The organism is Paenibacillus sp. S-38, assembly GCF_049942825.1.
GTDB lineage: Bacteria > Bacillota > Bacilli > Paenibacillales > NBRC-103111 > Paenibacillus_G.
The window spans coordinates 7,060,052-7,117,722 of record NZ_CP187970.1 but is presented as its reverse complement, the minus strand read 5'-3'; the positions used below and the strand labels follow the sequence as shown (position 1 = coordinate 7,117,722).

The 57,671-nt window shown below is 57.9% G+C and carries 45 protein-coding genes, 9 tRNA genes, 3 rRNA genes and 1 riboswitch (2 of these 58 running past the window's edge); of the genes, 38 read left to right on the top strand and 19 right to left on the bottom strand.

Annotation, left to right across the window (positions count from 1 at the left end; translation table 11 throughout):
- On the bottom strand, nt 1-520 hold the start of the coding sequence (locus tag ACP26L_RS31090; RefSeq protein ID WP_426449378.1) for a sugar ABC transporter substrate-binding protein. 581 nt of this gene lie to the left of the window's left edge; 520 of the gene's 1,101 nt are visible here — the first part of the coding sequence; its start codon is at nt 518-520; its stop codon lies beyond the left edge, outside the window.
- 231 nt (nt 521-751) lie between these two features.
- Nucleotides 752-904 carry a hypothetical protein gene (locus tag ACP26L_RS31085; RefSeq protein WP_426449376.1) on the bottom strand — a complete coding sequence of 51 codons (153 nt, stop codon included), beginning with the start codon at nt 902-904 and terminating at the stop codon, nt 752-754.
- 172 nt (nt 905-1,076) lie between these two features.
- Between ACP26L_RS31085 and ACP26L_RS31080 the strand changes: the two genes are divergently transcribed.
- The 4 genes from ACP26L_RS31080 (at nt 1,077) to ACP26L_RS31065 (ending at nt 5,025) form a co-directional block, all read left to right on the top strand.
- Nucleotides 1,077-2,018, top strand: coding sequence for an S-layer homology domain-containing protein (locus ACP26L_RS31080; RefSeq protein WP_426449374.1), 942 nt, complete (start codon nt 1,077-1,079; stop codon nt 2,016-2,018).
- Between the two features lie 252 nt (nt 2,019-2,270).
- Nucleotides 2,271-3,062, top strand: a complete 792-nt coding sequence (locus ACP26L_RS31075; protein ID WP_426449372.1) for an alpha/beta fold hydrolase — start codon at nt 2,271-2,273, stop codon at nt 3,060-3,062.
- A 178-nt stretch (nt 3,063-3,240) separates the two neighbouring features.
- Nucleotides 3,241-4,461: an FAD-dependent monooxygenase gene (locus tag ACP26L_RS31070; RefSeq protein ID WP_426449370.1), complete on the top strand. Its 1,221-nt coding sequence runs from the start codon at nt 3,241-3,243 to the stop codon at nt 4,459-4,461.
- 135 nt (nt 4,462-4,596) lie between these two features.
- On the top strand, nt 4,597-5,025 hold the full coding sequence (locus ACP26L_RS31065; protein ID WP_426449368.1) for a thiol-disulfide oxidoreductase DCC family protein: 429 nt from the start codon (nt 4,597-4,599) through the stop codon (nt 5,023-5,025).
- 25 nt (nt 5,026-5,050) lie between these two features.
- Here the strand turns inward: ACP26L_RS31065 and ACP26L_RS31060 are convergent, their stop codons facing one another.
- The 3 genes from ACP26L_RS31060 to ACP26L_RS31050 form a co-directional block, all read right to left on the bottom strand.
- On the bottom strand, nt 5,051-5,545 hold the full coding sequence (locus tag ACP26L_RS31060) for a hypothetical protein (RefSeq protein ID WP_426449367.1): 495 nt from the start codon (nt 5,543-5,545) through the stop codon (nt 5,051-5,053).
- A gap of 223 nt (nt 5,546-5,768) precedes the next feature.
- On the bottom strand, nt 5,769-7,013 hold the full coding sequence (locus ACP26L_RS31055) for an ABC transporter permease (RefSeq protein WP_426449365.1): 1,245 nt from the start codon (nt 7,011-7,013) through the stop codon (nt 5,769-5,771).
- Complete coding sequence (locus ACP26L_RS31050; protein ID WP_426449363.1) at nt 7,010-7,759, bottom strand: ABC transporter ATP-binding protein; 750 nt, start codon at nt 7,757-7,759, stop codon at nt 7,010-7,012. Before ACP26L_RS31050 ends, ACP26L_RS31055 begins: the two co-directional genes overlap by 4 nt.
- A gap of 596 nt (nt 7,760-8,355) precedes the next feature.
- Here ACP26L_RS31050 and ACP26L_RS31045 point away from each other — a divergent pair.
- The 13 genes from ACP26L_RS31045 (at nt 8,356) to ACP26L_RS30985 (ending at nt 15,886) form a co-directional block, all read left to right on the top strand.
- Nucleotides 8,356-9,892, top strand: a 16S ribosomal RNA gene (locus ACP26L_RS31045).
- A gap of 306 nt (nt 9,893-10,198) precedes the next feature.
- A 23S ribosomal RNA gene (locus ACP26L_RS31040) occupies nt 10,199-13,119 on the top strand.
- A 198-nt stretch (nt 13,120-13,317) separates the two neighbouring features.
- A 5S ribosomal RNA gene (gene rrf, locus ACP26L_RS31035) occupies nt 13,318-13,434 on the top strand.
- The 16S, 23S and 5S rRNA genes sit together here with 9 tRNA genes alongside, the layout of an rRNA operon.
- 12 nt (nt 13,435-13,446) lie before the next feature.
- A tRNA-Phe gene (locus tag ACP26L_RS31030) sits at nt 13,447-13,522 on the top strand.
- Nucleotides 13,523-13,550: 28 nt separating this feature from the next.
- A tRNA-Tyr gene (locus ACP26L_RS31025) sits at nt 13,551-13,635 on the top strand.
- A 10-nt stretch (nt 13,636-13,645) separates the two neighbouring features.
- A tRNA-Lys gene (locus ACP26L_RS31020) sits at nt 13,646-13,718 on the top strand.
- A gap of 16 nt (nt 13,719-13,734) precedes the next feature.
- Nucleotides 13,735-13,820, top strand: a tRNA-Leu gene (locus ACP26L_RS31015).
- 13 nt (nt 13,821-13,833) lie between these two features.
- A tRNA-Leu gene (locus ACP26L_RS31010) sits at nt 13,834-13,920 on the top strand.
- A 3-nt stretch (nt 13,921-13,923) separates the two neighbouring features.
- Nucleotides 13,924-13,998, top strand: a tRNA-Gly gene (locus tag ACP26L_RS31005).
- Nucleotides 13,999-14,009: 11 nt separating this feature from the next.
- Nucleotides 14,010-14,083 (top strand) — tRNA-Arg (locus ACP26L_RS31000).
- A gap of 105 nt (nt 14,084-14,188) precedes the next feature.
- Nucleotides 14,189-14,265 (top strand) — tRNA-Pro (locus ACP26L_RS30995).
- Between the two features lie 6 nt (nt 14,266-14,271).
- Nucleotides 14,272-14,342, top strand: a tRNA-Gly gene (locus tag ACP26L_RS30990).
- Nucleotides 14,343-14,449: 107 nt separating this feature from the next.
- Nucleotides 14,450-15,886: an amino acid permease gene (locus ACP26L_RS30985; protein ID WP_426449361.1), complete on the top strand. Its 1,437-nt coding sequence runs from the start codon at nt 14,450-14,452 to the stop codon at nt 15,884-15,886.
- A gap of 410 nt (nt 15,887-16,296) precedes the next feature.
- Here ACP26L_RS30985 and ACP26L_RS30980 read toward each other — a convergent pair whose 3' ends face one another.
- The gene (locus tag ACP26L_RS30980; protein WP_426449359.1) at nt 16,297-17,127 is read right to left on the bottom strand and encodes an AraC family transcriptional regulator; all 831 of its coding nucleotides are present in this window, start codon (nt 17,125-17,127) and stop codon (nt 16,297-16,299) included.
- Between the two features lie 128 nt (nt 17,128-17,255).
- Between ACP26L_RS30980 and ACP26L_RS30975 the strand changes: the two genes are divergently transcribed.
- Complete coding sequence (locus tag ACP26L_RS30975; protein WP_426449358.1) at nt 17,256-19,334, top strand: beta-galactosidase; 2,079 nt, start codon at nt 17,256-17,258, stop codon at nt 19,332-19,334.
- Nucleotides 19,335-19,838: 504 nt separating this feature from the next.
- Here the strand turns inward: ACP26L_RS30975 and ACP26L_RS30970 are convergent.
- The 4 genes from ACP26L_RS30970 to ACP26L_RS30955 all read right to left on the bottom strand — a co-directional run bounded on the left by ACP26L_RS30970 (nt 19,839) and on the right by ACP26L_RS30955 (nt 24,588).
- On the bottom strand, nt 19,839-21,104 hold the full coding sequence (locus ACP26L_RS30970; RefSeq protein WP_426449356.1) for a dicarboxylate/amino acid:cation symporter: 1,266 nt from the start codon (nt 21,102-21,104) through the stop codon (nt 19,839-19,841).
- Between the two features lie 560 nt (nt 21,105-21,664).
- Nucleotides 21,665-22,390: a response regulator gene (locus ACP26L_RS30965; protein ID WP_426449354.1), complete on the bottom strand. Its 726-nt coding sequence runs from the start codon at nt 22,388-22,390 to the stop codon at nt 21,665-21,667.
- A 52-nt stretch (nt 22,391-22,442) separates the two neighbouring features.
- On the bottom strand, nt 22,443-24,041 hold the full coding sequence (locus ACP26L_RS30960; RefSeq protein WP_426449352.1) for an ATP-binding protein: 1,599 nt from the start codon (nt 24,039-24,041) through the stop codon (nt 22,443-22,445).
- A 109-nt stretch (nt 24,042-24,150) separates the two neighbouring features.
- Nucleotides 24,151-24,588, bottom strand: coding sequence for a hypothetical protein (locus ACP26L_RS30955; RefSeq protein ID WP_426449351.1), 438 nt, complete (start codon nt 24,586-24,588; stop codon nt 24,151-24,153).
- 153 nt (nt 24,589-24,741) lie between these two features.
- On the opposite strand from ACP26L_RS30955, the gene ACP26L_RS30950 reads away from it, so the two are divergent.
- A complete protein-coding gene (locus ACP26L_RS30950) occupies nt 24,742-25,803 on the top strand; it encodes a TRAP transporter substrate-binding protein (RefSeq protein WP_426449350.1) in 1,062 nt (353 codons plus the stop codon).
- Nucleotides 25,804-25,842: 39 nt separating this feature from the next.
- On the opposite strand, the gene ACP26L_RS30945 is transcribed toward ACP26L_RS30950, so the two are convergent.
- On the bottom strand, nt 25,843-26,544 hold the full coding sequence (locus ACP26L_RS30945; RefSeq protein WP_426449348.1) for a 3D domain-containing protein: 702 nt from the start codon (nt 26,542-26,544) through the stop codon (nt 25,843-25,845).
- 396 nt (nt 26,545-26,940) lie between these two features.
- Here ACP26L_RS30945 and ACP26L_RS30940 point away from each other — a divergent pair, with 396 nt between their 5' ends.
- The 7 genes from ACP26L_RS30940 (at nt 26,941) to phnE (ACP26L_RS30910) (ending at nt 33,083) form a co-directional block, all read left to right on the top strand.
- Nucleotides 26,941-27,774: a uroporphyrinogen-III synthase gene (locus ACP26L_RS30940; RefSeq protein ID WP_426449346.1), complete on the top strand. Its 834-nt coding sequence runs from the start codon at nt 26,941-26,943 to the stop codon at nt 27,772-27,774.
- Between the two features lie 110 nt (nt 27,775-27,884).
- Nucleotides 27,885-28,805 carry an ABC transporter ATP-binding protein gene (locus ACP26L_RS30935; protein ID WP_426449344.1) on the top strand — a complete coding sequence of 307 codons (921 nt, stop codon included), beginning with the start codon at nt 27,885-27,887 and terminating at the stop codon, nt 28,803-28,805.
- Complete coding sequence (locus ACP26L_RS30930; protein ID WP_426449342.1) at nt 28,798-29,577, top strand: ABC transporter permease; 780 nt, start codon at nt 28,798-28,800, stop codon at nt 29,575-29,577. The genes ACP26L_RS30935 and ACP26L_RS30930 overlap by 8 nt, the downstream gene beginning before the upstream one ends.
- Before the next feature lie 219 nt (nt 29,578-29,796).
- Nucleotides 29,797-30,594, top strand: coding sequence for a lipid II flippase Amj family protein (locus ACP26L_RS30925; protein WP_426455169.1), 798 nt, complete (start codon nt 29,797-29,799; stop codon nt 30,592-30,594).
- Between the two features lie 138 nt (nt 30,595-30,732).
- Nucleotides 30,733-31,503 carry a phosphonate ABC transporter ATP-binding protein gene (gene phnC / locus ACP26L_RS30920; protein ID WP_426449340.1) on the top strand — a complete coding sequence of 257 codons (771 nt, stop codon included), beginning with the start codon at nt 30,733-30,735 and terminating at the stop codon, nt 31,501-31,503.
- Nucleotides 31,504-32,295: a phosphonate ABC transporter, permease protein PhnE gene (gene phnE / locus ACP26L_RS30915; RefSeq protein ID WP_426449339.1), complete on the top strand. Its 792-nt coding sequence runs from the start codon at nt 31,504-31,506 to the stop codon at nt 32,293-32,295.
- Nucleotides 32,292-33,083: a phosphonate ABC transporter, permease protein PhnE gene (gene phnE, locus ACP26L_RS30910; protein ID WP_426449337.1), complete on the top strand. Its 792-nt coding sequence runs from the start codon at nt 32,292-32,294 to the stop codon at nt 33,081-33,083. Before phnE (ACP26L_RS30915) ends, phnE (ACP26L_RS30910) begins: the two co-directional genes overlap by 4 nt.
- A 145-nt stretch (nt 33,084-33,228) precedes the next feature.
- Here phnE (ACP26L_RS30910) and ACP26L_RS30905 read toward each other — a convergent pair whose 3' ends face one another.
- Entirely contained in the window at nt 33,229-34,134 is a 906-nt protein-coding gene (locus ACP26L_RS30905) for a LysR family transcriptional regulator (RefSeq protein WP_426449335.1), read from the bottom strand.
- 151 nt (nt 34,135-34,285) lie between these two features.
- Here ACP26L_RS30905 and thrC point away from each other — a divergent pair, with 151 nt between their 5' ends.
- Both thrC and ACP26L_RS30895 read left to right on the top strand, forming a co-directional pair.
- Nucleotides 34,286-35,530, top strand: coding sequence for a threonine synthase (gene thrC / locus ACP26L_RS30900; protein WP_426449333.1), 1,245 nt, complete (start codon nt 34,286-34,288; stop codon nt 35,528-35,530).
- Between the two features lie 185 nt (nt 35,531-35,715).
- Nucleotides 35,716-37,584, top strand: coding sequence for a DUF342 domain-containing protein (locus tag ACP26L_RS30895; protein ID WP_426449331.1), 1,869 nt, complete (start codon nt 35,716-35,718; stop codon nt 37,582-37,584).
- A gap of 69 nt (nt 37,585-37,653) precedes the next feature.
- On the opposite strand, the gene ACP26L_RS30890 is transcribed toward ACP26L_RS30895, so the two are convergent.
- Nucleotides 37,654-38,622 (bottom strand): phosphate/phosphite/phosphonate ABC transporter substrate-binding protein, encoded by a 969-nt coding sequence (locus tag ACP26L_RS30890; RefSeq protein WP_426449329.1) that lies wholly within the window; start codon nt 38,620-38,622, stop codon nt 37,654-37,656.
- A gap of 198 nt (nt 38,623-38,820) precedes the next feature.
- On the opposite strand from ACP26L_RS30890, the gene ACP26L_RS30885 reads away from it, so the two are divergent.
- The gene (locus ACP26L_RS30885) at nt 38,821-40,440 is read left to right on the top strand and encodes a bifunctional metallophosphatase/5'-nucleotidase (protein ID WP_426449327.1); all 1,620 of its coding nucleotides are present in this window, start codon (nt 38,821-38,823) and stop codon (nt 40,438-40,440) included.
- Nucleotides 40,441-40,638: 198 nt separating this feature from the next.
- Here the strand turns inward: ACP26L_RS30885 and ACP26L_RS30880 are convergent, their stop codons facing one another.
- A complete protein-coding gene (locus tag ACP26L_RS30880) occupies nt 40,639-41,232 on the bottom strand; it encodes a xanthine phosphoribosyltransferase (protein ID WP_426449326.1) in 594 nt (197 codons plus the stop codon).
- 155 nt (nt 41,233-41,387) lie between these two features.
- On the opposite strand from ACP26L_RS30880, the gene ACP26L_RS30875 reads away from it, so the two are divergent.
- From ACP26L_RS30875 to ACP26L_RS30855, 5 genes are all read left to right on the top strand, one after another.
- Nucleotides 41,388-42,176: an alpha/beta hydrolase gene (locus ACP26L_RS30875; protein ID WP_426449324.1), complete on the top strand. Its 789-nt coding sequence runs from the start codon at nt 41,388-41,390 to the stop codon at nt 42,174-42,176.
- A 3-nt stretch (nt 42,177-42,179) separates the two neighbouring features.
- Nucleotides 42,180-43,187: a 5-oxoprolinase subunit PxpB gene (pxpB, locus tag ACP26L_RS30870; RefSeq protein WP_426449322.1), complete on the top strand. Its 1,008-nt coding sequence runs from the start codon at nt 42,180-42,182 to the stop codon at nt 43,185-43,187.
- A complete protein-coding gene (locus ACP26L_RS30865) occupies nt 43,184-44,230 on the top strand; it encodes a biotin-dependent carboxyltransferase family protein (protein WP_426449320.1) in 1,047 nt (348 codons plus the stop codon). Before pxpB ends, ACP26L_RS30865 begins: the two co-directional genes overlap by 4 nt.
- 753 nt (nt 44,231-44,983) lie before the next feature.
- Complete coding sequence (locus ACP26L_RS30860; RefSeq protein ID WP_013920525.1) at nt 44,984-45,295, top strand: CD3324 family protein; 312 nt, start codon at nt 44,984-44,986, stop codon at nt 45,293-45,295.
- Between the two features lie 270 nt (nt 45,296-45,565).
- Nucleotides 45,566-46,339 carry a LamB/YcsF family protein gene (locus tag ACP26L_RS30855; RefSeq protein WP_426449318.1) on the top strand — a complete coding sequence of 258 codons (774 nt, stop codon included), beginning with the start codon at nt 45,566-45,568 and terminating at the stop codon, nt 46,337-46,339.
- Here ACP26L_RS30855 and ACP26L_RS30850 read toward each other — a convergent pair.
- The gene (locus ACP26L_RS30850; RefSeq protein WP_426449316.1) at nt 46,326-47,087 is read right to left on the bottom strand and encodes a sulfite exporter TauE/SafE family protein; all 762 of its coding nucleotides are present in this window, start codon (nt 47,085-47,087) and stop codon (nt 46,326-46,328) included. The genes ACP26L_RS30855 and ACP26L_RS30850 overlap by 14 nt on opposite strands.
- Before the next feature lie 256 nt (nt 47,088-47,343).
- Entirely contained in the window at nt 47,344-47,484 is a 141-nt protein-coding gene (locus ACP26L_RS30845; RefSeq protein WP_426449315.1) for an N-acetylmuramoyl-L-alanine amidase, read from the bottom strand.
- A gap of 186 nt (nt 47,485-47,670) precedes the next feature.
- On the opposite strand from ACP26L_RS30845, the gene ACP26L_RS30840 reads away from it, so the two are divergent.
- Nucleotides 47,671-48,078, top strand: coding sequence for a gamma-glutamylcyclotransferase family protein (locus ACP26L_RS30840; protein ID WP_426449313.1), 408 nt, complete (start codon nt 47,671-47,673; stop codon nt 48,076-48,078).
- 47 nt (nt 48,079-48,125) lie between these two features.
- On the opposite strand, the gene ACP26L_RS30835 is transcribed toward ACP26L_RS30840, so the two are convergent.
- On the bottom strand, nt 48,126-48,503 hold the full coding sequence (locus ACP26L_RS30835; RefSeq protein ID WP_426449311.1) for a hypothetical protein: 378 nt from the start codon (nt 48,501-48,503) through the stop codon (nt 48,126-48,128).
- Nucleotides 48,504-48,724: 221 nt separating this feature from the next.
- Between ACP26L_RS30835 and ACP26L_RS30830 the strand changes: the two genes are divergently transcribed.
- Together ACP26L_RS30830 and ACP26L_RS30825 are read left to right on the top strand one after the other, a co-directional pair.
- Entirely contained in the window at nt 48,725-49,108 is a 384-nt protein-coding gene (locus ACP26L_RS30830) for a response regulator (RefSeq protein WP_426449309.1), read from the top strand.
- Between the two features lie 39 nt (nt 49,109-49,147).
- Entirely contained in the window at nt 49,148-50,875 is a 1,728-nt protein-coding gene (locus ACP26L_RS30825; protein WP_426449307.1) for a diguanylate cyclase, read from the top strand.
- An 806-nt stretch (nt 50,876-51,681) separates the two neighbouring features.
- Here ACP26L_RS30825 and ACP26L_RS30820 read toward each other — a convergent pair.
- Nucleotides 51,682-52,719 (bottom strand): ribonucleotide-diphosphate reductase subunit beta, encoded by a 1,038-nt coding sequence (locus ACP26L_RS30820; protein ID WP_013920514.1) that lies wholly within the window; start codon nt 52,717-52,719, stop codon nt 51,682-51,684.
- A 1,245-nt stretch (nt 52,720-53,964) separates the two neighbouring features.
- A complete protein-coding gene (locus ACP26L_RS30815) occupies nt 53,965-56,190 on the bottom strand; it encodes a ribonucleoside-diphosphate reductase subunit alpha (RefSeq protein WP_426449305.1) in 2,226 nt (741 codons plus the stop codon).
- 141 nt (nt 56,191-56,331) lie between these two features.
- Nucleotides 56,332-56,528, bottom strand: a riboswitch (cobalamin riboswitch).
- A gap of 320 nt (nt 56,529-56,848) precedes the next feature.
- Here ACP26L_RS30815 and ACP26L_RS30810 point away from each other — a divergent pair.
- Nucleotides 56,849-57,671 carry the 5' portion of a copper resistance CopC/CopD family protein gene (locus ACP26L_RS30810; RefSeq protein WP_426449303.1) on the top strand. The gene runs 794 nt beyond the window's last position, so the window shows 823 of its 1,617 coding nt (coding positions 1-823); it begins with the start codon at nt 56,849-56,851; the stop codon falls past the right edge of the window.

Here is a 57,671-nt window from a genome sequence, read left to right as displayed (position 1 = left end):
TGCCCTTGCCGCCGATATCGGAAGCGAGGCGCTCGAGGGTGGCTTCCGCCATCTTCGCATCATCCTGCTGAAGAACAGTGACGCCCGGCACGTTGATATCGCCGTCGAAGGCCACAACCGGAATCTTGCGCTCGATCGCTTTCTTCACGCCGGCTTCGAGGGCTTCCGCCGTACCGTGGTCGATCAGGATGCCGTCCACTTTCTGGTTGATCGCCGCATCCAGGTTGGAGGACATCTTGGCGAGGTCGCCGTCGGCAGGGGTGACGGTCACTTTGCCGCCGAGTTTCTCTACCTGCTCTTTGACGCCTTCAATGTATTGGGCCGAGAAGGTCCCGAGGTTGATCTGCATGATCAGAGCGATTTTTTTGCCTGCCAGCGGGTTAGCCGTGTTGGCGCCGGCCGATGTGTTCTCACCGGCTGTGGTGCCCTCGGCCGCCGGCTTGGCGGTGCCGCAGGCTGCGAGGCTCACGGACAAGATGACCGTCAGCACGGACAGCATGCTTTTTTTCCAGAAACGCATGAATGATTCCTCCCCATTTCCTGTCTCAGTTTATATCATAATTCCAATGGAATTACTGGTAATAGTACTGTATCATCCACCCAACCGTTGGTCAATCCCTTAGGCGAATTTTGTCGGAATCCGGTAAATTCCATGCCAAAAAGCCCGTACAGGCTGAGCCTTCACGGGCTTAGGGGGGCGCCATAACGAACAACTACACAATCTCATCACAGGAATCCGCCTACGGGTTACTTATAGGAGAAAGGTTAGCGCTGCGATAGCTACAGAGATATAATGCAGGAGATCAAGCCAAGGTTTCTTGGGACGCTGGGCCAAGGAGAAGGTCATGTAGACCGAGCGGATGATAATGATGAGCAGGGCCGCTTGAAACAGCAGTTCAGGCATGGGAATCCCTCGCTTTCACCTGGATGTAGGTTCACTATCCAGCTTATGCGGCCGGTGTCCGGCTTCATGACGGATTCCTGCGGGCGCTTGTACTGCAACAAATTCAGGCCATGCTGCGTCTGAAAGGTAACTCCGGAGCGAATGACAGTTTAATTAAGAGAGGTTGTTACTGATGACAAAGAAAACTTATACATGGAAAACTTATACATGGACGGCCGCCCTGTCGGCGGCGCTTCTGTTGACCGTTGCCTTATCTTCTTCCGCGCTCGCTTTCAGCGATGTGTCGGGGGAGCAGGCTGCGCCGATTCTTGACCTGAAGGAGAGGGGGGTGGTGAGCGGGGTGGATCAGGACCGTTTTGTTCCCCAGGGCACAACGACTTATGCGGAAGGCGTCGCCATGCTCGTCAAGGGCCTTAATCTCAATACCGATAACATGAAATTCATCAAGGCGCCCGAGGCCACGGACTATTTCACGAATGTGCCCAATGGCGCCTGGTATGCGGACAGCTTTATCAAGGCGCAGCTGAACGGCGTTCCGCTGCCCAAGGATGTGAACCCGGCCGGCACGCTCACCCGCGAAGCCTTCGCCAATCTGCTCGTTCATGCCGTAGAAACCAAAGGGAACTTTCCGCTGATCAAGATGTATATCGCCTTCGCGGATGAGAGCGAGATCACCCCGGAGCTGGGCGGCGCTGTACAGCGGCTGGTGCTGTACAAGTTCGCTTCGGTCGGCGATGACCGCAAATTTTATCCGAAGCGCGAGCTGACCCGCGGAGAGGCGGCGGTTTGGCTGCATAATGCCATCCGCTTCCTGGAGAATCACCAGGGGCAGCCGGAGCCCGCTCCCCTTCCTCAAGAAGAAGTTCAGGTGACGGTGGAAAAGGTGAACGACAGCGTGAACCGGGTCGTCCTGTCGCGGGGGCAGAAGCCGACGTCAGGCTACGGCATAGAGATTACCGGCATCCGGTTTGAAGCGGAAGGCCGGGCGGTTGTGACTTACAAGCTGTCCGACCCGGCGCCGGGCAGCATGAATGCCACGGTGATCACGGAGCCGAAGGCCGAGACCTACATTTCTTCGCAATACAAGCCGGCCGCCGAGCAGCAGGCCCAATAATTCTGTGATCCCGGACGCCCGCCAACGATAGGATGCAAGTGTATTCGTTCCACCCGGGATCCTCCCCATCGCCTCTGTTTCTCCTTCCGGGGAGGCAGGGGCTTTTTTACGTGGATACAGGCCGCAAGCAAGGACAGGCGGCTGCGCCGGTTCCGGATTCAAGTTCCCAGCAGGCGGGTAAAACGGGTATACTATCCAATAGCACCTTACGATGGACAACAGATGACGCATACGACTGAAGGAGGATATAGGATGGAAAAGCTCGTGAAGGAAGTAAACGGAGTCCGGCTGTCCTACAGGGATACAGGGGAAGGGACGCCTGTCGTGCTGCTGCACGGCTTCTGCGGCTCTTCGGCGTATTGGGACGAGCTCGTTCCGCTGCTAGAAGGACGGTGCCGTCTGATCGTTCCGGATCTGCGCGGACATGGAGATTCTTCCGCACCTGAGGGCACCTATGCGATGGAAACGTTCGCAGAAGATATCGCCGGCTTTTTGAAGTCGCTTGATATAGGCCGCGCCGTAGTGCTGGGACACTCGCTCGGCGGGTACATTACCCTCGCGCTGGCCGAACGGAACCCGGATCTGCTGCTCGGCTTCGGTCTCGTGCATTCGACACCGCTGCCCGATGACGAGAAGGGCAAAGAAGGCCGCCTGAAGGCGATGGACACCATCCGGGAGCAGGGGCTGCCTGCCTTTATTGAAGGGCTGGTGCCCAAGCTGTTCGCTCCGGCGCACTTGGAGACGATGCCGCAGGCCGTAGCCAAAGCCAAACAAATCGGTCTTGAGACGAATCCGGATGGTGCAGTGCGCACACTGGAAGGGATGCGGACCCGCCCGGACCGCCGGAAGGTGATCGAGGAAGCGAAGCTGCCGGTACTCCTTATAGCCGGTACGGGAGACGGGGTCATTGCGCCGGAGAAGACCTTTGCTGCCGAAGGGGCGCAGACGACCAAGAAGCAGATCGACGGCGCGGGGCATATGAGCCTGGTGGAGGCGCCGGGCGAACTGGCGCAGGCCATTCTCGATTTTACTTCTTTAATTTAAACCATGCGCTTAAGGAGGGCTCCCGGGAACGTAGGGGGCCTTCCTTTTTGTTTGCGTACCCATTGACGCGGGAGACCGAGGGGCATATACTGAAATCAATCAAAGTGAGTAATCACTCATTTTATCCGAAACTGAATCCGGGTGAGTACTCGCCACTCTACTGACGGGAGCGATGGTCATGAATCATACGGTGGAAACGGATGTTTGCATAGCGGGGAGCGGCCCTGCGGGGCTGATTCTGGGGATGATGCTTGCAAAGGCGGGCATCAACGTTCTGGTGCTGGAGAGTCAGGATAATTTTGACCGCGAGTACCGGGGAGAAGTGCTGCAGCCCCGTTTCCTTCAGCTTATGCAGGAGTTGGGCTTGAGAGAGTATATTGAATCGCTTCCGAGCTCGAAGGTGCGTTCCGGAGCGTTTTATTATAAAGAAAAGCTGCTTGGCGAGTTTCAGTTTGACCGTTTCTCCGAGGAAATCCCTTATGCCCTCTGGATTCCGCAGCCCATTCTGCTTGGGGCGCTGTATGAGAAGGCCCGCGAGCTTCCGTCCTTTGATCTTCTCTTCCATGCTCCGGTTACCGGGCTGAATGAGGAAGAAGGGCGGATCTGCGGGGTAACGGCCCAAACCCGGGATGGGGAGCTGACAGTGAAGGCCAAGGTAACCGTTGGTGCGGACGGACGCTTCTCCGTCGTACGCCGGCTTGGAGGTTTTGCGATGGAGTATGAGAACCACTCCGGTGATCTCATCTGGTTCAGTGTGCCCAGGCCCGCAGACTGGGGGGGGGCGCTGCGGATCAAGCTGACGGATGGTTTCCCGATGATTATTCTGCCCAAGTACCCGGATCTGCTGCAGGTAGGCTTGGCTGTACCGCCTGGAGAGTGGAAGTCGATCAAGAGCCGCGGAGTGGATGCACTGCGTCAGGAACTGCTCGGCGCCCACCCTGCTTTCAGGTCCTTTGCGGAAGAGCTTCGGGACTTTAAGCCTTTTGTGCTGCTGCAAGCGAAGACATTCCTGGTGAGGGAATGGGCCAAAGACGGCTGCCTGCTGATTGGCGACGCGGCCCACTGCGCATCCCCTGTGGGAGCGGTCGGTGTCTCGCTTTCCGTCGCGACGGCGGCCGCTGCGGCGGAAGTAATCTATGAAGCGATCCAGGATGGCGATGTCTCGGCCGCCCGGCTGGGACGGGTACAGGAGAACAGAAGCGGGGAGATGCGCTCGGTACATCGCATTCAGGAACGCGGGGCCAAGGTGATGTTCGCCTCATCGGCCTTCGTGCGGTCGCTCGCCCCCGTCATGATTTCACTTGGTGCCCGGTTGAATCTGGTCTCCCGGCTTCAGCGCCGGGTCTTGCTGCAGCCGGAACCGATGGATATTCATTCTCGGTTTCGGTTTCAAACGTGAGGAATGAGCCGGTTTGGGGTAATAAAAGGTAATTGGATGTGCCTCCGCCAGGGGGATATAGTATAGTGATAGTCAAGAAGGACTGCAGACGAGTGAACGATGGAAAGCACGAGTGGGGAAGGAGTGTGGTCAGACATGAACGAAGAGCAGATATTAACGGGGAAGCAGGAGTATGCCGTCATTTTCTATGACGGGGTATGCGGCTTCTGCCAGAAGATCGTGCAGTTTATTCTGCCGCGGGATCCGGAAGGGAAGTTTCGGTTCGTGGCCATTCAATCCGATCTGGGGCGCAAAGTGCTTACGGAGCATGGGCTGGACCCGGAGGAGCTCAGCACCTTCGTGCTGCTGGACGGGGGAAAGTTGTATACCCGATCCACGGCCGGCCTGCGTGTCCTGCGCGAACTCGGCGGACTGTGGCGCCTGCTGTATTTGTTGATCGTTGTACCAAGGCCGCTGAGGGATCTCGTCTACAAACTGATCGCAAGCAACCGGTACCGCCTGTTTGGCCGGACCGATGCCTGCATGCTGCCGCGTCCTCAGGAGCGGGCTCGATTCTTGGCTTGAGGCCGCGATGGTTGCGATTCTCGCGCTAAGCCCGCTCATTAAACCGCTCCGGTGCCGGTGTTCCACCGCGCCGGAGTTTGTTCATGGCACTTGCAGCGCCCGCAGTGGCTGTCTCCATGAACAGAAGCAGCAGCACGAGGCCGGACAGCGAGCTGATCACCGAGACCGGGGCGGTCCACCACTGGGCGGGCTGGGCGAAGTAGGGGATAAGCGCCACGGCCAGGATCGGAGGAGCGTTCAGGTGGAATTTGCGGATCATCCAGATCGTTACGAGAGAAGTACAGAGGAACGCTACGCCGCCGGCATGGGAGAAGTAGAAGCAGGATCCGAGCAGGGAGGCCGTCGTTGCTCCGACAATCAGTTTTAGTAGATCCTTCGCAGCGAAAGCCCTGGATACGAACAGATAAGAAAAGGCGCCAAGCGTAGGATAGAAGAGCGGTTTGAGCGCCGGAATATGCATGGAGATATAGTAGATGACAAACAGATACAAGGAAATCGTAATGGTTTTTACATGATCCACGATATGCCCGCCTTTGATTATGGATACGGCCCCGCAGGAAACGGGCGGCCGGTATCCATGATACTATGGAGAATTTGGGAACGTCAATGCATTAAAGCAAAAACGCACCTTTTATGTGATATGGATCATAGACAAATCGGTTTTCATGACGAGAGCAAACAAGCGTAATCCGCTTCCGAGAGGAAGGGATATACGCTTATTGGCGCATCGCCGTAATGCCGAATCAACCCCATTTCGGCTCTTTTGGCTTACGCTTGGAATAGAGATAGGACAGAAGCAGCGCTGCCGCAAACCAGCCCGCGGCATATAGGGGGGACGGCATGGAACCCAGCGCGGGCAGCGCCAGCAGGGCAAGACACAGCGTATGAATCCGCAATACGACGGCCGCGGTGGAACGGCCGGGCAGACCCTCCGGCAGCGGATAAATGAACGACCAGTCCGAGTGCCTGTACGCTTTTTGGACCTCCTTGAGCTGGAGGGCGGTCAGAACTGCGAACAGCGCATAGAGGATGCCCCCTGCCACAGTGCCGCGGACCACAGCCAGCAGGATGACACCGATCAGGGTCAGCCGCACCGTAATACCGAACCACTCCGACCGAAGCCATACGAGCGTGTACAGGAAACGGTAGGCATCACGAGGTCCATGGCGAAAACCGCCAATGGCTCCCAGCAGCTTCTTTGGAGCATGTACCGACCGGGGACGGCCTTGTACGGAAGGCACGTCGATGAAGTTATTCAGCAGTCTGAAGATTACTCCGCGGTGCCTTTTCTCCAGTTCGACAAGGCGGGTCCAATTCACGGCGGGTCTCCTGGCAGGATAGAGGCAGGCGAGATAACACAGCAGGAGCAGCGCGGCAGCCAGGGTTCCCGCCCACGCGGAGAGCGCCGTGATCGAATACACCGTACCCGCTGCAATGACCGTCCGCAGGAGCACGTAGAAGAGAATGGATTTTTTCTCCGACAGCTTGAGCTCCAGGGAACGGCCGTAGAGCAGAACCTTCTTGGCGGCGGCCAGCACCAGGAAGATATGGACAAACAGAAGGAAGCCGTGTTCTCCTTCGGCTTGGGCATACAAAGGCCAGGCGGCAAGCCACGACACGAGAAGAATGATCAACTGCAGAGTGAATGCCCTGGAAGCCGTTTTGGCGAAATAGGCGGACATCTCGTTTTCCATCGGCATAAGGAAAATAAGATCGGCTTCTTTTATATAAGTCCGGATAGGACTAAGGGCTGCTGCTGGAAACAGGATGCAGGCCGCCAGCTCCCGGAAGGGGAACGAGGGAGGGGCCGAAGTCAGCAGATAGTGGTAGCCTATGCCGGCTCCGAGCATCAGCAGGACTACAGCCAGAGCGGCACTCTGCAGCGCGTATACAACGTAAGGCCTGATCTCGGCTTGGAAACCGGCCGTACGCCGGACCCATAGTTCTTCCGGTGTCCTCGGGGGCGTAAGAGGTGCCTCGGCCTTCATGATTTGCACCCGAACGGGCTGACCAGATGGCAGAATACATCGTCAAGAGACGCCCCCGGCATTCCTGCCTGATTCCTCAGGGCTTCCATGTTACCTGAAGCGGTTAGGACGCCTCCATGCAGCAGGAGGAACCGGTCACCGTATTTCTCTATAGTAGAGAGGATGTGCGACGAGATCAGGATCGCCGAACCGCTGCTCTTGACCTTTACCATCAGCTCCAGCAGTGAGCGGATACCCAGAGGATCCAGTCCAAGGAACGGTTCATCTATAATATAGAGGCGCGGCCGCACGAGGAAGGCACTCATGATCATGACCTTTTGCTTCATACCCTTCGAGAGATGTGCCGACAGCCTGTTCGCATACATGGACATCTGAAACTCATCCAGCAGTTCTTCGGCACGCTGCTCGAACGCGGCTGCTTCGATCCCATAAGCCATGGCCGCCATCGCCAGATGTTCCTTCACCGTAAGCTCTTCATATAAAAGAGGGCTCTCCGGCACATAGGCGTAGATGCGCCTATAAGCGGTGGGATCCTCGGCCAATCGGCGTCCCTGGAGGCGGATGGAGCCGGAATGGGGCTGCAGCAGCCCGAGAATATGCTTGATGGTGGTGCTTTTGCCCGCACCGTTCAAGCCGATCAGCCCGATCATTTCCCCTTCCCGCACTTCAAAAGAAAGCTGATGCAGCACAGGCTTTTGGCGGCTGTACCCGCCGGTCAACTCCTCAACGGCAAGCAAGGATTCCATGGTTCAGCTCCTTTTGCAGTATAGATGGATGATTAGGGTTAATTGCCTACTTGGAAAACATACACTCTTGCCCTTCCATATGCAACTGTGCTACATTGTCTTTCCGGCTGAATGGCCGGAGGTGCGTCAAGGGTCCAAAGTTGCAGGACAGGAAACCATTAGACACTTGCAATTCCGCTCTGATTTGTGGTAAATTAACTTTCGCTGTCGCATCAGCTTCTTTACTAGTATTCACTGATCTGCATCAGCGGGTTCGTCCCCTGGAATGGAAAAAGAAAGTGCTTGTCAAAGAACTTCAAGTTGTGATAGAGTGTAAAACGTTGTCGAAACAAATGAAGCCGGTATGAAGCATTAGCGAAAATTACCGCTTGCTAGTAGGGACGACGATGTGATAAGTTGATTGAGCTGCTTCGGCGGCGATGATAAGAACCACGATTGCCCTTTGAAAACTGAACAACGAGTGAGTGTTAAATATAGAGACTCAGCGATGAGTTTCTGCCAAGCTTCAAAATGAGTCATCAGCTTTTTCAATCCCGTATGGGGCCCCCGGAAAGTAATCGGAATAAGCTTCAGAGCTATTCTTCACTTTTTGGGGTATATTGGAGAGTTTGATCCTGGCTCAGGACGAACGCTGGCGGCGTGCCTAATACATGCAAGTCGAGCGGAGCACTTCGGTGCTTAGCGGCGGACGGGTGAGTAACACGTAGGTAACCTGCCTGTAAGATCGGGATAACTACCGGAAACGGTAGCTAAGACCGGATAGCTGGTTTCGGTGCATGCCGGAATCATGAAACACGGGGCAACCTGTGGCTTATAGATGGGCCTGCGGCGCATTAGCTAGTTGGGGGGGTAATGGCCCACCAAGGCGACGATGCGTAGCCGACCTGAGAGGGTGATCGGCCACACTGGGACTGAGACACGGCCCAGACTCCTACGGGAGGCAGCAGTAGGGAATCTTCCGCAATGGGCGCAAGCCTGACGGAGCAACGCCGCGTGAGTGATGAAGGTTTTCGGATCGTAAAGCTCTGTTGCCAGGGAAGAATGTCGTGGAGAGTAACTGCTCTGCGAATGACGGTACCTGAGAAGAAAGCCCCGGCTAACTACGTGCCAGCAGCCGCGGTAATACGTAGGGGGCAAGCGTTGTCCGGAATTATTGGGCGTAAAGCGCGCGCAGGCGGTTTTTTAAGTCTGGTGTTTAAGCCCGGGGCTCAACCCCGGTTCGCACCGGAAACTGGAAGACTTGAGTGCAGGAGAGGAAAGCGGAATTCCACGTGTAGCGGTGAAATGCGTAGAGATGTGGAGGAACACCAGTGGCGAAGGCGGCTTTCTGGACTGTAACTGACGCTGAGGCGCGAAAGCGTGGGGAGCAAACAGGATTAGATACCCTGGTAGTCCACGCCGTAAACGATGAGTGCTAGGTGTTAGGGGTTTCGATACCCTTGGTGCCGAAGTAAACACAATAAGCACTCCGCCTGGGGAGTACGCTCGCAAGAGTGAAACTCAAAGGAATTGACGGGGACCCGCACAAGCAGTGGAGTATGTGGTTTAATTCGAAGCAACGCGAAGAACCTTACCAGGTCTTGACATCCCTCTGAAAGCCCTAGAGATAGGGTCCTCCTTCGGGACAGAGGAGACAGGTGGTGCATGGTTGTCGTCAGCTCGTGTCGTGAGATGTTGGGTTAAGTCCCGCAACGAGCGCAACCCTTGACTTTAGTTGCCAGCATTAAGTTGGGCACTCTAGAGTGACTGCCGGTGACAAACCGGAGGAAGGTGGGGATGACGTCAAATCATCATGCCCCTTATGACCTGGGCTACACACGTACTACAATGGCCGGTACAACGGGAAGCGAAGTCGCGAGATGGAGCGAATCCTTAGAAGCCGGTCTCAGTTCGGATTGCAGGCTGCAACTCGCCTGCATGAAGTCGGAATTGCTAGTAATCGCGGATCAGCATGCCGCGGTGAATACGTTCCCGGGTCTTGTACACACCGCCCGTCACACCACGAGAGTTTACAACACCCGAAGCCGGTGGGGTAACCCGCAAGGGGGCCAGCCGTCGAAGGTGGGGTAGATGATTGGGGTGAAGTCGTAACAAGGTAGCCGTATCGGAAGGTGCGGCTGGATCACCTCCTTTCTATGGAGATCATGGCCATGAAGATGGCCGGATCAAATCGGCAGCGCAAGCTGCATCAACCGCGTAAGCGGGACACTCACTCGTGTTCAGTTTTGAAAGGTGCAATACCTTTCAAAATCCTCGACAATCCACCACGGTCTATGCCGTGATGAATTGCGATATTGTTCCTTGAAAACTGGATATACGAAACAAACTAGCTGAAGTAATCTAATGTTTATCTTTGTAGCTGCTAGCGATGTATTTCGTTTTTGACAGCGACCTTTATGCGAAGCATAACGGAGCGCAAAAACGAAACTACGAGCAATTGGTTAAGCTATTAAGAGCACACGGAGGATGCCTAGGCACCAGGAGCCGAAGAAGGACGTGGCGAACAACGATAACGCCTCGGGGAGCCGTAAGCAGGCTTTGATCCGGGGATGTCCGAATGGGGAAACCCACATGTGGTAATTCGCATGTACCATGCAGTGAATACATAGCTGCATCGGAGGCAGACGAGGGGAACTGAAACATCTAAGTACCCTCAGGAAAAGAAAACAATAGTGATTCCGTCAGTAGCGGCGAGCGAAAGCGGAGAAGCCCAAACCAAGGAGCTTGCTCCTTGGGGTTGTAGGACGTCAATGTGGGTAGAGCAGAGTAGGCGAACAGGTCTGGAAAGGCCGGCCAGAGTGGGTAAAAGCCCCGTAACCGAAATTCTGCGAACACCCTAGACGGATCCTGAGTACCGCGAGACACGTGAAACCTCGTGGGAAACCGGCAGGACCATCTGCCAAGGCTAAATACTCCCTGGTGACCGATAGTGAAGCAGTACCGTGAGGGAAAGGTGAAAAGAACCGCGGGAGCGGAGTGAAAAAGAACCTGAAACCGTGTGCTTACAAGAAGTCAGAGCCCGTTCATGGGTGATGGCGTGCCTTTTGTAGAATGAACCGGCGAGTTACGTTCCCGTGCGAGGTTAAGGTGAGAAGCCGCAGCCGCAGCGAAAGCGAGTCTGAATAGGGCGAATGAGTACGTGGACGTAGACCCGAAACCGTGTGATCTACCCCTGTCCAGGGTGAAGGTGCGGTAACACGCACTGGAGGCCCGAACCCACGAATGTTGAAAAATTCGGGGATGAGGTGGGGGTAGCGGAGAAATTCCAATCGAACTCGGAGATAGCTGGTTCTCCCCGAAATAGCTTTAGGGCTAGCCTCGGGTTAGCGTTGCGGAGGTAAAGCACTGATTGGGTGCGGGGCCCGCCAAGGGTTACCAAGTCCAGTCAAACTCTGAATGCCGCAAACGTGATGCCCGGGAGTCAGACAGTGAGTGCTAAGATCCATTGTCAAGAGGGAAACAGCCCAGATCATCAGCTAAGGTCCCCAAGTGTGTGTTAAGTGGGAAAGGATGTGGAGTTGCACAGACAACCAGGATGTTGGCTTAGAAGCAGCCACCATTGAAAGAGTGCGTAATAGCTCACTGGTCGAGTGACTCTGCGCCGAAAATGTAACGGGGCTAAACACACCACCGAAGCTATGACTAGATATCTATGATATCCTGGGGTAGGGGAGCGTTGTATGCGGGTTGAAGGTTGATCGTGAGGACAGCTGGACTGCATACAAGTGAGAATGCCGGTATGAGTAACGAAAAGATCAGTGAGAATCTGATCCGCCGAAAGCCTAAGGGTTCCTGAGGAAGGCTCGTCCGCTCAGGGTAAGTCGGGACCTAAGGCGAGGCCGAAAGGCGTAGTCGAAGGACAACAGGTTGAAATTCCTGTACCACCGTGAACCGTTATGAGCAATGGGGTGACGCAGAAGGATAGTGACGCGAGCTGATGGATGCTCGTCCAAGCAGTGAGGCTGATGTGCAGGCAAATCCGCACATCGTAAGGCTGAGCTGTGATGGGGAGGGAAACTTAAGTACCGAAGGTCATGAGTTCAGGCTGCCAAGAAAAGCCTCTAGCCAGGGAGAAGGTGCCCGTACCGCAAACCGACACAGGTAGGCGAGCAGAGCATGCTAAGGCGCGCGGAAGAACTCTCGTTAAGGAACTCGGCAAAATGACCCCGTAACTTCGGGAGAAGGGGTGCCTCGGTAGGGTGAATAGCCCGAGGGGGCCGCAGTGAAAAGGCCCAAGCGACTGTTTAGCAAAAACACAGGTCTGTGCGAAGCCGTAAGGCGAAGTATACGGGCTGACGCCTGCCCGGTGCTGGAAGGTTAAGGGGAGCGGTTAGGGGTAACCCGAAGCTGTGAACCGAAGCCCCAGTAAACGGCGGCCGTAACTATAACGGTCCTAAGGTAGCGAAATTCCTTGTCAGGTAAATTCTGACCCGCACGAATGGCGTAACGACTTGGGCGCTGTCTCGACGAGAGATCCGGTGAAATTTTAATACCTGTGAAGATGCAGGTTACCCGCGACAAGACGGAAAGACCCCATGGAGCTTTACTGCAGCTTGATATTGGACTTTGGTACGATCTGTACAGGATAGGTGGGAGCCTGAGAAGCCTGAGCGCCAGCTTGGGTGGAGGCGCCGTTGGGATACCACCCTGATCGTATCGGAGTTCTAACCTGGTACCGTGATCCGGTGCGGGGACAGTGTCAGGTGGGCAGTTTGACTGGGGCGGTCGCCTCCTAAAGCGTAACGGAGGCGCCCCAAGGTTCCCTCAGAATGGTTGGAAATCATTCGAAGAGTGCAAAGGCATAAGGGAGCTTGACTGCGAGACAAACAGGTCGAGCAGGGACGAAAGTCGGGCTTAGTGATCCGGTGGTACCGAATGGAAGGGCCATCGCTCAACGGATAAAAGCTACCCTGGGGATAACAGGCTTATCTCCCCCAAGAGTCCACATCGACGGGGAGGTTTGGCACCTCGATGTCGGCTCATCGCATCCTGGGGCTGAAGTAGGTCCCAAGGGTTGGGCTGTTCGCCCATTAAAGCGGTACGCGAGCTGGGTTCAGAACGTCGTGAGACAGTTCGGTCCCTATCTGTCGCGGGCGCAGGAAATTTGAGAGGAGCTGTCCTTAGTACGAGAGGACCGGGATGGACGTACCGCTGGTGTACCAGTTGTTCCGCCAGGAGCACGGCTGGATAGCCAAGTACGGACGGGATAAGCGCTGAAAGCATCTAAGCGTGAAGCCCCCCTCAAGATGAGATTTCCCAGTATGTAAGACCCCTTGTAGACGACGAGGTTGATAGGTTCGGGGTGGAAGCGCGGCAACGTGTGGAGCTGACGAATACTAATCGGTCGAGGGCTTATCCACTAGCTTCCGTAAGGAAGCGGCAGCAGTAATGTAGATGTGAGGTCTTTAGCTAGCGAGTGAGGATATATCATTTTGGTAATGACCTTTGTGCGAAGCACAACGGAACGCAAAATGATATACCCGAATGTATATCCAGTTTTCAAGGTACAAGCTGCCTTGAATATGTATTACCGTGTATCCTGGCCGATACACAAACCGTTTGGTGATGATGGCGGAAGGGAACCACGCGTACCCATCCCGAACACGAACGTTAAGCCTTCCAGCGTCGATGGTACTTGGACCGCAGGGTCCTGGGAGAGTAGAACGTCGCCAAGCGGATCTTATTATGGCTCGGTAGCTCAGTCGGTAGAGCAGAGGACTGAAAATCCTCGTGTCGGCGGTTCGATTCCGTCCCGAGCCACCATGAATCACATCTCATGTGATCCAATCCCGGAGGCTTAGTGAAGTGGCTAAACACGGCAGACTGTAAATCTGCTCTCATCGAGTTCGGTGGTTCGAATCCATCAGCCTCCACCATTTTTTATTTGAGCCATTAGCTCAGTTGGTAGAGCACCTGACTTTTAATCAGGGTGTCGTAGGTTCGAGTCCTACATGGCTCACGTTTTAATTTTATATGCGGTTGTGGTGGAATGGCAGACACGCTATCTTGAGGGGGTAGTGGGCGTAAGCTCGTGGAGGTTCGAGTCCTCTCAACCGCACCATCTAACTTTATATGCGGTCGTGGCGGAATTGGCAGACGCGCTAGATTCAGGTTCTAGTGGTGTAACAGCCGTGGAGGTTCGAGTCCTCTCGACCGCACCACCTGCGGAAGTGGCTCAGCGGTAGAGCATCGCCTTGCCAAGGCGAGGGTCGCGGGTTCGATTCCCGTCTTCCGCTCCATTTATTTCTTTGTTCCCTTAGCTCAGCTGGATAGAGCGTTTGACTACGAATCAAAAGGTCGGGAGTTCGAATCTCTCAGGGAACGGTTTCTTTTTCTTTAACACGTGATCAGGAAACGTTTTCTATATTTAAGATTGACTGCGTTTCTTATGTGAATGGAAGTGTTTAAGTAAAAGGGAACCCATAAGATCGGGACGTAGCTCAGCTTGGTAGAGCACCTGGTTTGGGACCAGGGGGTCGCATGTTCAAATCGTGTCGTCCCGACCATTATTTGCGGATGTAGTTCAATGGCAGAACTCCAGCTTCCCAAGCTGGTAGCGTGGGTTCGATTCCCATCATCCGCTTCGCGTAAATAGAAGGGAAGAGCCGCTGCTTGCGGCTTTTTTCTTTTATAAGCGACAATTTGGTAAATGATCCCGCACCAATCACATCTAAGAAGGAGTACATAAGCATGAGCAATGACAAATTGCAGCGCGGGCTGAAGGCGCGGCACATGACGATGATCTCGCTCGGCGGCTCGATCGGAACGGGGCTGTTCCTGGCCAGCGGCGGTGCCATCCACTCGGCAGGTGCAGGTGGAGCTTTTCTTGCCTATTTAACCATCGGCATCATGGTTTATTTTCTGGTTACCTCGCTCGGGGAAATGGCTACTTATATGCCCGTATCCGGCTCATTCAGCACGTATGCTTCCCGTTTTATCGATCCTTCCGTCGGGTTTGCTCTGGGCTGGAACTATTGGTACAACTGGGCCATCACTATTGCCGCCGAACTGTCGGCAGCGAGTCTGCTCATTAAGTTCTGGCTGCCGGATACCCCTTCACTGCCCTGGAGCGTACTGTTCCTGCTTCTCATGATCGGACTCAACCTTCTCGCGGTCAAAGGGTACGGCGAGTCCGAGTACTGGTTTGCTATGATCAAAATCATTACGGTTGTCGTGTTCATTGCCGTAGGGATCCTGATGATCTTCGGGATCTGGTCGAACCAACCGGTAGGGTTCAGCAACTTGGGTGTAGGAGAAGGGCCCTTCCCGGGCGGATTCCTTGCCGTTCTTGGTGTGTTCATGGCTGCGGGCTTCTCCTTCCAGGGAACAGAGCTTGTAGGGATCGCCGCAGGAGAGAGCGAGAATCCACGTGAGAATGTGCCGCGTGCCATCCGCACCGTATTCTGGCGGATCCTCCTCTTCTACCTCCTCGCCATTGCGGTCATTGGTCTGTTGATTCCTTACACCAACGAGAATCTGGCGGATGACAGCGTAATGATGAGCCCGTTCACCCTGATCTTCGAGAAGGCGGGACTTAGTATTGCCGCTTCCGTCATGAATGCCGTCATTCTGACTTCGGTGCTCTCGGCAGGAAACTCGGGGATGTACGCTTCGACGCGGATGCTCTGGCAGCTGGCCAAGGAAGGCAAAGCGCCGGCTTGGTTCGGCCGTCTGAACCGCCATGGCGTTCCGGTGCCGGCTCTTATGGCCACCGCAGCGCTCGGTATGCTCGCCTTCCTCTCCTCCTTCTTCGGTGAGGGTGTTGTCTATACCTGGCTGCTCAGTGCCTCCGGGATGACCGGCTTCATTGCCTGGCTTGGCATCGCGGTTAGTCACTACCGGTTCCGCAAAGCCTTTGTCGCTCAAGGCAAATCGCTGGACGATCTGCCTTATCGGGCGAAATGGTTCCCGTTCGGTCCGATTCTGGCCGGCGTACTCTGTACGATCGTGATCATCGGACAAAGCATCGGGGCTTTCAGTGAGGGGAAGATTGACTGGGCTTATCTGGTTGCTTCTTATATCGGTATCCCCATTTTCCTGATCTTCTGGCTTTCGTACAAGATCAAGCACAAAACCAAAGTATTGAAGCCTGAAGAATGCGTCTTTGACGACATGGTTGGCGAATAACGTCGGAGAGAGATACAGTGGTACGACCGAAGCCGGTTCTCATGGAGAGCCGGCTTTTTGTTCAGAAATAAGAAAGTATAAGTTTTCAGCGAAGCGGAAGCGTTCTAATATCGCAAGAAAAGTTTCATATCAACCACGGATGTACTTTTTGAATGAACCCCGATGAGGGGTTTTTTCTTATGGTCTGAAAGGGAAAGGATGAAGCGGCCCTCCGTATATCCGGTGCCGGATGTGCCTCTTCGCATGGTATTGAGAGATCTTGTGCGGCGTAGAGCACGCGCAGATTCGGATGCAGGACCTGGAGTCAAGCAGCAGGCGTCTGCGGAGCATTACGCAGACGGATGAGCGTGCCGGGGTCAGGGAGGAATGGAGAAGAGGCCTCCCTGACCCCGCATATTTGCGGCCTGCTTCTAGTGCAGGCCGCGGTACTGCTCGGGCGTCATGCCGGTTAGCCGGCGAAACGTGGCGATGAAGTGGGAGGCGTCCCGGAATCCGACGCGTCCCGCGATAACATGGATGGGAGGCGAAGCGCCGCCGCCAAGCAGCTCTTTGGCTTTGCGGATGCGCAGGGACAGCAGATAAGCATAAGGGGTTGTGCCGTAAGCGCGGCGGAACAAGGTCGTCAGGTGACGGGGACTGTGGCCGAGCACGGCGGCGATCTCGGGCATGCCGATCCCCGCATCACCGTAATGAGCTTCCAGCCACCGGGTGACCGGCTCCAGCACCCGCAGGGCGTCTGAGAGGGACGGAAGCCGGCCCGGCATTCCGAAATGCTTGAGGGCCGCGAGGAAACGGTAGACCTCGCAAGAGAGCTCGAGCAGGGAGCCGGGATGCTGCTGTTCCGCTGCCGCGAGGAGGCGCTGGGTCTCGGCCTTCATGCTGTTCTCCCCTTCCGCCGTATTCCAGGTCCATACGGAAGGACAGGGGAGCCCCAGCGAGGCCAGAATCCCTTCCGCCTGTGCACCGTCGAAGGTGACATAGGCGGTAGCCCAGTCGCCGGCCGCAGCTTCATAGACATGAGGAAGGTGCGGCGGCAGTAGGACGGCCGTCTGAACGGGCAGACGCTCCTGTCTGCCGGCGAAGGTGATCAGCCCTTCGCCGCGGACGGTCAGCAGCCAGTGGAAGACGGGATAGCCTTGGGGCCGGGAGATCCGCTCCTGCTCGGGATTGAGGCCTACGCTCTCAAGATACAGCGGCAGCGGCGTTTCCGGCAGAGCGGGGATGCAGTGCTTTTTGTCCAAAGGATCATCTCCGTGCTATTCCGTATTCTTATATGATCATACCAAATATTATATATATTCGGTTCTTTCCTTATAGTACTATGAATGTATTCTTATATTCAAACCTAATACGCAAGGAGAGATGCCCTGTGATCAATAAGAAGCTGCCTAAGATGTTCTATGGCGGGGACTACAATCCCGAGCAGTGGGACAAACCGGTATGGGATGAAGACATGCGGATGTTCCAGCTCGCTGGAATCGATGTAGCTACCGTGAATGTGTTCTCTTGGGCCCTGCTGCAGCCTAGTGAAAACGAATACAACTTCGAGCTCCTCGATGAGATCATGGATAAGCTGCAGGAGAACGGCCTGTATGCCTGCCTGGCAACCAGCACAGGCGCGCATCCGGCGTGGATGGCGCACCGTCATCCGGACGTGCTGCGGGTGGACTTCCAGGGGCGTAAGCGCAAATTCGGGGGCAGACACAACTCCTGCCCGAATTCCCCAACCTACCGCAAATATGCGCGTCTCCTGGCCGGCAAGCTGGCTGAACGCTACAAGGATCATCCAGCTCTGCTCGTATGGCACGTATCGAACGAATACGGCGGGGAGTGCTACTGTGACAACTGTGCCGCGGCCTTCCGCGTATGGCTGCAGCAGCGCTACGGATCGCTTGAGGCGGTGAACAAGGCGTGGAACACGCGTTTCTGGGGCCATACGTTCTACGACTGGGAGGAGATTGTGCCTCCGAACGAGCTCAGCGAGCAATGGGCTTCGACCCGAACGAACTTCCAAGGCATCTCGCTCGATTATACGCGCTTCAACTCCGACAGCCTGCTTGAGTGCTACAAGGAAGAGCATGAGGAGCTTAAAAAACATACGCCGGACATTATGGTCACGACGAACCTGATGGGGACGTTCAAGCCCCTCGACTACTTCAAGTGGGCGAAGCACATGGATATCGTGTCGTGGGATAACTATCCTGCCGCAGACACCCCGGTCAGCCGGACGGCCATGACGCATGATCTCATGCGGGGGATTAAGGACGGAGCGCCGTTCATGCTCATGGAGCAGACGCCGAGCCAGCAGAACTGGCAGCCGTACAACTCCCTGAAGCGTCCGGGCGTCATGAGGCTGTGGAGCTACCAGGCGGTGGCCCGCGGCGCCGATACCGTGATGTTCTTCCAGCTGCGCCGCTCCGTAGGCGCCTGCGAGAAATATCACGGCGCGGTGATCGAGCACGTAGGACATGAGAACACACGCGTCTTCCGCGAATGTGCTCAGCTTGGGGCGGAGCTGCAGCAGCTCGGCGATCGCCTGCTGGATTCGCGGGTGCTGTCGCGGGTTGCGATCGTGTTTGACTGGGAGAACTGGTGGGCGGTGGAATTCTCGAGCGGCCCGACGGTGGCGCTGCAGTATGTGGAAGAAGTGCACAAGTACTACGATGCGCTGTATCAGGCGAACATCCAAGTTGATATGATCGGTACGGATACCGATCTCAGCGGATACGACGTCGTGATTGCACCGGTCCTCTATATGGTGAAATCGGGCTATGCCCAGAAGGTGGAGGAGTTCGTCCAAGGCGGAGGCACCTTCCTGACGACCTTCTTCAGCGGGATTGTCAACGAGAACGACATCGTGACGCTGGGCGGCTACCCGGGAGAGCTGCGCAAGGTGCTCGGCATCTGGGCGGAGGAGATCGACGCACTGCTCCCTGGCAAGAGGAACCGGATCGTGATGAAAAAGGAGTTTGGCGGGCTGCAGGGCGAGTATGCCTGCGAAATGCTGTGCGACCTGATTCACTCGGAAGGCGCAGAGGTGATCGCCGAGTACGGCGACGACTTCTACCAGGGCCTGCCCGTGGTGACGGCGAACACCTTCGGACAAGGGCAGGCCTGGTACTTGGCTTCCAGTGCAGAGCCGAGCTTCCTGCAGGGACTGCTGCAGCAGCTGTGCCGTGACAAAGGCATCGAGCCGCTGCTCAAAACGCCGGCAGGTGTGGAAGTATCCCGCCGCCGCAAGGACGGCAAGGATTATTACTTCCTGCTCAACCACAACGCTGCGCCCCAGACCGTGGATGCCGCAGCGCTCGACGCGGTTGACGTCCTGGCCGGAGGCAAGGCAGGCACCGTTGAGCTGCCGGCCCATGGAGCAGTCATTCTCCAGGCGGCTGCTCCAGCGGAGGAGAGCCGCAGCGGCGGAAGTGCGAAGGGCGTGCTCAGCCGCTAAACCGTTATACTCGGTATCCCGCCGTATTAGGCACAAAGCTTCGCTGCTTTCTTGGGATGTGGTACACCCGTTAAGAGCGAGTGGAGGCAGGACGAATGGCGGGCAGTCGGCCTCCTGAGGAGCGGGTCAGCCCCTCAAGCCCGATGCCCGGAGATCATGCCGCAGAGGCCTGAATCGAAGGGAAACCCTGGAGGACATCCTTCATCTCCACCGGTAAGGTAAATATAAGGAGTCCCCGAACTGGCAGGCGGTATGCCGATTCGGGGACTCTTTCCGTTTATCTTAGAGCAGGGGAATCCGGCTGAACGCAGGTGGAGGGGATGATGTGCTTTGGATCCTTCCAGCCGCCTGTGTCTTCGAGCAAGCATGTAAGGCGATGATCGATCATAGGGCAGAGTGAAGCAGTTTTTTTACAGGGGTGAAGCGGTAAGCGGGCTGACAAAACGAGCCCACAAAAAAGGCCTCCCTCGATAGAATCGAAGGAGGCATGGGAGTGATGACGGTTTAAGCGCTGACCTGTTTTTTGGAGGTAGAAAGAACTTCGGCCGCTTGCGGTGTGAACTCGCCTTCCATCTTCGATACGACGACGGTAGCTACGCCGTTGCCGATGAGATTCGTGACGGCCCGCGCCTCGGACATGAACCGGTCGACGCCAAGGATCAGGGCCATCCCTTCCACCGGGATGGACGGGAACACGGCAAGTGTGGCAGCCAGCGTGACAAAGCCGGATCCCGTCACCCCGGCAGCGCCTTTGGAGGTGAGCATTAGTACGCCGAGGAGCGTCAGCTGCTCCATCAGGGAAAGATCCACGCCATAAGCCTGTGCGATGAAGAGAGCGGCCATCGAAAGATAGATGGATGTGCCGTCGAGGTTGAACGAATATCCGGTGGGAAGCACCAAACCCACGACAGACTTGGAGCAGCCGTACTTCTCGAGTTTATCCATCATCGGGGGCAGCGCCGCCTCGGAAGAGGAAGTACCGACGACAAGAAGGATTTCTTCCTTGATGTAGCGGATGAATTTGAAGATGCTGAAGCCGTAAAGCTTACAGATGATTCCCAGGACGATGATGATGAAAAGGGCCATGGTCGTGTATACCGATCCCATCAGCTTGCCGAGATAGATCAGGGAGCCGAAGCCGAACTTGCCGATCGTATAGGACATGGCGCCGAATGCGGCGATCGGGGATACCTTCATAATGATATTCACAATACCGAAGAGAACTTGAGTGATTTTCTCAAAGAAATCGATGACCGGCCTGCCGCCTTTGCCCATGGCAGCGAGGGAACAGCCGAAGAGCACGGCAATGAACAGGACGGGAAGCAGCTCCCCCTTGGCGAATGCCCCAATGAAGCTGTCGGGGATAATGGTCAGCACAAAATCCATGAAGCCGTGGCTCGTGGAAGCGGCTTGCTTGGTATAGGTCGAGATATCGCCTTTGGCCGCATGGGATGCGTCGAAGCCTTCACCGGCTTTGAATACGTTTGCAATCAGAATTCCGATGGCGAGAGCAATGGTACTCACAATTTCAAAGTACAGCAGGGCTTTGCCGCCGATTTTGCCGACCTTCTTGAGATCTCCCATTCCCGCGATGCCGATAACTATGGTAAGGAAGACGATCGGTGCGATGATCATTTTAACCATCTTGATGAAAATATCTGCAAGTACTTTCAATTCGGTTCCGTATGCAGGGAAGATGGCCCCGAAGGCTATGCCCAGAACAATCGCCGCGATCACTTGAGTCGTAAGGCTTTTCGGATTGAATTTCACCGCAAATTCACTTCCTTTGTAGATTTTAAAGGTTATGTGTAGATGATATCGCTTACAAGGGAGGAAGGGAATCATTTGGCCATAATGAATGTTTTGGTCCTTATGGTCTTGATGGAGGGGGATGACATGAAGGCGGAAGAGGATGAGCAACGGGGGAAGTCGGCGTTCAGGCGGGATGAGCATGTGCAAATGAAGTGGGGTTGAAGAGTAGATCGGCTTCTTAAAACGGGGAGTGCGGCGGCCAAGGAATGTGAGGCATAGAAGAGGCGAACGGGTTAGAAGCGGCAAGTGGGCTCAGTAAAATGCGAGGAGGGATAAGGGCGAAGCGGCAACGGAGGGTGCATACAGAGTGCCATGGGAACGTTGGACGATGAGAGACGGTGGGTTTAGAAGCGGCGCAAGTGGGCAGGGGTAGCGGCTGGGACAGCAGAAGGCGGTGAGCCCGGAGGAGCTGCAGGGGAAACGGGCGCGGAGGGAATGGAAGGGTTAAAAAGGGAAACGGGCAATGAGTACTTTGTCTCGATAAAGGGCACAATGGGCACGATTGGCGGCAGCCGGCGCTAGAGCCAGCTGTCCGTGTTCGTGGTCATGACGTACGTGTTCACCGGGCGGCCGACGCCATACTGCAGATCAAGCCGCACATGGCCGTTCTTCTCCAGATAGTCAAGGTAGCGTCTGGCAGTGACCCTGGCGATCCCGATGCCTTCGGCAACCTCTTCGGCGGAGAGGGGGCGGATTTGGCCGGACAGAAAGTTGACAATCTGCTTCATCGTCACTGCCTGGAGCCCTTTGGGGAGCACGGACGGCGCTGCAGGAACGGCTTCGTCCAAGGGAGAGGCGGACGCGAACCTCAGCCGGTCCAGTTCCGCCTGCGTCAGCGGCCGATCGCTGCCAAGGAGGTTCTTCATACTGCGGTATCGTTCCAGAGCCTGGCGAACCCGTTCGAATTTGAAGGGCTTCATGATATAGTCAAAGGCTCCGTTCTGGAACATGCGCTCCACGGTTCCCTGATCGTTGGCCGCGGAGACCACGATGACCTCCACGGGAAGCTGCTCCGACCGGAGCTGCGCCAAGGTCTCGATCCCGCCCAGCCCGGGCATGAAGATGTCGAGGAAGACCAGATGGGGCCGCATCGTGCGGATGAGCTGCAGTCCTTCGCTGCCGCCGGATGCCGCTGCTTCGACCCGGAATCCCTCTACCCGTTCGATGAACTGGCGGTTGACCTCCTGAACCATAGGATCGTCTTCAATGAGGATGACGCTGAAGTGGGGGTTGGTGGGATTCATCTTGCGTTCGGCCTCGCTTTCATAACATTCGAAGTAAAGGAGTTAGAGCTCATTAGAGCTCATCCTCTTCCTGCTCTTTCATAGGGAAGGTTACCGTAAAAGCGGTGCCTTCTCCCGGGGTGGAGTCCAGGGACAGCTCGCCCCCGCCTTTGTGCAGAATGCCCGCCACGAGATGGAGTCCGATGCCCCGCTCGCTGCCGCCCTTGGTCGTAAAGCCCCGGTCGAAGATCCGGGCGCGGACCGTGTCCTCCATCCCTGTGCCGTTATCTTCGACAAGAAGAGACAGGATCTCTTCATCCTGCTCAATGCTCACGAAGATTCGCTTGCTGCGCCGTACCGGCGCCAGCGCGTCAAAGGCATTCTCGATGAGATTGCCAAGCACCACGACCAGATCATGCTGATCGAGCCGGGGAGGGAAGCGGTCCAGCCGGCTCTGCCGGTCGACGGTCACCTCAATGCCGAGCTCCTGCCCGCGGCTGATCTTGCCGAGCAGCAGTCCGCTGACACTCTCGTCCCTGATCCTGGCGCTCAGGAAGCCGGTCAGCTCTTCCCGGCGCTCCGTGATCTCGAAGAGGTAGTCGAGCGCCTTGTCGTTGCGGCCGAGCTGGATCAGTCCGCCGATCGTGTGCAGCTTGTTCATGTACTCATGGTTCTGTACACGCAGGGCGTCGACGAAAGCCCGTACGCCGGTCAGCTCTTCCGCCATCCGCGTGACTTCCGTGCGGTCCTGGAAGATGGCAACCGCCCCGATTGTGCTGCCGCTTACCGTAATGGGTACCCGGTTGCTCATGATCCGGGCGCCCCGGACCACCAGCTCCTGGTTATAGATCGGGTGGTTCATGGCAAGAATCTCCGGCAGCCGGGTATCCGGGATGACTTCACGGATGGGCCGGCCGATGACATCGCCTTGAATGCCCAGCATGTCTTTGGCTTTATCATTGAAGATCGTGATGACCTCATGCTTGTCTATGGCAATGACGCCCTCATGCATGGCGTGGAAGGTGGCGGTTCGTTCGACGAGAAGCCGGGCGATCTCGTGCGGCTCCAGCTCGAACATCTGCTTCTTGATATGCTGGGCAAGCTTCCATGAGCCCCATAAACCGAACGGTAGGGATAGGAGCAGGATAAGAGAGGCCTCCCGGGACAGCCCCGAGACTATCTCGGGTATGGTGGGCATCAGACGTCCGACGAGGGCTACGCCGATCTGCACATGGTTCTCATCCATGATCGGCACAAAGGCGCGCAGAACGGTCCCAAGCTCGCCCCTGGCCTTGGAGAGGTAGGTATGCTCCGCAAAAGCGGCGCCCTCATCGCTGCCGGCCGAGAGGGAGCCGATCAGGCCGGCCACCGGATGCGACTGCCGGTAACGGTTCATATCCATCACGACCACATAGGTCGCGTCGTTGATAATGCGGATCCTCTCGGCTGCAGGCTGAATTCCCCGGCGAAGCTGGGGGTCCTGAAGCCCGCTGATCACCTCCGGCATCTGGGCCACCGTCCGGGCGGTAACGAGCAGCCGGCGTCCGAGCTCTTCCTCCCGCAGATGGACAATGCTGCCAAGCAGGATGGTTCCGCCGATGAGCAGGGAGAAGAGGACGATACCGAACGAGAGAATGGCGATCTTGGAACCGATGCGCAGCTGCAGAAGCATAGTCGGTCTTCCTTCCGGGTCGTGTTCGTGCCCCTATCATACACCAAGGCGCTGCGGGTGGGAAATGGGAGCACAGCAAAAAGACCCCGTATTCCAGGGGTCCGCCGAGCTAGGAGCCTGAACTGCCGCCCTGATTATCGCCGCTTTGTCCCGAGTCTCCGCCTTCCTTTTTGTCATCCTTCTTGCCCTCCTCCTTGCCTTCCTGCTTCTTGTTCTGGGTCTTCCAGGGGTTGCCGCCCTTGCGGATGCGATCCTCCGTGTCGAGCTCCCGGAGCAGGGTCTTCTCCCGTTCTTTCTGCAGCTTCTCGAGCGTTTTCTTCTCATCCTTGCGGCGTTTCTCCAGCTGCTCCGCTTCCTGCTTCCGGAGCTCCTGGTACATCTTCATATGCTGCTGCAGCTCGGCGTCGATCGGTGGTTTGGATTCCTGGGGTGCGCTTTGGGCCTTGGCCCCGCCCTGCTGCTCCTGCGCTTTGCCGCATCCGGCAAGCAGAAGCGTACAGACGGTCAGGCCGATGAGAAGGTGCGGGATCCGTTCTCCTTGCAGCATAAGGTCCTCTCCTCCTTGGTCGGTAGATCTTCTTGTCTTAGTGTAACCGGAACAAGGGGAGTTCATGAGAAGGCAGGCTGTCAGGCGGGCAGGTTTCATGTATACTTGGGAAAAACTAACGAACAAGAGACCACCATGCGAGGAGGATGGCCTATGCGCCCGTTGTTCGGTACGCTGCTTATGCTGGTGACGGGAATGGCGGCGGCTCTCGTCATCGGCTTCTACCCGGCCTTCCTGACGTCCACGGACGCAGAGGATGATGAGCAGCAGGGATTTCATGATAAGATTGTCATTCAATTCAGCCATGTGGTAGCCGAGAATACGCCGAAGGGCCTGGCTGCGCAGGATTTTGCCAGACGGGTGGAGGAGAAGGCCGGAGGCCGGATCAAAGTGGAGGTCTTCCCGAACGGAGTGTTGTATAACGAAACCAACGAGGTGGATGCGCTGATGAACGGGGATATTCAGATGATAGCCCCTGCCGTATCGAACATCTCGGAGCGTGTGCCGGCTTGGCAGCTGTTCGATTTGCCTTATGCCTTTTTATCTGAGGCGGCGGTCGACGAAGCATTCCATGGAGAGATCGGCCGTCTGCTGAACGCAAAGCTGGAGGAAAAGCATATGGTCGGCCTTGCCTTCTGGAAGAACGGCTTCAAGCATATGACCTCCAACCGGGGACCGATCATCCACCCGGAGGATCTGTTCGGGCAGCGCATCCGGGTGCTTCCGAGCCGGGTGATAGAAGCCCAGTTCTCCCTGGTCGGAGCCTCGGTGTACCCTATCCCGTTCAACAATACTTATCAGGCGATGGAATCAGGAGCAGTGGACGGCGGCGAGAATACGGTATCGAACATTCATTCCAAGAAGTTTTATCAGGTCCAAAAGCACATGACGCTGACCGCCCACGCCTACCTCGGTTATGCCGTGCTGGTCAATGAGGCCTTCTGGAAGGGGCTCCCGCCGCGCGAGCAGAGCCTGATCCGGGAAGCGCTGGGGGAAACCTCGGTCTGGGCCAACCGCAATGCGCAGGAGATGAATGAGAGCCAGCTGCAGGAGCTGGAGCAGTATGAGGGGATCCGCATACACCGGCAGACCCCGGAGGAGCGGACGGAATGGATGAAGGCCATGGAGCCTTTGTACGACCAGTTTGAAGGTATCTTGGGGAAGGAACTGATGGACAAAGTCAGGGCTCTGCAGAACAAATACGGGGGCGGCTGAAAGATCAGCTCACCCGCCGTATTTTTTTGGCTTCCGGAGTTATACCTTGCCGGAGAGCACATAGACTTTAACGTTCTTTTTGACGCCGAACTGCCTGGCTTGCTTGACATCCTGCATGTAAATATCAATGCGGGCTCCCTGGATGGCGGAGCCGGTATCCTCGGCTTTGCGAAGACCGATGCCGTCGATAAAGACGGTGGAGCCGATCGGAATCAGGTCGGGGTCCACCGCGATGGTCCGCCCTTCCTCCGCCCGGCTGCCGCTGTAGGTGATGCCATAGGCCGGATTGCCGGGGGATTTGCCCGTCGACTCCGCTCCGGCCGTATAGGCGGTGAGCGTTGAGGAGATCACCTGGCGCACCACGCCGTCTCCCTCGGGCAGCTGAAGGGAGGCGCCCAGCGGCGGAATCTCGAGCACCTGCCCCACCGTCAGCCGCTGGGTATCGGGCAGATCATTGACCGCGTACAGGTCGGCGACACGTACGCCGAAGGAGCGGGCAATCCGGTAGAGCGTATCGCCGGAACGGACTTCATAGCGAATCTCAGCGGGAAGACTGCTGTCATCTACAGAGGATGCATCCTCATTGCAGTCATATACAGTCATATAACAAGTATAATCGGCGGAATCGTCATGGGCCAAGGGAACGGCGAGGGCCGGGCGCACGGGCAGCAGAATGAAAGCGAGAGTCATAACGGTGAGCAGCAGCCGGCACATGGTCCGGGGGGGTACGGTAAGCTTCATAATCCTATGTTCCTCCTCTAGTACTAGCAACTAAGCGATTGTGATAGTACTAGACTTGCCCGATGAGCCGGAGGTTAAACCTGGGGGAAGTGAACTAGGGAGGGAAAAGCGGTCTATGGGCAGACGGAAGCTGTCCTTCAGTAAGGAGAAAGCAGATAGAGGGAATAGGGAGAATCGCGAATAATAGGGGGATGGGGAAACCGCATTGTTCGTTTATAAAATAAGCTTTTGTTATCAATAAGATAAGGAAGTGTATATTGAAAAATACGTAAGCATGGGGTATAGTACAACTAATCAATCATGTCAGAATAGATTACATACTTACGGAACGGAACTTACATGAAGCGGCGGTTCAGGGTAGGAGAACGATCGGGATTTCAGAGGAGGCGTGACATCATGCGCAGGTTGGAAGGCAAACGCATCGCACTGACGGGACCGCGGAAGGCGGCTGAGCTCAGTATCATGGTCGAGAAGCTTGGAGGGATTCCCGTGGTCCGGCCGGCCCAGGGCTCGGTGGAGATGCAGAGGGAGAAGGTTGAGGAGGAGATCCGCAAGCTGGTCCGGGAGGGAACGGATTGGGTCGTGCTGACGACCTCCCAGGGGACGGAGATGCTGCTTGAGGTGGCGGAGAGCATCGGGCTTCGGGAAGCGTTCCTGGAGACGCTCGGGAAGACGCCGCTCGCCGTCCGGGGCTACAAGACGGTGAGATACTTGAAGTCCCTTGACCTGGAGCCTGCCGTGAAAGCGGACGACGGAACGACGGTCGGGATTCTCCGGGCCCTGCAGGAGCGGGAGCTGAACCTCAAGGGCCGGAAGGTGGCGCTTCAGCTGTACGGGGACCATGCGCCGCGGCTGGTCGAATGGCTGGCTTCACAGGGGGCGGACTATTACGGGATTCTCCCGTACCGGCATGTCCCGCCGGATCTGACGGTCGTTGACACGCTGCTTGGCGAGATCCTGAGCGGAGACATCGACGCCGTCACGTTTACCTCCACCCCCCAGGTGCGCTTCCTGATGGCTTATGCGCGGGAGCAGGGGCTGGCGGAGAAGGTGCTGGAAGCGTTCCGCGGGAAGGTTGTCGGGGCGGCGGTCGGCAAGGTGACGGCGGAGGCGCTGCGCGACGAAGGAATTGTGCGCGTGGTGGCGCCGGAGGAAGAACGGATGGGCAGCATGATCGTTGCGCTGGCGAAGTACTATGAGGAGACGGAGACCGCGGAGCTGGGAAGCTGAGCCGGTCCGGAAACGGTTTGGACCTCCCCGGAAGGTATGGTATACTTTTCCTGTTTAAGGAAAAGGGTACGATGCCTTTTTGGGCATGGTTCCGGGTGGAGGAGCGATTCATGGAAACGAATATGGTGGAGCTCCGGGGAGTAACCAAGCGCATCGGGAACCGAACGATCGTCGACGGACTGACGTTCGATGTGAGACCCGGTGAAGTGTTCGGTTTCCTCGGGCCCAATGGAGCCGGGAAAACCACGACGATCCGGATGATGGTCGGACTCATTTCGATTACCGGCGGTGAGGTGAGGATCGGCGGCAAGAGCGTGGCAGGCCAGTTCGAGGAGGCCATGGTGCAGGTGGGCGCCATCGTCGAGAATCCGGAATTCTACGGGTTCATGAGCGGGTATCAGAACCTTGTGCATTTTGCAAGAATGGTACCGGGAGTGAAGGAGGAACGGATTCAGGAAGCGGTGGAGCTGGTCCGCCTCGAGAACCGGATCGGGGACAAGGTGAAGACTTACTCGCTTGGGATGCGGCAGCGTCTGGGAGTCGCCCAGGCCATCCTGCACCGTCCGTCGGTGCTGATCCTGGATGAGCCGACCAACGGGCTCGACCCCGAAGGGATCCGCGAGCTTAGGGACTATCTGCGGAGGCTGGCCCGGGAAGAGAACATCGCGGTGATCGTCTCGAGCCACCTGCTCTCCGAGATGGAGCTGATGTGCGACCGGGTGGCGATTATCCAGAACGGACGTCTGCTCGATGTGCGCTCGTTCCGGGAGATGCCGGGCGAAGCGGACGGTGTGACGGTCCACTTCGAGGTGGATGACGCCGGACGGGCCAGAGCGCTGCTCGAAGGGGAGTGGAGCGTCTCATCGACGGGGACGGAGCTGGAGGTCCAGCTGCCAGACCGCAGAGAGAGCGTAGCCGCGGTGAATGCCCGGCTCGTGAAGGAGGGCATTCGGGTCTACGGCATCCGGATTCAGACCAAGACGCTCGAGGACCAGTTCCTCGAGGTGACAAGGGGGAATCGGATTGTCTAGCCTGCTCTCCCTCGTGACGAACGAGCTGATGAAAATTTTTGCGCGTACGCGTACCTGGATTATGCTCGGACTGCTGGTGGCCGTGGTACTGGCGATGGGGCTTGTCGTCAAATACGTGGCGGATTCGGTGATGAGCATCAGCCACGCGCTCGAATTCATGAATATGGCCCATGGCTTGACGGGTCTTGCGACGATCTTCACCGTCATCGTGGCGGGAGACATCGTTGCCTCCGAATTCGGCTGGGGGACGGTCAAGCTGCTTTTGATCCGTCCGGTGTCCCGCGGTAAAATTCTGCTCTCCAAGTATATCTCCGTCGTGCTGTTCTTGATCGCTCTGCTCGTTCTACTCTTTATCGTGTCGTATTTTACAGGCTTGGTACTGTTCGGAATGGGCGGTGCGATCGGGCCGGATCAGAGTCTGCCGGCGCTGCTGCGTGCGTATGCCCTCAGTGCGGTGGAGATGCTGATGACCGCCACGCTCGCGTTCATGGTGTCCAGCGTGTTCCGGAGCTCGTCGCTCGCCATCGGGCTGTCGATCTTCCTCATGTTCACTTCGGGAACCGCGATGCTGGTTCTGGTAGGCCTGCGCTACACTTGGGCGAAGTACCTGCTGTTCGCCAACACGGATCTGTCGCCTTATTTTAGGTCCGGGGAGCCGCTCATCGAAGGGATGACACTCGGGTTCTCCGTGACGATGCTGGTGCTGTACTGGCTGCTGTTCTACGGGATTTCGTGGGGGGTCTTCACGAAGCGGGATGTGGCCGGCAGCTGAAGGGGGCCGGACGGGGGGAAACCGCCGCCGGCTGCAGCGTGACTCCATTCCTTTTGGGAGCGGGTCACGTTTTTTGTTATCGCGAGCAGATAAGAAGGAGGTGAGGGTTCCCATGAGAGGCGGTCAAACGTGGATTGGCCAACCAACAACCGGGACACCCAAGAGGGCGAGGGGGCCGATACGAAGCGGGCGTACGGTCGCAGCCGCAGGTACCGCCTCATGAGCGGACAGCTGCTGCTGATCTGCCTGCTGACGCTGTTCGTCCACGCCGCGGAGACCAGCTCCTACGCGATCCGGCTTGCGGGTATCCGCGCCCGGAAGCTGGCTGTCGCGCTGTCACTGACCGGCATGGTGCTGCTCGTAGCCCGGACCTCGAATCTGTTCCAGTCCAAGTATGTCGGGGAACTGGTGGATCAGGCCAAGGGAGGCAGCGGTGCGGACCTCGGCGGCCAGATTCATATCATTCTCGCGGGAGCGGCGCTCGGGACGCTGGCTGCGATCCTGCTTTTTCCGACCCTGTCCTTCTTGTCCATGAGGCTGGTGTCCCGTCTGGAAGCGCTGGGGTCGATCCCGGCGCTGATGCGCGAGTCCGTCTCCGTGGACAAGCTGAAGATGGTGGGCCATTACGCCCGGATGCCGAGGCTCAGGATGCTCTCACGGCTGCGGATCGGCGGAATCCCCAAGCGGCTGCTCCTGCTGAACACGCTGATCACGGGCATTTATACGGTAGGGGTCCTTTCGGCGATGTATGCGGCGTACCTGGCGCCCGCGGCAGCGACGGAGGCGGTGGGCTCATCGGGAATCATCAACGGGATCGCAACGATTCTGCTGACCCTGTTCGTCGATCCGAGAGTGGCGCTGCTCACCGACAAGGTCATGGGCGGACACACCTCCGAGGCGGAGATGCAGCGGATGTTCGGGCTGCTGATGCTCTCCCGCCTGGCCGGTACGCTGCTCGCGCACCTGCTGCTATGGCCCGGGGCCCAGCTTGTGGTCTGGTATATCTCCCTGGACTAGGTCCGGGGATATAGAAAGCAATTTTTTTACAAATTAAGGTTTTGTAAAGAACCGCGGAGGAAAAAGGAATATCTCGTTTTCTGTCGAATAGGATGAAGGTCAGCTAAATTTTTGCTTAAAGGGGCTAACGGGTGGCTTATGATCGAATTCCAGAATGTATCGAAGGTATATCCTAACGGTACGATAGGTCTCAAGAACATTAACCTGACGATTCAACCGGGAGAATTCATCGTGATCGTAGGACTTTCGGGGGCGGGCAAGTCTACGCTGCTCCGATCCATAAACCGCCTTCATGAAATCACCGACGGTCAAATTCTGATCGGCGGCCGTTCGATCACTGCGGCCAAAGGACTGGAGCTCCGCCGGCTGCGCCGGGATATCGGGATGATCTTCCAGAACTTCAATCTGGTGAAGCGGGTATCGGTGCTCCGCAACGTCCTCTCCGGCCGGGTAGGCTATCATTCCACGCTGCGGACGCTGCTCGGGCTGTTCCCGAAGGAAGACGTGGAGCTGTCGCTGAAGGCGCTCGAGCGGGTCAATATCCGCGAGAAGGCGTATTCCCGGGCCGATGAGCTCTCCGGCGGCCAGCAGCAGCGGGTATCCATTGCCAGAGCCCTTGCGCAGGAAGCCAAGATTATCCTCGCGGACGAGCCTGTCGCCTCGCTGGACCCTCTGACGACCCGACAGGTGATGGACGACTTGAGGCGCATTAACCAGGAGCTGGGCATCACGACGGTGGTTAACCTTCACTTCATCGACCTTGCCCGGGAATACGCGACACGCATCATCGGTCTTCGTGCAGGCCAGGTCGTGTTCGACGGTCCGGTAGCCGAGGCGACCGATGAGAAATTCTCGGAGATCTACGGACGCGCAATCAAGAAGGATGAGCTGCTGGGGGAGGATGCCTAGATGACGTCCACCGAACGTAAGGACATTCTGAAGAAGCCGCCGCGCACCAAGTCTTACATGACGACGCTGCTGCTCATCGTCCTCCTGTGGTGGAGTGCGGATATGACGGACTCCAGCCTGTCGACCCTGATCTCCGGCATGCCGGAGATGGGCAAGCTGCTCGTGGAGATGGTTCCGCCGGACTGGAGCTACATCGATGTCGTCTGGGGGCCGATGATGGAGACCGTCCAGATGGCTGTGATCGGCACCACGGTCGGAGGGATCTTCGCCATTCCCGTAGCGCTGCTGGCCGCCGGCAACGTAACGCGCTCGCCCTGGATCTACCAGCCTGCACGGATGATCCTGAACCTGATCCGCACCATCCCGGAGCTGCTCTTCGCGGGCTTGTTCGTAGCGATCTTCGGCATTGGCGCGGCGCCGGGGGTGCTCGCTCTGGCGTTCTTTTCCTTTGGCTTAATTACAAAACTGACTTACGAGTCGATCGAAGCGATCGACCCGGGTCCGCTGGAAGCGATGACGGCGGTAGGCGCAAACAAGCTGCAGTGGATTCACTTCGGCGTTGTGCCTCAGGTGGCGGCGCAGTACATGGCGTACTTCCTGTACACCTTCGAAGTCAACGTCCGGGCGGCTGCGGTACTCGGACTCGTCGGAGCCGGGGGAATCGGGCTGTTCCTCGACCGGACGCTGCAGCAGTTCCGGTATGACCGTTCCTCGCTGATCATTCTGTTAACGCTGGCGATCGTTCTCCTGATCGACTACGTCAGCACGAAGGTGAGGGAGAGATTGTTATGAGAACGGAAACAGCCAAGCCTTCCTTTCGGATCCGATACTGGCTGGTCGCCCTGATCGTCCTGGCGGTCTATGTGTGGTCATTCACGGGCATTGAATTCGGTGGACTGACGGAGAATGCGGGAAGAGATTTCGCTACCATCCTGCGCGGGTTGTTCCATCCGGACTGGGGCTATGTGTATATGCCGGAAGGCGAAGACCTGATCCGGGGGCTCCTCGATACGCTGGCGATTTCGATTATCGGCACGTTCATCTCGGCTATTCTGTGTGTGCCGTTCGCTTTCTGGGCGGCCACGAACATGAGCCGGTTCTCCTGGGTATCCGGCAGCGGCAAGTTCATGCTGAGCTTCATCCGGACGTTCCCGGAGATCATCATGGCCATCATCTTCATCAAAGCGGTAGGTCCCGGCGCTTATGCGGGGGTGCTGGCTCTCGGGCTGCACTCGATCGGGATGCTCGGCAAGCTGTATTCGGAGGCGATCGAGAATCTCGATCTCGGTCCAACGGAGGCACTGACGGCCTGCGGAGCGAACCGGCTGCAGGTGCTGTGGTTCGCGGTCATCCCGCAGGTGCTGCCGCATTTCTTCTCGTTCGCGCTGTACCGCTTCGAGATCAACATCCGTTCGGCATCCATCCTCGGTCTGATCGGGGCGGGCGGAATCGGCGCCCCGCTGATTCTGGCGCTGGAAGCCAGAGCATGGGACCGCGTAGGCATTATCCTGCTCGGGATCATCGTGATGGTAACGATCATCGATATCATCTCGACCTCGATCCGCAGGAAGCTCGTCTAATCGGTATCCATGACCCAAGCAAGTCTGCTCTTCTCCATGCATCTGGGGGAGGGCAGGCTTTTTTGGTGTGCTGGGCGGCTGTCCCTTTGAAAGGAGATGGCGGGGGAAGGGAAGGGAGCCGGCCCGCGTGAAGACCGATCCCCGTTCAAGCCTCCGGGCCGGCCGGGGAGACGGAGGCTTCGATGAGCGAGATGAAGGCGGCCGCAGCCGGCGAGGGCTCCTCCCCTTCGCGGAGGCAGAGCGCGATCGGGTTGACGGCCACGGCGGAGGGTACCTCCACACGGGCGACCTCCCCACGCTCGATGTAAGGCCGCACCTCAGCGGCCGAGGCAAAAGCGGCGCCGCAGCCGGCGGCCACCGCCCGAAGCGTTTCGCCGAAGCCGTCCATCTCGAGGGTGACTCGGGGCGGCTCGACGAGGGCGGTGCGGCAGAGCGAGAGGAGCATATCGCGGGTAAAGCTGCCCGGCTCCCGTAGAATGAAGGGCTCCCGCATCAGCTCCCCGAGCGAGGCCTTGCGTCCCGCCAGCGGATGGCCGGGGGGAACGACAAACCACATCGGATCCTCGAAGAGAAGCCGGCGGTAGACTCCGCTTTCCGTCGGAGGCCCTCCACCGATCACAGCGAGATCGGCTTCATAGTGGGTCAGCCGATGGAGAGCTTCCTTGGCGTTCGCCGTTGAGAGGCTGAGGGAGACTCCGCCGTGGGTCTGCCGGAAACGGGCGGTCCATGCCGGGAGAAGGAAGTTGGCGGGCAGATACGTGGCGGCGACCCTCAGCCGGCCGGTTCGTCCCTCCCGGAAGGCGGCCACGCGCGCCTCCACTTCCTCCTCCAAGGCGAAGAGGCGCTTGGCTTCGGCAGCAACGCAGGCTCCCGCTTCCGTCAGCAGGACGCCCCTCCCCTTGGGCGCGAGCAGCGTCAGGCCGAGCTCCTGCTCCAGATTGCGGACCTGGATGGTGACGGCGGGCTGCGAGAGACGAAGCTCCTCGGCGGCCCGGGTCACGCTTCCCGTCCGGGCTACGGTATGAAACAAGCGGAGTGCATGCAGGTTCATCGAAGGTGCTCCTCCTTGAGATTCATAAATATTATTAATGGTAAGGTTAAAAACATATATTTTTCATATGCCGAATCACGTCTTATTCTATAGTAAACAGGCTTCAGGTGCAAAGCCGCACCGGGGAAGCGGAAAGCGAGGAATATGAGCCATGAAGCAGCGGTGTACGGTCTGCGGCCGGGAATGGGGTATCGAAAGGCAGGTGCTTCGCTGTCCGTGCGGGGGACTGCCGGAGGTGGAGCAGAACGAGCGGGACTGGGACGGGGAGCGACTGAGGAGGCTCTTTGACGGGCGGCTTGCGGAGCGCTGCAGCCTCTATGCCAGCGGTGTCTGGCGGTACAAGGAACTGATCCACCCACAGCTGGCCGAAGTCTCTACGGTTACCAAATACGAGGGGAATACGGGGCTGTACGCGTCCGAACCCGTTCGAGCTTACGCCGGTGTGGCGCAGGTGCTGCTCAAGGCACAGAGCGAGAACCCAAGCGGCTCTTTCAAGGATAACGGCATGGTGGCGGCCGTGTCCCACGGTCTGTCGCTTGGATACCGGCGCTTTGCCTGCACCTCGACGGGCAACACATCGGCGTCGCTTGCGATGTATGCCGCACTGGTGGGCTGCGAGGCCTGCGTCTTTGTGCCCGACTCTGGGATTGCCGAGAGCAAGGTGCTGCAGACGGCGGCTTACGGCGCCCGGCTGATCCGCTTCGATGGGACCTACGACGAAGGCATCCGTTTCCTGGAGGCCTATGCGGAGGAACTCGGGCTCTATGTCTGCAACTCGGTCAACCCGCTGCGGATCGAAGGCCAGAAGAGCATCATCTACGAGCTGGCGCACAGCCTGGGATGGAGCCTGCCGGACTGGATCGTGCTGCCGGGCGGGGCGCTCAGCAATGTGTCGGCGCTGGGTAAGGGTCTGCGCGATCTGCTGCGGCTCGGCCTGATCTCCCGTCTGCCGCGCGTGCTCGTCGTCCAGGCGGAGGGGGCCAGCCCCTTCCACCGGCTAATGAGCGGCGGAGGAGAGAGGCTGGAGCCCGAGCCCCGGCCCCGGACGCTCGCCAGTGCGCTTAACATCGGCAGTCCGCCGAGCTGGGAGAAGGCCCGTGACGTCCTGCGCGAGACCGATGGCCTCACGGTCGCGGTCTCCGACGAGGAGATCCTGGAGGCGAAGGTCTGCATCGACCGCGCCGGCATCGGCTGTGAACCGGCTTCCGCCGCTTCTGTTGCAGGACTGCGCAGGCTGGTCCGCGAGGGAAGCATCGACAAAGAGGCATCGGCCGCCTGCCTGCTGACCGGCCATCTGCTCAAGGACCTTGGCGCGCTGAAGGGGATACCGGCGGGGCATAGCCGGGGGACGGGCGGTTTGGATCCCGGCTCGGTCCGCAGCCTGATCGAAGGGTAAGGCTGCCCATCGGCTGGGGGACTGGAGTCAAACCCAATCTTCCAGCTCAGTTATGTTTTGCCTCCGGGGAACCGATACTATAGGTATGAGAACCAGGCCGGAACGTGCAGAGACCGTCAAAACAGGATATTGCTCCTGCCGCAGACCTGCCGCCCCAGTGAATCACGGCCTACGGAGGAATGCCCATGAATAATCATATCAGCGATGACGAACTCCTCGGACTGATCAAGAATATGAACCTGGAGGAAGCGGCCCCGGAGAAGAGCGAACGGCTGCCGGAAGCGGGTGACACCCCGCCTGCCGGTGAAGGCGCCGCTGTGTATGTGGAGAACAACCAGATCGTGGTGAGGGAAGAGCCGGGCGGAGCGTACCCGATGGTGGAGGCGGTTCCTCCGGTTCAGCTGCTCAAGAACGGCAAGCTTGTGGAGGGCCAAACCCGGGTAGGCGCAGAGGATAAGCTCGAGTGGCAGGTGCCCTGCGAACCCTTGTACCGGATTGAGGTTTCGGAGGATAAGCTGGAGGCGTATTTTCAGCTCGTGTCCAAGGTCCGATACGGCTGGAATCTGGTGGAGCAGCCCGCGTCTTCCTCCCATCTGCGGATCGAGGCGGTGGAAGACCGGGCCGTGATCCTTGCGACCGTGAATCTCTCCGAGGTGATGAAGACGCTTCAGGGTATGGGCATCGTGAAGAACATCCGAAGCGCCGTCATTTTCCAGGAGCTGGCGAACCCGACCCATGAGCGCCGGACCGTCGCCCAGGGACTTCGGCCGCAGCCGAGCCGGGATGCCCGGCTGGAGCTGTATTTTGCCCAAGAGGTACAGAGCAGTATCGAAGCTCAAGAGAACAGGACGGTGGATTACCGCAACCACCTGCACATTCCTTCGGTAAAGAGGGGGGACCTTATCGCGAGGCGGTATCCTATGGTGCCGGGCGTCATCGGCTATACGGTCTATGGCGAGCTGATCGAGCCGGTCGCGCCCAAAGACATCACGGTGATTGCCAAAGAGAATGTCGAAATCCGGGGGGACGGAGAAGTCTACGCGATGAAGGACGGGCGGCCGAGGATGACGGGCAACCAGGCCGTAAGGTACTTCGATATCGCCACAGCCTATGTGGTGAACGGGGATGTCGATCTCAAGACCGGCAACATCGCCTTCTCGGGCGACGTCATCGTCCACGGCAGCGTCAAGGAAGGGATGGTCATTGAGTCGCTGGGCAATGTGTATATCTTCGGCAATGCCTATCAGGCCACGGTAACGGCGACGGGAAGCATCCAGGCGACCGGTAATATTGTCAAAAGCCACTTCTATTCGGGCTACTACGGCGTGGTGTTCAACCGGCTCTACACCAACTGCAAGGCGCTGAATGGGCTGCTGGCCCAGCTCGTTCAGGCGAGTCAGCTGCTCATGGGCGTCATTGAGGCCAAGGGACAGCGGGTTGGAATCGGGCAGATCGTCATGACCCTCATCGAAAGCAAATTCAAGGACGTGCCGAAGACGGCGGCGGATACGCTGGCCTGTGTGAAGAGCATCCAGCGGCTGGCGGGCAAAGAGATGAACGATCTCCGGGATCAGGTGGGACTCTTGACCGACCCGCGGAAAATTCTCAGCCTGGATTCGTTCAACCTGATTCAAGCGCTGCAGAATACGGTCCGTGAGACCTATGATATGGTGGAGCGCATGCAGGAGATCGGGGCGAACATTGATGTAGGCCAGTGCTATTTGTCTGAAGCGAAGGCGACCGGCGATATCCTGATCCGCAAGGAGGGGGTATTGCAGAGCACCTTGACCTGCCGGGGGAGCATCACGTTCTTCGGGCGGGATGCCGTCTGCCGGGGCAGTCAGCTTGATGCGCAGGACACGATCACGGCGAATGTGGTCGGGGGCGACTTCGGGGGAGAGACGATGCTGAAGGCCGGACGGCGCATCACTATGAACCGGATGAATCCCGGCAAGCTCTGCATCGGCAAGCTGTGCAGGCAGGTTCTGCAGCCGATCAAGCATGTGAATGCCTATGTGCAGGACGAGGAGCTGGTATTGGAGTTCGAGAAGTAGCATTTAAAAAAGCACTGCCGGGGAGGCAGTGCTTTTGGCTATGCACAGGGCTGTTCGAGTGCAGCCGAATTACTTGCTGTTGATCAGCTTGTTATACTCACGCACGACGTCGAATTTCTTGTCATCCGACTTGACATAACCGCGGTGGGAGTAGACATCATAGATGATCTGCTGGCTAGCCGGATCTTGGCCGATCTCGATGAAGGCCTTGGAGATATTATCTCTCCAATCGTTGTCCATGTCCGTACGCACCGTGATCGTATCGTTCGGAATAGCGGAAGTGAAAGCAACGACGCGGGTCTTCTCGAAAATGTCAGGGATATCCTTCTTCACGGTGTTGCGGGCATCCTGGAAGATCGCTGCAGCGTCTACTTGGCCGTTCACTACGGCAAGTACGCCTTTGTCATGGCCTTTGACTTCAAGGCTTGTTACGTCCTTCTCCGGATCAACACCGGCTTTCTTAAGCTCGTTGGCCGGCCATACGTATCCGGCGGAGGAAGTGACGGCCTGCCAGGCGACCTTCTTGCCTTTGAGGTCCTTCAGTTCCTTGATCGGAGAGTCGGCCTTGACGATGATCATGGCCTTGTAGAAATCAACGAGATCCTTCGTCTCGGCACCGGTTGCGTCATCGATGCCGTAACGCTGAGCCTGGAGCAGCAGGTCCGCCGCTTTGCGCTCGTCATGGGCCATAACATAGGAGGTTGGAGGCAGGAAGCCCACGTCCACCTGCTTGGAGGCCATAGCTTCGATCACCGTATTATAGTTCGTGGAGACGGATACCTTCACCGGAATGCCAAGCTTGTCCCCGAGAAGTTTCTCCAGGGGCTTTGCCTTGGCTTCCAGCGTTTCGGCGTTCTGCGACGGCACGAATTGCACTTTCAGTTCTTTCGGAACATAACCTTTGGCAGCCGGAGCTTCCTTCTGATCTGCTGGAGCAGGGGCTGCGGGCGTTGTATTCTCTGTTTTTTGACCGCAGCCGGCTGCAAGACCCGCCGTAAGTACGAGAGACAGGCCGAGCGTCGTAAACTTCTTAAACATGGAAATTGACCTCCTGTTAAATGGGCTTGTGCAATCAACAAAAACTACTATACCACAAATTGGGTAGGACCTGGAGTAAATCTTTTGTGAAGAAGGCGATCTTTGTCGGCAGGGAAGGACTCGTGTCGATATTGGTTCCAGAGGGCGAATTTGGTATAGTGTACTCATCTGACTATATAGAGGCGGAGTTGACGAACCATGAGCCAAAAAATAACAATCACCTTGCTGGAAACCAGTGACATTCATGGGCATATCTTGCCCATCCAATATGCGAATCATAACCAGACCGAGACGGGACTTGCCAAAATCGCTTCGCTGATCCGCAGGGAGCGGGAGGTCGCCGATGCTCTTCTCCTTATTGACAATGGTGATCTCATCCAGGGGACGCCGCTTGCGTACCACCATGCGAAGCTGAACGGAAGTCAGTCGAACCCGATGATCCAGTGCCTGAACGAGCTTGGCTACGACGCCGCCGTCATCGGCAACCATGAGTTCAACTACGGCATGGATCACCTGCGCAAAGCGATGCGGGAATCCTCTTTCCCGTGGCTCAGTGCGAATACCGTTGACGCGGGCACAGGTGAGCCCCGCTTCGGGCAGCCCTATCTGCTCCGCACCCTGGAGGGCGGGGTGAAGGTGGCGGTGCTGGGTCTTACGACGCAGTATATCCCGAACTGGGAAAAGGCGGAGCATATCCAGGGCCTCCGGTTCGAGGATGCCGTCGCTTCGGCCAAGCATTGGGTCCGTCACCTCCGCGAGACGGAAGGGGCCGATGTCGTCATTGCCGCCTACCACGGCGGATTCGAGCGCGATCTCGTCAGCGGGGAGCCGACGGAGCCGTTGACCGGCGAGAATCAGGGCTATGCGCTCTGCCGTGAAGTCGAAGGCATCGACGTGCTGCTGACGGGCCATCAGCACCGGCTGATCTCCGGCGTGGAGATTGCCGGGGTGCCTGTCGTGCAGCCGGGCAGCGGCGGGGCACGGCTCGGCCGGGTACGGCTGACGCTGGTCCGCGAAGAAGGCGGACGCTGGCGCGTGGAGGAAGCGCAGACGGACCTGCTCTCGCCCGAAGGCCTGGAGCCGGATCCGGCGATTCTGGAGCTCGCTCGTCCCCACGAAGAGCTGACGCAGCAGTGGCTTGACCAGCCGATCGGCCGGCTGCTCGGCGATATGCGCGTTCTCGATCCGATGGAGGTGCGCCTGAAGGAGCACCCGCTCATCGAGTTCATTAACCGGGTGCAGATGGAACTCTCGGGTGCGGAGATTTCGAACACCGCCCTTTTCGATAACATCTCGCCGGGGTTTCCGGAGCATATCACGATGCGGGATATCGTATCCAATTATATTTACCCGAATACGCTGCAGGTGATCCGGGTAACGGGCCGGGACATCCGGGCGGCGCTGGAGCAGTCAGCCGGGTACTTCGCCTCCTACCACGGGGAGGGGCCGATTCAGGTGAGCCCTTCGTTCAGCGACCCGAAGCCGCAGCACTATAACTACGATATGTGGGAAGGCATCGAATACACGATCAACATCTCCCGGCCTGTCGGGCAGCGGATCGTACGTCTGACGCGTCAGGGACAGCCGCTTGATCCCCATGCGGAATACGATGTCGTCATGAACAACTACCGGGCCGCCGGCGGCGGCAATTACATGATGTTCCAGGGCAAGCCGGTCGTAAAGGACATTCCGACGGATATGGCGGAGCTCCTCGCCGGCTATATTATGGAGCGGGGTACGATTCAGGAGGCCCTGAACCGGAACTGGGAAGTCGTGTGGGACGGCAAGGAGCAGGATGGCGGGCAGGAGAGGCAGTAAGGCCGGGCTCTCCTATAAGAACTTGGTTAACTAGGTTAGGCGGTAGGCAGAGGTATGCCGGGTAAGTTCTGGAAGGAGCCGGCGTACCGGTCTCCGTCTTTTTTGGCATGGGTGAGGATAGGCAGCAGGGTGTGGATGTGGAAGGACGGAACAAATGGCGGGCTGTTCAGGGGGCAGAGCCCGTCCCGTCCAGTCCGGTCAGGAAGAGAAGCGGGACGGCTCATCGAGAAAGGTGACCGTGCCTTCTTCCAGGGAGCGGATGCGCGCCAGCGATTCGACCCGGAAGCCTTCCTCCTCCAGCCGGCGCCGTCCGGGCTGGAACGACTTCTCGATGACAATGCCGAAGCCGGCGATGCGGGCACCGGCTTGTCCGGCAATACGCGCCATACCGGCCGCCGCTTCCCCGTTCGCCAGGAAGTCGTCGATCACCAGCACCGTATCGCCGGGCTGCAGCAGCCTGCGGGCGACCGTGACCTCGTTCTCTTCTTCCTTGGTATAAGAGTAAATCTTCTCCGTGAACACATCGCCTCGGAGCGTCAGCGATTTGCGTTTGCGTGCAAAAAGGAGCGGCACCCCCAGCTCCAGAGCGGTCATCAGGGCCGGGGCGATGCCGGACGATTCGATCGTCAGCACCTTGGTAATGCCTTCCCCGGCGTAGCGTGCCGCGAACTCCCGTCCGATCTCCCGCATGAGCAGCGGGTCAATGCCATGATTCAAGAACGTATCGACCTTTAAGATCGAGGGGCTGAGCACCGTGCCTTCCCGGCGTATTGTGTCTTGAAGCAGTCTCATTGTGATCCTGACCCTCCTCGTTGACGTGAGCTTAGTTGACATTATAAACCAACCGTGCTTGCCAAGCTACAGAAAAGTTGCCGTTTCGGAGGGGGAGGTTCTGTAGTATGATGGGTTCATAACCATATTGAACACGTGAACAGGAGGCTGCTGAGATGACTTTATTGTTATGGCCGGAGGGAACACCGGGAGCACGCGGGGAAGAAGCGGAGGACAATCCGACACTGGTGCCTTACTTGGCGGAGGGACCGGGGGTCAAGCCGGCGGTGATCGTATGTCCTGGAGGGGGCTATGCCCGCAGAGCAGACCATGAAGGGGAACCGGTGGCGCTGTGGCTGAACAGGCTCGGGATCTCGGCGTTCGTGGTCCACTACCGGGTGGCGCCGTACCAGCATCCGCACCCGCTGTCCGATGCGCAGCGGGCGATCCGCACCGTCCGGCACCGGGCGGCCGAGTGGAACATTGACCCGGCACGGGTCGGTATTCTCGGCTTCTCAGCGGGAGGCCACCTGGCTTCGTCGGCGGGAACGCATTACGACGCGGGGAATCCGGAGGCGGGAGATCCGGTGGAGCGGCAGAGCTGCCGCCCGGACCTGCTCGTGCTCTGCTATCCGGTGATTACGTTCGGGCCGTATACCCATGAGGGCTCGAAGGCCAACCTGCTCGGCGAGGCGGCGCCCGAGGAGCTCGTCTCCCTGATGTCCTCGGAGCGTCAGGTGAATGAGAATACCCCGCCGACGTTCCTCTGGCATACGGCGGACGACGGTGCGGTGCCGGTGGAAAATGCGCTGTTCTTCGCCTCGGCGCTGAGCCGCAGCAGGGTTCCGTTCGAGCTTCATGTGTATGAGAGCGGACGGCACGGCCTCGGGCTGGCCGAAGATCATCCCCAGGCGAATACATGGACGGCACTGTGCGGAACGTGGCTGAAGAAGCAGGGCTTCTAGTCTATGCGGGAGGGGCTGGCGGCACGTGAGGCGTATGAGCTGTACCCGCTGGGGGAGTCGGCGGCAGTGGTCCGCTGGCCCGGCGGGGCCGGGGAACGGAGCCTGCAGCTGCTTGACCTGACGGAAGAGCGGCTGAAGGCAGCGGCTCCTCCCTGGGTGACCGAATGGGTCCGGGCCTATACGTCTCTGACGGTATTCTACGATCCCTGGCTCGTGTATGCGGAGATGCAGAGGAGCGGGGGACCGAAGGCTTGGCGGGGAGACGTACATGGCGCGGGGGCGCTTGAGCTTGGAGTCGTCCCCCGTGGAGGCAGAGAAGATGGAGATGCCCGGAAGGAAGCTGGGGCTGACCTCGGGCAAGGTGAGGGCGTAAGCGATGCGGATGAACTAAGCGTAAGCGAGAGCGGGAACCAAAGAGAAGAAGGCCGGCAGGATGGCGAAAACGAGGGGACTCCCTATGCGTGGGTATGCGCCTGGATTCGGGATGCTCTCTGCGGCTTGGACCTCGCGGAAGGTGTATTTGCCCGGAAGGCGAAAACCGTCCTCATCCCTGCCCTGTTCGGCGGTGACGCCGGTCCCGATCTCCGGCAGGTGGCTGAGCGGGCGGGGCTTGCTCCGGAGGAAGCCATCCGGCTGTACTGTTCGGGAGTCTATACCGTCCATCTCATCGGATTCCTGCCGGGGTTCCCTTATCTCGGCGGGCTGCCCTCCGCCCTGGCCGCTCCCCGGCTGGCCGAGCCGCGCGCAGTGGTGCCTGCAGGATCGATCGGCATCGCCGGCCTGCAGAGCGGGATCTACCCGGTCGAAAGTCCGGGAGGATGGCAGCTCATCGGGCGAACCCCGCTGAGGCTCTTCGATGCGGAGCGGGCCCCCGCGAGCCTGCTGCAGCCCGGCGACTGCGTCCGGTTCGAGGCGGTCACCGAGCAGGAGTACGGCGAACTCGTGAGAGAGGCAGCGGAAGGCAGGCGCAGGCTGGAGCAGACCGAAGGAGAGGAGGGGACCCGCCTATGAGCTTGGTGGTACTAGAGGCGGGCCTGCTGACGACGGTGCAGGACCTCGGCCGCTATGGCAGCCGCTCGTCCGGGGTGGTGACGAGCGGGGCCGCGGATCCTGCCGCGCTGCGCACGGCCAACGCGCTGGTCGCCAACGAGCCCGGGGCGGCGGGGCTCGAGCTCACGCTGACCGGCGGCGTCCTGCGCTTCGAGCAGGACGCCGTCGTGGCGCTCTGCGGCGCAGCGATGGACGCGCGCGCCGAAGGCGGACCGCCGCTCCCGGCCGGGCGGCCCGTGCTCGTACGCGGCGGCACGGTGCTGCGGCTGGGCGCCGCGCGCTCCGGCGTGCGCGCGTACCTCGCCGTGGCGGGCGGCCTGGCCGTGCCCGCCGTGCTCGGCAGCCGCAGCACGCACGTGCGCGCACGGCTCGGCGGCCTCGCCGGCCGGGCGCTGCAGGCGGGCGACCGCCTGCCCGCGGGGCCGCCGACGGCCGCTGGCGCCGCGCTGGCGGAGCGCCTCGCGGCTGCGGCTGCGCCGGGCGCCGTGCTGACGACGGCGCCGTGGGCGCTCTCGCCGCGGGAGGCGCCTGGCCCTGCGCAGCGCAGGGCCCCCGGCGGCGCGGTGCGGCTGCGCGCGGTGCGGCTGCGCGCGGTGCGCGGGCCGGAGGCGGAGCGCTTCGAGGCGGGGAGCCTCGAAGCGTTCTTCGCCCGGCCGTACCGCGTGAGCGCGCAGGCGGATCGCATGGGCTGCCGCCTGGAGGGCGAGCCGCTGCGCCTGCGCGCCGACGGCGAGATGCTCTCGGAGGCGGTCGTGCCCGGCACCGTGCAGGTGCCGGCCGGCGGACAGCCGATCGCGCTGCTCGCCGATGCGCAGACCACCGGCGGCTATCCCCGCATCGCCCAGATCGCGGCGGTGGATCTGCCTCTGCTTGCCCAGGCAAGGCCGGGGACGCAGGTAGGCTTTGAAGAGATCACGCTGGCGGAGTCGCAGGCGCTGTACCTGCTGCAGGAGCTCGCGTTCCGCCGGTTGGAAGCGGCGGTGTGGGCAAGGATACAAGGATAGAATCGTTATAAGAATTCTCTCACCTTGCCCGCTGCGGAAGAATATGAGTTAATAAGAGTGCAGCCGGCCGCTGACACTTCGAAGAAAGGAGTGATCGGAAACATGATTACAACTGCTGAGGTGGTCTTCGCGTAAGCGAAGGCTCCATGGTGTAAGGAGGGGCCTGCGGGCCCCTTGTCTTCCCCAAGCGCCAGGGATCAGGAGCACTCCTGAAGTGTGCAGGACCGATGGGCTGAAACATGAAGCGAGGGCTTGAAGGAACAGCCTTCATGAGGAATTCCGCTCTTCCCGGTAGACAGCTCGAAGGGGCTGGGTTATAATGGGAGCGTGAATGTCACAAAACATTCAAGATTGCTGCAAAGATTCAATGAACAGCGCGTAACCCGTAAGATCAAATATGACCTAATCAGGTGAAAGGAGTGGCGATACAATGTTGGTTCAAATTGTAACGATCATGATGAATGGAAAAGGAATTGCTCCCAATTGAATAAGCATTTTCTCCATCACCGTCACCTGAAACCGTCACAGACAGAGGCCACGACATACTAGAGGCATTCGGGCACGATACGGCAGATCGTGTTTTTTTGTTTTATTGGACTCTTACAAGGCCACGCGGCCGTTTCCGATAAAACCATGCCCCAGCTCACGACGACGAACAGGTTTTGCAGGTGCAAAACTAAGGAGGTGTGAAGATGAAAATGCTTATGACTTTCGGAGCTAAAGCTATAACGGCACGAAAGGAGGCATTCATCGGTGGGGTACAAGAACGGCAAGGATATTCTTCCGGCTAGTTTGCTCAAGCAGCTGCAGGATTATATACAGGGCGAGATTATCTACATTCCCAAAAAAGAGCAAACCCGTGCGGGCTGGGGAGAGAACAACGGCACACGCCAGTCGATCCAGCGGCGCAATCATGAGATTTTCCGGCTGTATGAGAACGGTCATTCGGTGACCGAGCTCATCGGACAGTTTCATTTGTCGGAAGACAGCATACGCAAAATTATCGTCAAAACCCGCGGCTTATTGTCCGCAAGGCAGCAGGAAGCGGCGTCCACGAGGCACTAATTGACGGGATCCGCCCGGATCCCCGTTACTATAGTAGGTACGGCTGAAGAGTTGCTGTACAGGAAGAAGCCAGAAGTGGACGCTTTTGGCTTTTTTCTTAAAATTGTAAGCAGTTATAGCTCACTTATAAACGCGAATCGCCCATAAAGGACGGCAAAGCCGTTTATCTTGACGCGAACGTGCTTCCTCGAAAGGACCCCGATGAGGGGTTTTTATTATGTATGGACTTAAGCAGCCGTGCAGGAGAAGGAATGGAGGATGAATAGCAAGATGAAAACGATTGATCTGAACGGGGATATGGGGGAGAGCTTCGGCGTGTACCGCATCGGGTCGGACGAGCAGCTCGTGAAGGCCGTCACCTCCGCGAATATCGCGTGCGGCTTCCATGCCGGTGACCCGCAGACCATGCAGGCCACCGTACGCTTGTGTGCCGAGCATGGCACGGCGGTAGGGGCGCATCCCGGACTGCCTGATCTGGCGGGCTTCGGCCGGCGCAGCCTGGCGGTGACCCCCCATGAGGTGTATACGATGGTGCTCTACCAAGCTGCTGCGCTCCAAGGATTCGCGCGGGCGGAGGGACTCCGGATGACCCATGTCAAGCCGCACGGCGCCCTCTATAATATGGCGGCGGTTCAGCGGCCGCTCGCCGATGCGGTAGCCGAGGCCGTCTACCGGCTGGATCCCGAGCTGGTCCTCTACGGTCTGGCCGGCAGCGAATTGATTGCCGCCGCGGAGCGGGCCGGTCTGCGGGCCGCACGGGAAGTGTTCGCCGACCGTGCCTACGAAGCGGACGGTACGCTGACGCCCCGCAGTCTGCCGGGCGCGGTTCTGCACGACAGCTCGGAGGCGGAGGCTCAGGTGATTCGGATAGTCAAGGACGGCATCGTCCGCTGCCGGACAGGCGAGGAGATACAGCTCGGGGCCGACACCGTGTGTATTCACGGCGACGGCCCCGAGGCGCTGGAGATGGCCGCCCGAATCCGGAAGCGGCTGGAGGAAGAAGGAATTGAGGTGAGGCATGCCGGGAATGTTAGATCAAGTTGATGCCGCTGATGAGAATGATGCTGGCCATAACCGTCCGCAGCGGCCTTGCCGGCAGCTTCGCTGACAGGGAGCTGCCGAGCAGGACGCCGGGCACGGAACCGATCAGCAGGTTGAAAGCGAGCAGGTAATTCACGTTGCCAAGACCCGCATGCACCAGGCTGGCGGCGGTCACGAGCAGGAACGCGTGCACGATGTCCGTGCCGACGAGCTCGGCAGCCTTGAGACGATAGAAGAACATCATCGCCAGAGCGAACAGCGAGCCGGAGCCTACCGATGTCAGGCCGACAATGAATCCGAGCAGCACGCCGATGGCGATCGTAAGGGCTTTTTTCTCTTCGAGCGGCTTCTTCTGAATGGCATTGTCCCGTTCCTTAAGAACCCACACCTTCGCAATGCTCAGTACGGCAACGATAATGAGGACAAATCCAAGCGCATGCTTGATGATGTCATCCTGAAAATGATGCAGCGGCGGATAGTAGCGGAGAAGCAGTACGGCCGCGACCGCGCCGGGAATACTGCCGATGGCCAGATAGAGCACGAGCTTCTTGTTCAGCGTCCCCTGCCGCATGTGCTGCACGCTGCCGAACAATTTGGTAATGGAGTTATAAAATAAATCCGTTGCTACCGCAACCGTTGGCTGGATGCCCAGCAGCATCAGCAGCGGTGTAAGAAGGGCGGCTCCCCCCACGCCGGTCAATCCGACCATGAGTCCCACGAGAGCACCCATGAATACAATACTCAGTTCCATTGGTATGGTCACCTCAAATATAAACTTTTCTCATCAATCCGATATGATTTCGTTATTCCAAGTATAATCCCCACTAAACAGATATGCAATAAATATTTTGTCGGTTTTGTCCGGAACTAACAGGTCATTTCAGTGTATGTACGCCCAGGGATCCAGGTGTTTGCCGGGGCAAAGCGTTTATTCTTCCCTCCTCTTCTTCTTACCTGCAAAACAAATACACCGTCTCCGGTGTGGATACGGTGTACGGGCTTCTTTATTATGCCTCCGGCAGCCCGGATGCTTTGCGGAGTTCGTTGGCAAGGCGGTTGAATTCCTTGCGGGCCTCCTCCGATTCCGTACAGTAGTAAGCCGCGGACAAAAAACGAATGATTTTCTCCGCATCTTCAGGACTAAGCATGCGAACCCTCCTTCTGGTTGTCGAGTGTGGCTGGTCGAGCGGCTGCCGCTTTCCTACTATCTTATGCAGGAAGGGTAAGGGTTGTCACAGGTCCGCCGTTCTTAAGCACTGCACTCCCGTGAAGGGCAGGCGGTGTGATATGATAATCGTGGAAAAGGCAAAAGCTGGAGCAAAAGGAGGGGCCGTATGATTCGGGTATTCGTATACGGGACGCTGCTTCAGGGGGAATCCAATCATGGCATTGTCGCCCCTTATCTTCTGTCGGTCCGTCCGGGGGTGGTTAGGGGGGCGTTGTATGACGCAGGAGCCTATCCTGCCATGGTGCTGTCTGGAGAAGTGTCTTCCGCCCCTTTGGTGGAAGGCGAGTGGCTGGTCGTCGAGCCGGAAGGGCTTCGGCGGATGGATGAGCTCGAGGAATACTACGGTCCCGGTGCCGACAATGATTACGAACGGGTCTGGATCCGTGATGCGCTCCGGGAAGAACGGGAAGGCTGGGTCTATGTATGGCGCCATTCTCGCGGCTGTCCGCCATTGTCCTGCGGTTCCTGGCGGAATTATCTCCGCGGGAGGGAAGCAGGCGGGGAGAAGCACTGACGAGCGGCGCATGATAAGCTTGGCCGGCAACCTATGAGCCGGTAGGATCAGCGGCGGGAGAGGGGACGCCAATCTTCCTTTTCCGATTTCTTGACGATCTCGGTCAGCCGGATGACGATGGCCTCTGCATCTTCTTCGCTAATGTGGTTCTGCAGCACTTCGAAGCTGAGATTGTCCTTCAGGAGCTGACGGGTCACGTTGCTTTCACGGTACCACGACTCCGTGACGGCAAAGCTGCCGTCTTTTTTGAGCCATATTTCGTGATAATGCTGCTCTTCCTGATTCTGCTGCTTGTTAATGAGATAATAAGCAAGGATAGGAATACGCGGATCCGACAAACGCTGGCTGACGACGGAGCCTGAGGAAACGGGTTGTCCAAACGTAACGTATTTGGAGACTTTTTTGACTAGATGTTCGATATTCAAGGTGAAGTCATCCTTTCCAGTTACTTTATGCCTATTTTTTCTAAAGATTTAATAAAGCTTCAAGCCTCGAACTATCTTAACATACCTTCCCTTGGGGAGGCTACCCGTCAGGCAGATGCTGAAGGAGCCAATTTATGCCCTCACTCCCTGTCAGGCATCCTTATTCAAACCATGCTATAATGCAGATAATTAGTGATATGCATTAGAGGAGCGTGTCCCCCATGGCTAATTACCATATCCTGCTCGCGGACGATGAAGCGGCGCTGCGGTTCCTGCTGACTGAAACGCTGGCAGATGAAGGCTACGAAATTACGGAGGCGGAAGATGGGCAGGGCGCCTTGGACCACCTGCAGGAGAAACGTTTCGATCTTATCATTCTTGATTATATGATGCCCGAACGCACCGGAGTTGAAGTCTGTGAATGGCTCCGCAGCCATGGGAATCCGAACCGGGAAACGCCGGTTATCCTTCTTACGGCAAAGGCGCTTGAGAAAGACCGGGAACGCGCCAAAGAAGCCGGCGTGACCCAATACATCGTCAAACCCTTCAGTCCGCTGCAGCTGTTGGACACGGTAGAAGATTTAATCGGCAAATCAGGCTCTTAATTTGATATCGAACACAGAAATGGATGTGGCAATGATCCGATGAACCAGCGACCTGCCGAAGACCGGGCGGCTCGGGAAATCCGGTTGATGAAGGAAGGAAGAAAACGATATATTGAGGAGCTTCATAGGCAGCTTCAGGAGCTGCGGGATGGGGTAGTCGCCGGAGAACCGGACACCCTAGACGAACAGGCCAAACGATTCTACCGGACGGCACATACCCTGAAAGGCAGCGCTCCCATGTTCGGCTTCATGCGGGTCGGCAGTCTGGCTGAGAAGCTTGTCCTGGAGTGGGAATGGACACAGCAGGCAGAGGTCATGGCTTCGACGGAAGAAGTGGCCCGGCTGTTCCGGATATCGGCAGCGGCGGCCGAATCCCGCCTGGTCGAGCTTGCACTGGAGCTTGACATCTACGCGCAGGAGTTCGAGCTCGACGAGAGCCAGGAGCAGCTGCAGCGCAAAATCAGCCCGCCGCACGGAGAGCGGCTGCTTGTGATCGATGACGACAAAGTCCTGTGTTCCTATTTGGTCCGCCGCCTGCGCCTGGACGGTTATGAGGTGGACGAGGCGCATGACGTCACCACGGCGCGCCGTCTGCTCCGTGAGCATGCTTATCAGCTCATTACGCTGGATCTGATGATGCATCCGGAGAGCGGGTATGAATTATTCGAGCTGCTCAAGAACGACCCCACCCTGAAATATGTGCCTTTGATTGTACTCTCGGGACGTAACGATGTGCATGATAAGGTGAGATGCTTCTACCTCGGGGCGGACGATTATGTGACGAAGCCTTTTCAATATGAAGAGCTCAGTGCCCGTATCTACAGCCTGCTGAAGCGAACCCGGACGTTCGAACAGATGGCCTTCCGCGATCCTCTTACGGGCGTGTACAACCGGCGCTTTTTCGATCACCAGATCCGTGTGGAACTCCAGCGGGTTTCGCGCTATCCGACGCCGATCTCGATGGCCTTCATCGACATCGACCGGTTCAAGATGATTAATGATCTGCATGGACATCATATCGGTGACTTGGTGCTGCAGGGGCTGGCTTATTTGCTTCAGAATAACCTCAGGTCCACGGATCTGCTGGCCCGCTTGGGCGGAGAAGAATTCATCGTGGTCCTGCCGGGCTCTACCGGAGAGGATGCCAAGCGGGCGATCGAGCACATTCTTCATCTGGCCCGGCAGGAACCGGTTGCGCAGAATGAGGGACAGGCGTACCGCATCACCTTCTCCGCCGGGATTGCCGAGTGGACTCCCGGGCTAAGTATTGAGGAGTGGACCGCCCGCTCTGATGAAGCGATGTACGAGGCGAAGCAGTCCGGCCGCAACCAGGTCATACTGCAGGCCGGGCCGTCGAAGCAAGAGGCCGTTGCGCTGTCGCTAGGGAACCCGGAACGCAGGAAGGTTCTCATAGCAGACGACGATAAAATCCTGCGGTCCATTCTGTTAGCGAAGCTGAAGCATCTGCCTGTGGACTTCCAGGAAGCGGTCGATGGCGAGCAGGCTTATGAGGCTATCCTGGCTTCGCCTCCGGATCTCTGCATCCTCGACGGCGTGATGCCCCGCCTGGACGGCTACGGCGTTCTCGAACGCCTGCAGCAGCAGGGAGAGCTGCCGCGCGGAACCAAGATGCTGATTCTCTCGGGACGCAGCCGGGAAGAAGACATCTCGCGTGCCGTACAGCTCGGCGCCCACGCTTACATGCACAAGCCGTTCTCGATGGTGGAGCTGGAGCTGAAGGTGAAGGAGCTGCTGGAGATTTGGTAGGGCCGTGATGGGATGGCGATGAGGCATGCTGGGAATGCGGGGGCTGGAGAGACGTGGAGAGGTGCTGGAAGATGCGCTGGGCCCTGCGTTGGCGAGTGATCGAATAGCCCCTCCGGCCGCGGTTGAACCCTGTGAGAATTGGATTGGAATAGGGGAAAGGGTTCTCACAGGGTTCAAAGACGGATGTAAACTTCTACGATGCCTATTCAATCCCGAGTGGCATTCGCATATACAATACAGCACCCAAGGGACGTGACCCAGTCACGGCCCTCTTGGGTATGGGCAAAAACGAACGTCCCCCGCCGGGCGCGAGGCGGGGGACGGTTTGTAAGGGCAAGGTTGTTGGATCGGGGCGGCGCCAAAGCCCCCGAACCCAAGCACCCGAACCGAAGTAGCCGAACCGAAGTAGCCGAACCGAAGTAGCCGAACCGAAGTAGCCGAACCGAAGTAGCCGAACCGAAGTCCCGAACCCAAAGCCCTCGAACCCTTCTCCGGGTCTTACAATTTAGATGATCGATATATGCCTTCAAGAGGAGCCAATGCCTCATGAGTCTGATGCGGCATTCAAACTGCGACAAGTAACCTCTCCAAGGTGATTTTGTTGTGTCGAATGTTAGCCATTAGACGTAGTCATTAAAAATATGACCCGCTTACCACAGCTAGGCAGCACGCTTGCCACCGAGGGAACTGCTTAAAGGGAAGAAGAACCGCTCGCACTCTTTTCCATTTCCATCATTGGTGTTGGGCACGGAAGCTAGCTGTCTGAGATAGAAAAAGGACCGGCTCGGGGGCCGGTCCTGGGAAATTTACAGGTCGTCCCAGTTGAGGTTGGACGATTTGCTGTAGTTCGTAACTTTTTGTTCGAAGAAGTCTGTCTTGATCGCGTTCATGTTGCTGAAGCTCTCCACCCATTTCATCGGATGTTCTACGATCTCCGGGTAAAGGATCTCAAGGCCAAGCTTTCTCATACGCTCGTTGGAGAGATACTTGATGTACTGGTCGATAATCTCGTTGCTGAGGCCGTGGATCTTGTTGTTCGTGATGTATTGGCCCCACTCGATTTCGTGCGAGACGGCGGTGCGCATCATGCCCCGCAGGTCTTCGATAAGCTCGTCGGTGAATACCTCGGGGTTCTCCTTGCGGATCTCCCGGAAGATGTTCTGGAACAGCGCCAGGTGCGTGAGCTCATCGCGCTGGATGTATTTGATCTCGGACACGGTTCCGAGCATTTTTCCTTGGCGGCCGAGCGCGTAGAAGAAGGAGAAGCCGCTGTAGAAATAAATGCCTTCGAGAATGTAATTCGCCATGATGGTTCGCATCAGGTTGTCGGTCGAAGGCTCTTCGATGAAGCGCTCGTACAGGTCGGTGATGAACCGGTTGCGCTTCAGGAGGTGCTTGTCTTCCCGCCATTGGTTGTAGATTTCGTCGCGAACCTCAGCCGAGCAGACACTGTCAAGGATATAGGAATAGCTCTGGCTGTGGACCGCTTCCTGGAACGTCTGCACGGTAAGGCACAGGTTCACCTCGGAAGCTGTGATGTATTCGTTGATGTTCGGCAGGTTGGCCGTTTGCAGCGAGTCCAGGAAGATCAGGAACGAGATGATTTTATCATAGCTTTGGCGTTCTTCCGGGCTCAGGAATTTATAGTCCTTCGCGTCCTGGGCGAGTGGAATTTCCTCGGGAATCCAGAAGTTGTTCATCATCGTGCGGTACATCTTCGTGGCCCAGTCGTACTTCACGTTGTTGAGCTCGATCAGGTTCGTGGTGTTGCCGCCGATCATGCGGCGCTTGCCCCAGTCGCGGTCCCCGTTTTCGTTGAACAGTTTTTTCTTTTGCAGATCCATAAAGAGACTACCTCCTAAGTAGCGTACAACCCCCTAAATCCCCCTTAAAAGGGGGACCCCAGGAGGCACCGGCCCCCTGGACCCCGGAATGCTGTCGGATGGAGCGGCAGCCTGCAGGTGAGTTGTGTGTGATGTGTAGAGTCGCGTCCGTAAGCAGTGCAGGTACCTTCCTCGCTTCCGCAAGGAGGTACCTGCACTGCTTACACGCTTTACGTTGGTGCAGAGAAGACATGTTCTCGCACGGCTCGAACGCTTGTTGTTGTGGCTTTGGCTGCTTCGCGAGCCTACGTCAGGTGGAAACATGGGCGGATCGCTTCGCTGCCGCCGCGTGGGGGCGGTCTGCGCGGCTAACGCCGGCTCGACCCGCCCCCACTCGATTAGGGCGCCAAGAGCAAAAGGCAAGAGCAAAAGGGCAAGAGCAAAAGGCAAGAGCAAAAGGCAAGAGCAAAAGGCAAGAGCAAAAGGCAATCGGACAGAGCGTTTCACTGCTGTCCTTGTCCAGAAGAGGGAGAGTCCGCTCTTCTGGAAGTACAAATTCATGAGAGAAGTATTCACTTACCGCGCCCGCGCTGACTCGTCTTCGACATCAGGTACCTTGAAGATCCGTTTAGCGCCTTCAGCACTGCCCGACCAGGTCACGGAGAAGATCGACGCGACGATTCCTCAGGTCCAACCCGCGGCTTGGACCTGAGGAATGATGCTCCGCCCAGTTCAACAGTCTAGAAACAAAGGCTCCATAACAAATAGCGGAACTGTGATGCGCTATTGCATCCTTTTGGACTGCTTTTTATGAAATAGAGGAACTCAGATGCCTTATCACCGAGATTTCCGCCGAAAACAGTCAATATAGAAGAAATAACGCATCTCAGTTCCGTTATTCCCAACAATGCGGGCGGTAGCAGGCGAATAGCGCATCTCAGTTCCGCTAATCCATCAGCAGACGAATAGTCGCATCAGAGTTCCGCTATTCTCAGAAGGGACGGTTATACAGTCAGGTAACTGCCCAACTAACTGCATTGAGCGATCCTAGTTCCGTGACTATGGAAGAACGATACCGCTGTGCTCACCGGTCCCAACCTCAGCTTCCCGTTACCACCGCCGCCTCGGGCTGCGCCCCGCGCTTGCGCCCCGAGCTGCGCCACGGTCTGCGCCCCGAGCTGCGCCTCTTTTACCTTGCCCCGGAAAAGGGCAGGTCACACCTACAGGCGCAGGATTCATCCCGCGCCCGTAGGCAGCTCCATGCACTTACGCGCTGCAGGAGACGCAGTCTTCGACCTCAAGGCTCTTGTTGCGGCAGTAGTAGACGGTCTTCAGACCGTTCTTCCATGAGGCCAGGTAGAGCTCGAGGAATTCACGGGCGGACATCTCCGGCGTGATGTACAGGTTGAACGACTGTGACTGGTCGATGTGGCGCTGACGGGAGCCCGCGGCGCGGATGCTCCACAGCTGGTCGATCCGGTGGGCTTCCTTGTAGTACCACATCGTCTCGGCGTTCAGATTCGGCGCCGTCTGAGGGATGACCGCGTTCTTTTTCTCCTCGACGAAGAACTTGTTGAAGATCGGGTCAATGCCTGCGGTGGAGCCGGCGATCAGGGACGTGGAGGCCGTCGGTGCGATCGCGAACATCCAGCCGTTGCGCACGCCGTACTGAGCTACCAGCTCTTTGAGCTCCAGCCACTCGGGGCTGTTGTAGCCGCGGTCCTCGAAGTAAGCGCCGGTCTGCCACTCGCTGCCTTCGAAGGCAGGGTAGGCGCCTTTTTCCTTGGCGATCTCCATGGAGGCCTTCACGGCGTAGTAGTTCATCCACTCGTAGATCTCGTCGGCTTTCTCCACATGCTCGTCGGATTCCCAGTTGATCTTCATCTGCGCGAGCATCTGGTGGTAGCCGCTGGAGCCGAGGCCGACGGCACGGTACTTCTTGTTCGTGATCTCCGCCTGCGGGATCGGATAGTAGTTCAGGTCGATGACATTGTCCATCATCCGCATCTGGGTCGTCACGACGCGCTCAATGTCTTCGCGGGTGTAGACGCGGCCGAGGTTGGTCGACGACAGGTTGCACACGACGAAGTCGCCGCTCTTCACCTGCTGGGTGATGATGCCGTCCTCATGCTGCGTCTGGATGAGCTCGGTCGGGCTCATATTCTGCGCGATCTCCGTGCAAAGGTTGGAGCAGTAGATCATGCCCTTGTGCTTGTTCGGGTTCGTCCGGTTGACGGTATCGCGGAAGAAGACGAACGGCGTGCCGGTCTCGAAGGAGGACGTCAGGATACGCTTCATGATGTCGATCGCCGGGATCTCTTCCTTGGACACCTTGTCGTCGTTCACGCACTCCCAGTAACGCTTCTCCCACTCCTCGCCCCACGAATCTTCGATGGAGTAGCCTCTGGCCTTGCGGATCTCGTGCGGGTCCATCAGGTACCAGGTGCCGCGCTCCTCGACGGTCTTCATGAACAGGTCCGGAATACATACGCCAGGGAAAATATCATGCGCCTTCATCCGGTCATCCCCGTTGTTCGTCTTGAGGTTCAGGAAGTCGAGAATGTCCTTGTGCCATACATCGAGGTAGACGGCAACCGCACCGGAACGTACGCCGAGCTGGTCGACGGCGACTGCCGTATTGTTGTAGTTCTTGATCCAAGGCACGACACCGCCGGCCACGCCCTTGTAGCCGCGGATGTTGGAGCCGCGGGAGCGGACCTTGCCGACATAGATGCCCATGCCGCCGCCGTGCTTCGATACCTGCGCGAAGTTCTGGTCGACGTTGTAGATGCCCCAGAGGTTGTCCGGCACTGTATCGATGAAGCAGGAGGAGAGCTGGTGCAGCGGCTTGCGCGCATTCGCAAGCGTCGGTGTGGCTACCGTCATCTCCAGGGAGCTCAGCACGTCGTAGAACTGTTTGGCCCAGGAGAGCTTGTCCGCTTCCTTCATGGCCAGGTGCATCGCAACGCCCATGAACAGCTCCTGCGGCAGCTCCAGCACTTCCTTGTCGAGGCCGCGGATCAGGTAGCGGTCGGCGAGGGTCTTAAGCCCGATGTAGTTCAGCAGGTGGTCGCGCTCCGGCTTGATGTAAGCGCCGAGTTCCTGGATGTCTTCCTTGGTGTAATGCTCGAGAATATAGCTGCCGTACAGCCCGGTGTTCGTCAGGTATGTAATCAGGGAATAGAGGTCGCCGTAGCCGAAATGTCCGTATTTGCGGTTGAGCTGGGCTTCCTTATATAGATCGTAGGCGAGCAGCTTCGCGGCGACATACTGCCAGTTCGGCTGTTCTACGCTGGTCTTCTCCACGGCGACCTGGATGAGCAGGCGCTGGATTTCCTTGGTGGTGATTCCGTTGCGGAACAGGGGGAGGAGTGCGGTTTCCAGCTCCAGGGGGTCGCATTCCGGATACGCTTCGCAGGCGAAATCGATCACCTTTTTCATTTTGGCGAACACTAGCTCTTCTTGGGTGCCGTCACGTTTGACGATAATCATGCTTCCAGCTCCTTCGGTGTACATAAACTTAAGAAAAGCATGCAGCCTTCTTATCCAGTAAGAAGGAATGCATGCCGAATGGATTCGAACACAAAAACTCGAGTCTCCGAAAAGGCAGCACTCCCTATCGCTCGTAGGGAAGCCGTGCTTAAGAATCCGGCAGGTCTTCTGGCTCGAAGGCGTCCTTGGGCGGACGGCGGCACTGCAGCGGAGCGGCGTATGAGCCGCCGGCAGGCGCACTTCTCACAGTGGCGGGACCGCGCCGGAATCGCACCGGCTTCCCTATTCTCTTCCTACCATATCTCGTAGCAAGAAGCACCTGATTCTACCATATGTAGTTGTTTCGTAGAGACAATAGTATGAATTTACCTTACTGGGGCGGTTGTGTCAATCTCTTATTTCGACACGCTTTTCCAGGAGCGCGCTCCCCAAACGTTACGATTCCATGGCAGGTCTTGGTGGCCGGCGGAGGAGTATGCTACAGTAGAATGCAGGTGCCGCAAGGCCCGCCCGGGTCCAGCGCCCGGCAGGATGACCGGCCCGCAGCGCCGTCTGCAGCCTCATCCGGGCAGCGTCATATATGGAAATATGGGAGGAATCTTCATTGAGGCTTCATTATATAGTTGCAAAAATAGTCACAAAACGTTCCCGTTACGCAGTGCTCCTGCTCCTGCTGATGGCCCTGACGCTGTCACTAGGAGCCGGTGGGTCCTCTGTATCCGCCCATGCCTCGCTGGTTGAGGCGGTTCCTGCCGCGGGCAGCGAACTGAAAGCCTCACCGGAACGCATCGCGCTTACCTTCAACGAGAGGCTTGAGAACGGGTTATTCTACCTGCGGGTCTATGACAGTGCGAAGAAGCAGGTTACGGAGGCTGCGGCGGTGATGAACCCGGAACAGACCACGGTTTCACTCGAGCTTCCTCCGCTCGTGCAGGGGAACTTCCTGGTGACTTATCACGTCATCTCGGCGGATGGGCATCCGGTGGAAGGCAGCTATCTTTTTGCCGTTGGACAAAGCTTGTCCGAGTCGGCAGATGCACAGCAGATGCCTGCAGGCATGCAGCACAGCCATGGAGACGAGCCCTTCGGCGGAACCTCCGCCGGGGATGTGCTGCAGTTCGCCTCGCGGATCCTCTACTACGCGGCACTGCTCATCTTCACAGGCTGGCTGCTGTGGTACCGCCGGTTCGGGGGCACGGCTCCAGAAGAGACGCGCACAAGGCTGCGCCGCCTAGCCGAGAAATGGCAGCAGCTCTATCTGATCGCTTACATCCTGTTCATGTGGGCGCATCTGCCGGACCTGCTCGGAGACAGCGGGGCGGAGGGGCTGCTGACTCTCTTCACGAAGACGGCCGCGGGCTATGCCTGGCTCGGGGGCCTGCTGCTTGCGCTGCTGAGCTTCGTGATGCTGTACCGCAGCACCGCGCTCGATCTAGTCTGGGCCGCGCTCGCCTGGTTTGCCAAGAGCATGCTTGGCCACG

Excerpts from the sequence above, each read along its gene's own strand:
- ACP26L_RS31085 (WP_426449376.1), bottom strand. The coding sequence starts at position 904 with ATGCCTGAACTGCTGTTTCAAGCGGCCCTGCTCATCATTATCATCCGC.
- ACP26L_RS31080 (WP_426449374.1), top strand. The coding sequence starts at position 1,077 with ATGACAAAGAAAACTTATACATGGAAAACTTATACATGGACGGCCGCC.
- ACP26L_RS31075 (WP_426449372.1), top strand. The coding sequence starts at position 2,271 with ATGGAAAAGCTCGTGAAGGAAGTAAACGGAGTCCGGCTGTCCTACAGG.
- ACP26L_RS31070 (WP_426449370.1), top strand. The coding sequence starts at position 3,241 with ATGAATCATACGGTGGAAACGGATGTTTGCATAGCGGGGAGCGGCCCT.
- ACP26L_RS31065 (WP_426449368.1), top strand. The coding sequence starts at position 4,597 with ATGAACGAAGAGCAGATATTAACGGGGAAGCAGGAGTATGCCGTCATT.
- ACP26L_RS31055 (WP_426449365.1), bottom strand. The coding sequence starts at position 7,013 with ATGAAGGCCGAGGCACCTCTTACGCCCCCGAGGACACCGGAAGAACTA.
- ACP26L_RS31050 (WP_426449363.1), bottom strand. The coding sequence starts at position 7,759 with ATGGAATCCTTGCTTGCCGTTGAGGAGTTGACCGGCGGGTACAGCCGC.
- ACP26L_RS30985 (WP_426449361.1), top strand. The coding sequence starts at position 14,450 with ATGAGCAATGACAAATTGCAGCGCGGGCTGAAGGCGCGGCACATGACG.
- ACP26L_RS30965 (WP_426449354.1), bottom strand. The coding sequence starts at position 22,390 with ATGAATCCCACCAACCCCCACTTCAGCGTCATCCTCATTGAAGACGAT.
- ACP26L_RS30960 (WP_426449352.1), bottom strand. The coding sequence starts at position 24,041 with ATGCTTCTGCAGCTGCGCATCGGTTCCAAGATCGCCATTCTCTCGTTC.
- ACP26L_RS30955 (WP_426449351.1), bottom strand. The coding sequence starts at position 24,588 with ATGCTGCAAGGAGAACGGATCCCGCACCTTCTCATCGGCCTGACCGTC.
- ACP26L_RS30950 (WP_426449350.1), top strand. The coding sequence starts at position 24,742 with ATGCGCCCGTTGTTCGGTACGCTGCTTATGCTGGTGACGGGAATGGCG.
- ACP26L_RS30945 (WP_426449348.1), bottom strand. The coding sequence starts at position 26,544 with ATGAAGCTTACCGTACCCCCCCGGACCATGTGCCGGCTGCTGCTCACC.
- ACP26L_RS30940 (WP_426449346.1), top strand. The coding sequence starts at position 26,941 with ATGCGCAGGTTGGAAGGCAAACGCATCGCACTGACGGGACCGCGGAAG.
- ACP26L_RS30935 (WP_426449344.1), top strand. The coding sequence starts at position 27,885 with ATGGAAACGAATATGGTGGAGCTCCGGGGAGTAACCAAGCGCATCGGG.
- ACP26L_RS30925 (WP_426455169.1), top strand. The coding sequence starts at position 29,797 with ATGAGCGGACAGCTGCTGCTGATCTGCCTGCTGACGCTGTTCGTCCAC.
- phnC (WP_426449340.1), top strand. The coding sequence starts at position 30,733 with ATGATCGAATTCCAGAATGTATCGAAGGTATATCCTAACGGTACGATA.
- phnE (WP_426449339.1), top strand. The coding sequence starts at position 31,504 with ATGACGTCCACCGAACGTAAGGACATTCTGAAGAAGCCGCCGCGCACC.
- phnE (WP_426449337.1), top strand. The coding sequence starts at position 32,292 with ATGAGAACGGAAACAGCCAAGCCTTCCTTTCGGATCCGATACTGGCTG.
- ACP26L_RS30905 (WP_426449335.1), bottom strand. The coding sequence starts at position 34,134 with ATGAACCTGCATGCACTCCGCTTGTTTCATACCGTAGCCCGGACGGGA.
- thrC (WP_426449333.1), top strand. The coding sequence starts at position 34,286 with ATGAAGCAGCGGTGTACGGTCTGCGGCCGGGAATGGGGTATCGAAAGG.
- ACP26L_RS30895 (WP_426449331.1), top strand. The coding sequence starts at position 35,716 with ATGAATAATCATATCAGCGATGACGAACTCCTCGGACTGATCAAGAAT.
- ACP26L_RS30890 (WP_426449329.1), bottom strand. The coding sequence starts at position 38,622 with ATGTTTAAGAAGTTTACGACGCTCGGCCTGTCTCTCGTACTTACGGCG.
- ACP26L_RS30885 (WP_426449327.1), top strand. The coding sequence starts at position 38,821 with ATGAGCCAAAAAATAACAATCACCTTGCTGGAAACCAGTGACATTCAT.
- ACP26L_RS30880 (WP_426449326.1), bottom strand. The coding sequence starts at position 41,232 with ATGAGACTGCTTCAAGACACAATACGCCGGGAAGGCACGGTGCTCAGC.
- ACP26L_RS30875 (WP_426449324.1), top strand. The coding sequence starts at position 41,388 with ATGACTTTATTGTTATGGCCGGAGGGAACACCGGGAGCACGCGGGGAA.
- pxpB (WP_426449322.1), top strand. The coding sequence starts at position 42,180 with ATGCGGGAGGGGCTGGCGGCACGTGAGGCGTATGAGCTGTACCCGCTG.
- ACP26L_RS30865 (WP_426449320.1), top strand. The coding sequence starts at position 43,184 with ATGAGCTTGGTGGTACTAGAGGCGGGCCTGCTGACGACGGTGCAGGAC.
- ACP26L_RS30855 (WP_426449318.1), top strand. The coding sequence starts at position 45,566 with ATGAAAACGATTGATCTGAACGGGGATATGGGGGAGAGCTTCGGCGTG.
- ACP26L_RS30850 (WP_426449316.1), bottom strand. The coding sequence starts at position 47,087 with ATGGAACTGAGTATTGTATTCATGGGTGCTCTCGTGGGACTCATGGTC.
- ACP26L_RS30845 (WP_426449315.1), bottom strand. The coding sequence starts at position 47,484 with ATGCTTAGTCCTGAAGATGCGGAGAAAATCATTCGTTTTTTGTCCGCG.
- ACP26L_RS30840 (WP_426449313.1), top strand. The coding sequence starts at position 47,671 with ATGATTCGGGTATTCGTATACGGGACGCTGCTTCAGGGGGAATCCAAT.
- ACP26L_RS30830 (WP_426449309.1), top strand. The coding sequence starts at position 48,725 with ATGGCTAATTACCATATCCTGCTCGCGGACGATGAAGCGGCGCTGCGG.
- ACP26L_RS30825 (WP_426449307.1), top strand. The coding sequence starts at position 49,148 with ATGAACCAGCGACCTGCCGAAGACCGGGCGGCTCGGGAAATCCGGTTG.
- ACP26L_RS30820 (WP_013920514.1), bottom strand. The coding sequence starts at position 52,719 with ATGGATCTGCAAAAGAAAAAACTGTTCAACGAAAACGGGGACCGCGAC.
- ACP26L_RS30815 (WP_426449305.1), bottom strand. The coding sequence starts at position 56,190 with ATGATTATCGTCAAACGTGACGGCACCCAAGAAGAGCTAGTGTTCGCC.